Here is a 57,671-nt window from a genome sequence, read left to right on the forward strand (position 1 = left end):
CATGAACATCTTTACCATTGGTGTCAAAATGCAACGCAGTGTGATCGATCACCGAAGTATTGTCATGTGAAATGTCAGTTTGTGCAGCATGATTTACGCAGGTAGTTTCTTCAGCTTCTGCAAACTGTTGTTTCAGTGCTTCATAATCAAGCAAGAGTGGAAAATGGTCTTTAGTCATGGGGTCATTTTAATACAAATTTTGAGTGCAAAACAAAACGCCCCGTAGGGCGTTTCGTCTGCTATTAAAGTATGCTGTAATTAAGCATCTAAAACGTCTGGTTCTTCTTCGTCTTTATCTTCTACAGGTGCTGTACCCGTAGTCAGAAGTTGTTCACGAATCAGTTTTTCGATAGTTTGCACAAGTTCAGGGTGTTCTTCTAAGTGGCGAATGGTATTGTTTTTACCTTGCCCAATCTTGTCACCTTGGTATGAATACCAAGCACCTGCTTTTTGAACAATTTCTTGTTGTACTGCGAGGTCAACAAGCTCACCTAAATGGTTCACGCCTTTACCATAAAGAATTTGGAAAATCGCTTCACGGAATGGAGGAGCCATTTTGTTTTTCACAACTTTCACTTTAGTTTCTGAACCAATGATTTCGTCGCCTTCTTTCACTTGACCAATACGGCGGATATCTAAACGTACAGATGCATAGAATTTAAGTGCATTACCACCAGTTGTGGTTTCTGGGCTACCAAACATTACACCAATCTTCATACGGATTTGGTTAATGAAGATCACCATACAGTTCGAACGTTTCGCATTACCGGTAATTTTACGCAGTGCTTGGCTCATCAGGCGAGCTTGTAAGCCCATGTGTGAGTCACCCATTTCGCCTTCAATTTCGGCGCGAGGGGTCAGTGCAGCTACAGAGTCGACAACGATCAGGTCAATGGCACCTGAACGTACCAGCATGTCTGCAATTTCAAGTGCTTGTTCACCATTGTCTGGCTGTGAAACAAGTAAGTTATCAATATCTACGCCAAGTTTACGTGCGTATTGAGGGTCTAATGCATGTTCAGCATCGATGAATGCACAAGTACCGCCAGCTTTCTGACATTGTGCAATAGCTTGTAATGTCATAGTCGTTTTACCAGAAGATTCAGGACCGTAGATTTCTACGATACGACCTTTAGGCAAACCACCAATACCTAGTGCGATATCTAATGTTAAAGAACCTGTAGAGACAGCTTCAACTGCCTGTACGGTATTATCACCAAGACGCATAACGGTGTTTTTACCAAACTGCTTTTCAATTTGGCTTAAGGCCGCATTTAACGCCTTGCTTTTATTATCATCCATCTTACAACCTCAATACGATGTCACGAAACAATATACTCAAGTGGATGTATTCAGTTTAAATCTGTTCCACGAGGGTATAGTGACAGAAATCATCCTTTTGTTCTATGAAAATCACAACAGGTGCGACATGTTGTGACGCTTTAACTTAATCATCATTATAAGACCATTGCTGGTCAAACTGTTGATCATTTTCTCTTTTAAATTTACCAATATCTCGACGATCTTTTTTACTTGGTCGATGATCTGGCCGAGCTAGATTATGCAACTTTCTTTGGGATGCGAGCAATTCCCGTTTTGCAATACTGACCTCAGTTTCATCATAAAGCAGCTGAGCGGTTGGGGCTGGCCCACGAACATCCGACAGCGCTTTCACTACCACAGTTTTTTTCTCAAGGCCTTGTGCAATGGTTAACTCCATGCCTACACGAACTTCACGAGAAACTTTAACGCGTTCGCCATTATGATGAACTTTACCGCCTTCAATCGCATTTTTGGCAATAGAGCGTGTTTTAAAAAAACGTGCAGCCCACAACCATTTGTCTATACGCATACCAACCGCATCTTCGGCTAGATTTGATTTACGCATATTTTTTCTGTTCCTCGGCTTGCTCAGTCGTTTGAGCTTCTAAAATAGGGATTAAATCTGTTAATGCGGACAGCATTGGATAATTACAAGTCTCGCGAGGCGCTTTGGCAGATGAAGGCTGCTGAATCGAATAGAGCTGTTCAATCCCAAAAAGTTTTGCACCATTGAGCACTTTTTCTGTGTCATCAATGAAGTAACAGTTTTTTGCATCGAAGGGGTGTTTGCTTGCTAATATTTGCCAAAACTCAATAAACTCTTTGGCATGACCGAGCGTTTCTGAACTGACGATAACATCGAAAAAATCACGAAGACCGGTTTCTTCAAGTTTGAATTGTAAGCCTTCATAGTCGGCATTGGTCGCAAGCCAAATAGGATAGCCATTTTCTTTTAGATACGTAAGCAGCTCAATGCAGCCTTCGCGTTTGGCTACTTTGGCTTTTTGTTCTATCTGCATTTCCAGAACATCAACGCCAACTTGTGACGTCCAAAAGCGAGAGGAGTACCATTTTAGGGTATGATTATGCTGTTGATAAAAACTAAATAGCGTTTGCTTGCTTTGTTCGAGTGAGCACTGATGCTGTTCAGCATAGCGAATTGGCAGCAGCTCATTCCAGATAAAATCATCATAAGCAAGATCGAGTAAAGTACCGTCCATATCAAAAATGATCGTCGGCTTTTCTGAGTAATTTGGCATATAAGGTATTCTATGTTTAAAACAACAACAGCACCGCAAGACCCACTGATTTTGCAGTTGGTTCCCATTGTGACACAAGCTTGCGAAATTTTGCGAGAAGAATATCGGCGTTATTGCTCAGGTGCAGATTTTGATGTTGAACGTAAAAGTGATGATTCACCTGTAACGCAAGCTGACTATCGTGCAAATAGCTATATTACCCAAGCATTATCTATAGTTTCTAACTTGCCTGTATTGTCAGAAGAAGGTGACAAGTCTGAACGTATGCAATGGCAAAAATTTTGGCTGCTTGATCCTTTGGATGGTACCAAAGAGTTTTTACATAAAAGACCTGAATTTACCATTAATCTGAGTTTGGTTGAGGGTGCTAATACTACCTTTGCCATATTGGCGATTCCGGGGGAATATAGCGTATATATTTGCCCATTTGCGGGACTGCCGCTGAAATATGATAGCCAGTCAACCACATGGTATGAATATGTTCAAGCCTCTGTAGAGAATGTCGTACACGTTGGCTTGAGTCAAAGTGCCAAAAATAAGCCGATTTATACGGACTATCTAGACGCTTTAGAAAAACTCACTCCTTATCAGGCATACCATGCTGGTAGTGCATATAAGTTTTGTATGATGTTAGAAGATCGAGTTGATATTTACCCGCGTTTTCATCCCACCTGTGAATGGGATACGAGCGCTGGACAATGTTTAATCGAGCGTATTGGTGGTGGTTTGGTTGATTTTAAAGGTCGCGCTTTTTTATATAACCAGCGCAAGACTTTATTAAATGGTGGATTTATTGCATTTAAAAATGCCGAAATGAAAGAATTGGCCTTAAATGCTTTGGCAAACATGCCTGACAAAACTTGAGCTAAATCGGGTTCATGCTATAGTGTCTGCACACTCCGTTAAATCTCCTGCATATAAGAACTGTCAATTATGGCCCTAGATTTGCTCCCTCCTAGTATGCTGAAAGCAATAGACTTATTGCCGGATGAAAAGACGCCTGTAACATTGTTTACACGTCATTCCATTCGTGAAGTTGTACAAGGACAGGGGTTGGCCGGTTATGACTTACAACTGACCCATCAAGGACGTGATTTAGCCGAAGCGTGGGGCAGCTATTTGGTTGAAAATACCGATCGTGTTATTCAACACTGTATTTCTAGTCCAATTCAGCGCTGTGTGGATACGGCAGCATTGATGATTCAAGGTGCAGATAACGTCACGATTGAGCCAAATACCCACCATATCGAGATCATTGAACAAGGATTATTGGTCGAGCCGGGAAGTTTTGTGCTCGATATTAAAAAAGCAGGACCATACTTTCAAAAGCAAGGTGCTTTAGGCTTTATCAATAGTTTTGTGAATAATGCTTTGCCGGGTATGAAACAGCCCATTCATGGGGTGGTAGATGTTTTGGAGTTGATTTACAACACTCATCCAACCAATGATTATGGTCTGAGTCTAGCGGTGAGTCATGATACGATTTTGGCTGCAATTCTTGCCATTATTTCAGGTAAAAATATCGTGACACGCGAAGATTGGCCTAAAATGATGGAAGGTTTATTTGTTTGGTTTGAAGGAGATGTATTCCTTGAGTCAAAACTGAAATGGATTTGGCGTGGTGAACTAAATGAATTAAATATTCGTGAATTTCAGCAAGCTGAACAGCAACTTTAAGAAATTTTGCTAATAATAAAAAATTTATAAAAGGCATCCATGTGCGGATGCCTTTTTTATCTGTTTCAGTATTTCATTAAATAAAAGATTAAATATTGGCTTTAATTCGTGCAGGATACTGATTTAAATCAATACTTGAACCGTCGTCACTATAAGGCCAGCGGCTAGTATTGACAGGTAGATGCTGTTGGTGGATTCGACTGTATTTGTCTGCAGCAATCAATGTCGCAATGTCATGATCTTTAATGCTATACGCTTGCACGAGTTCAGCTGGATATTGTGTGCGTTCAAAAAATTCAGCTTCTGTTTCCCCTTGATGCAGTGCAAAGATACGTTCTACAGCTGGTAAGTACACGCCATATGCTAACCATGAGTCTACACCTTGAGAGGCTTGAATCTCAGCGGTCGATTTCATATTTGAAATGACTTTACCTAAAATGTCTTTTTCACCTTTAGATGTAAAATATTCAATATATTGATTTTCTGCTTCTGCAAATTTTTCTAATGATGGCAAAAATTGGTTAATCGACATTTTTATCCCTCTTTTCATTTGTACAGCAATGGCTGCCTAGGATGAAAATTAAAATACCATAAAAAATATATGGGATTAAGCCATTTCTTAAAATTTTTATTTACAAAGTTTCTAAAAATATCCTGACAATTTCTGTCGGGAATATACGATTGTATTAACAGGTCTACATCTTAATTTTAGTTGAAAAGTGAAATACCTGTCACATTAATAATGATTCTACCAATACAAAATATTTAGATTTTATTTGAATTGTTAATAAGTGACAAAACACGGCAATTGAATGATTAAAAAAAAGAAAATAGCATTAAATTTGTTGTAAATTATAGATTTATATATTTTTATGTAAGTCTCTTTATTGGATTTTTTTTGTGGCTAATTGGGGAATAGTAGTGAAAAGTGTGATAGATTTTTCATATAACAAATTATCAATTTGTATTGTGTCATTAATGTTAGTTGCTTGTGGTGGTGGAGGCGGTGGTGATAGTTCAAGTGGTTCTGCATCAACTGCAAATTATCCAGAACCGACCCAAGACATAGTCGATGATACCAGTATTGGCTTTTATGATTACGATGCAAATGATGCTGTTCGTGAAATACGAAATGATTTAGTCGGCAGCTTTTCAGCGCAAGTTCAATTTGGTCAAAGTCATGTTGTAGACCCGAATGCAAACGAAGCCAAGAAAATGCCACGGTTAACCAGTGAAAAAGAAGCGCTGCTTATCGTGACGCCAACACTTGATATGCAAAACATCAAGCAACTCAAAGTAGAAATCTATCAAAACAACCTCTTAATTCGTACCGCGACATTGGATGATCCGACGCAAATGCCTGTTTCAGACCAGAGTGGGCAAAGAGGTCGTTCAGATGTTTGGTACAGTAAACGCGCGTGGACCACGAAACTTAATTGGGATGAAGTTAAACCCGGTCTAAGATTAAAATTTATCGACGCAAATAAAGCCAGCGGTGAATTGGCTGAGGATAAAATCGATTTTGCTGCACCAGGGGAATTGGTTTTAAATAATATCCGTGTTGGTATGTTGGCAGATAAGCCAAATTCTACCGGCCACTATATGCTACTAGAGCCTGAAAAAGCGGGCACAGATTATTTCCAAACCATTCCTGCAGCGGAAATGACGGTTGCACAATATGATGATATTCAGTTAACACGTGCAATGGTATCTTCAGGTGTTATTTATGACAGTAAAAGTGCCGGAGATGGTGGTGTTTATGCAGGAGACATGCGTGAGGATGTCGGTAAATCAACCTTTAGTGTTGGTATAAACCTTGCTAACTGGGGTATTACCAGTGCATCTATGGCCAACCAAAGTCAGCCACAATTAACCCAAACAGTAGTTGTCCATCATACGAAGGGGAACTATGCCAATGGTGTGCATACTCATGGACTGAGTGGTGGTAATGGCATGCTCACGCTTTATGATTCTGTAGGGAATGAATTTAGCCATGAAATTGGCCATCACTATGGTTTAGGACATTACCCTGGTCAGGTAGGTGACAATCTATTTTGGGCTGCACATCATGCGGACAGTGGATGGGGTTATATTGCCAATCGCAATATGATGCGCGGAAATCTATCATGGACGGCGACATGGAAGTGGGATGGAGCGAATGGTATCCCAAATTTTAAAAATTTGTTTCCGTACGGAAAAGATGCCATGTCCGGCGGGTATCCTGATAGTAATGTATCACGCTACACACACTATACGGGTTACAGCACATTCCTGAAAATTCAACCACACTTTGACCGTTATGTCTGGGATGAAACATCACCTACCGGCTACAAAAAGTGGAATAAAACCACTCGTGAAATGGAAGTCGCTCAACCGAAGATGCCAAATTCTACGGCTCCGGTTTGGTATAGCGCAGATCAAAATTATCCACGACCACGGGTCTTTGGTCAGCCCGTAATTACCATTTTAGGGGGCTATGATCCAGTCAATCAAGTTGGTTTGTTGTATCCTGCTGCACGCTCAAACTGGGGTAATGTGTATGACTTAAATGCCGCCAATACCGCTTTGGATCAAGCGGCATGTTGGTTGAATGTGCAATACACGAATAAAGTCAACAATATTGCTTTAGCACCTGCACGATTAGGCAGTAATGCCAATAAATTGCATGTCAATTTAGCTTTGGCAGATCAACCACAGAAAGTTGATTTGTATTGTAAAAAAGCAGGTGAAGAAGCCAAGTTATTAGCAAATATTGATATTCCAGTCTACAGCACAGCGATCAAGCCGGCTGTCAAAATTGGGCGTCAGCATGGTTATAGTGCATTGCGTGCTATCGAACTTCCTCAATTAGAAAGTGCTTTGGAAGCGCAAGCTGCAAATGCTGTTGTTGCTCTTAATCCAACTGAAAAAATGCTGTATGAGTCATATAAAAATGACAAGTCATTGATGAATAGTGTGGCGCGTCAGCAATTAACCCGTTATGAGTCGCAACAAAACACAGCATACCGACTAAATCGTTGGATGAATGTGTATGCACAAGACCTAACCAATCAAGTTCCTGAGGCACAAAGCGCACTCGAAGCATTTATGAAAAAGCTTTCAGTATCTCAGGAAGGTATGTTCGAGCAGGCGACATTGATCAAAAATGGTAATAACTGTTTGAAAGCAGAAACATTAACCGATGGAAAATTAAACTTATATATTAGTGGTCCAAGCGGATGTACTGCGGACGAATCGGAACAGTGGGTATATGATGCGATTGGTCGGATACACAGCAAGTCAAATCCAGATCAATGTATTACAGGCAACGGTGGTTCAGCTAAAGTGACGCTAGAACGCTGCATGTTAAACCAAACCAACCAAATTTGGACCATGGACCCTGCGACTACAACGATTCGTCAAAGTGGTCAATGTATGGATTTAAATACGGGACGTTTGCAAAATAACCGTGCGGATTTAATTCGATATAGCTGTACCAATGGTGGCAATCAACGTTGGACAAATTTGACAGCAAGCCAAAACTTATTATGGACGTACTTATCAGCGACGAATATGAAACTGATTAATAAATAATCTGTAAATAGAAAATAAGGTCCATCGAGGACCTTATTTTTTTGCTTTTAAAAATCTATAGGCACAAAAAAAGCCCTAAAAAGGGCTTTTTTCATCGCAACAAATTAGTTAGCTAAAGCTTTAACTTGTGCATTTAAACGGCTCTTATGACGAGCAGCTTTGTTTTTATGGATGATGCCTTTATCAGCCATACGATCGATAACAGGAACAGCTTTTTTGTAAGCTTCTGTAGCGACAGCATAATCACCAGCAGCAATAGCAGCTACTGTGCGTTTAAGATAAGTACGAACCATAGAACGTAAGCTTGCGTTGTGTTGACGTGCTTTAACGTTTTGACGAGCACGTTTTTTTGCTTGAGCAGAGTTTGCCACTCGTGCACTCCTTGAAATAGATTGGTCTGGGCGGGCTGAAATTACATCTGAAAACCAACATCAGAAGAACTATCACCAGCCCGTAAACAAGTGCCATATTGTGATTAAACTAAGCGCTTAAGTCAAGTCTTGACATGCTTTGACAACATTTTAGATGCAGAAAAATTTTAAAGAAAACGTTAGATTAGTCTAAAGTGATTGAGATTGTATGAAAAATGACTAAAAGTATAGAGAATGCGATTGTCATCGGAGCAACAGGATTGGTCGGGCGGGAATTGGTTCGTCAGCTCAGTCAAAATGCAAGATGTAAGAATATTACTGCTGTGGTACGTCAGCGTGACCATGAACTGAATGGACTGGCAAAAGTTCAACAAATGGTGATCAGTGACTTTCTTTCTCTGACTCAGGATGATGTAAGAGATTATAGTCATGCCTTTAGTTGTTTAGGCTCGACCATTAAAAAAGCAGGGTCTAAAGATAATTTTTATCAAATTGATTTTAGCATCAATGCGCATTTTGCTGAATTATTAGAATATACAGACACACATCTGATCATTGTCAGTGCAATGGGCGCAAAAGCCAATTCCGCGTTTTTTTATAATCGAGTCAAAGGTGAATTGGAATATTATTTAAAAACCTTAAAGTTAAATCAACTTTCGATTTTAAAACCTTCGCTGTTACTTGGTGAGCGTCATGAATCTCGACGTTTAGAAGATGCGACACAGAAACTTTATATGCGCTTTTCGCATTTTGTACCTGATCGTTTCAAATTTAAGCCAGTGACAGCACAGCAAGTGGCTCATACTATGGTCGAGGCGGCACAAACTCAGACTGAAAAGTTCGAGATTTATGATAATTTACGCATACTAACAATTAAATGAGGGAAATACCGTGTCTACAGTTCCATTCGTCACTTGTGATTTACTTGATGATCATCCAGACAAAGAATTACAAGTGGTGATCCCATCAATGGATGGTAAATTCTTTCAAAGTTATGGTGCACGAAAAAGTTTTGGCGGTCAGGTGGTGACGGTCAAATGTTTTGAAGATAACTCTCGTGTTAAAGAATTATTGGCAACCGATGGTACGGGTAAAGTATTGGTTGTGGATGGTGGTGCGTCGATGCGCTGTGCCTTGATGGGCGATATGATTGCTGAATCTGCAGTCAACAATCATTGGAATGGTGTCATTATTTACGGCTGTGTGCGTGATGTCGATGCGATAGCCGAACTTGATTTAGGTGTGCATGCTTTGGCTGCGATTCCACAAAAAAGTAACCGCAAAGGCGTGGGTGAAACAGATATTCCATTAAGTTTTGGTGGTGTAAACATTCAATCTGGTGATTTTATTTATGCTGACAATAACGGCATTGTTGTTTCAAAAGAGCAATTGGTTGCTCTATAAGTGTGTTTGAATTTTTAGTCGTGAAATGAAAGCGTGATTTTTGCTCATACACGACGATATAAATGTGAAAAAGTAAATACAAACATCAGCTGAGGGCACTCGGCTGTTGTATAAAAAATACGAAATAAAAGAAGAAAGGAAGAAAAGTATGTTGTTGCATCAATTAAAAGTGGCGCAAGCGTTGCTCTCAGGCGTAGTAGAGGGAGGACGTGGTACAAATGGGACGCCTTATCCCAAACAACCTGAAAAAGCCCTTAAACTGTACGAATTTGAAGGTTCTCCCTATTGCCGTCGTGTGCGTGAAGTTTTGACCACACTTAATTTGGATTATGAGGTTTACCCATGTCCCAAAGGGGCTAAAAAGTACCGTTTAGAGGTACAGAAATTAGGTGGAAAACAGCAATTCCCTTTCTTGGTGGATGACAATACAGGGGATCGTTTGTACGAATCTCAGCAAATTATTCATCATTTATTTAAACATTATGGCAAAACAGGTCAGACTCCTAAGAAATATGCCAGTTATCCTAAAATTCCGTATGTTGCCTATGTTGGAACCTTAATTAATGGGGCTCAAGGAGTGTGGGTGCAGCGTAAAGTTATCCATCGTGATGCTCCAAGTCAACTCTTAGAACTATGGGGTTTTGAAGCGAGTCCATATACACGCATCGTACGTAGCACATTGTCTGAAATGGAGCTGGCATATACTTTTCATAATGTGGCCAAGGAGCGTTGGCAAGATCAGGGATTAGCGATAATGCGCTTAAAACCGGGTAAATATGTACCTCTAAAAGGTGGTAAGCGTGAACAAGTGTTAAAAATCATGGGGAACAATATTCAAGTACCATACTTGAAAGACCCTAATACTGGTGTAGAACTTTTTGAATCTGAAAAAATTGTAAAATATCTGAAAAAGCAATATTTGAGCTAATCTTACTCAAGTTTAAGCTAAGTACAGTGTATAGTCAGACTGATGGCTATACACATATTGTAATGTTAAGTGGATTTAAAATTAGAAGAAAAATGCATCATAGCTGCATCAATTGAATTAGAATAAATTATTAAAAATAAGAAATTTACTTAGTTATAGGGATATCCTAAAAGGATTAAACTCATTAATGTAAAAGACATTTCATTTTTTCGGGGGAAGTAAATCATGTCACCACAAGAAGTCATACTACCCGTACCGGTGCTCGTCGTTGAAGATGAGGAAATTATTCAATTACGTTTACGTCAAATTTTGACGGAGCTGGGTTATAAGCGTGAAGAGCTTATCTTCACCAAAAATGTTAAAGAATCTATTCAAGCCGTAGAGACCCAACCGATATCCTTAGCCTTAGTTGACTTAGGTTTGCCTGATGGTAGTGGTATCGAAATTATTGAAAAAATACGTTCCCTCGAAAGTAATACTATGATCTTGGTTGTCTCTGCATGGAGTACACAAGAAAGCTTATTTGCTGCGATTAAAGCAGGCGCAACAGGCTATGTATTAAAAGAACGTGATGATGCTGAAGTACTTTTATCTATTCGGAGTATTTTACGTGGTGGGGCGCCGATTGACCCATTTATTGCACGAGAAATCCTCAAACAAATATCTGAAGCTGAAGCACCAAGTCCAGAACAAACAGTCGCCGATGAAGCAGACTTAAACCTGCTGACCAGTCGTGAAAAAGAAATTTTATGTTTGGTTGCTCAAGGTTTGAGTAATCGTGAGATTGCTGAACAGCTTTTTGTATCACGCTATACCGTAGAAAGCCATATTAAACATATTTACCGAAAATTAGCCGTAACGAAACGAACAAAAGCCGTGAGTACAGCAAGATCTATGGGTATTTTATAATGCGTAAAGGAGGATATTTTGTATTATTTATCCTCTGTTTAGTATGGGGGAGCTTGAGTCATGCAGAGCAAGTATTCCCTGTAAATGATCAATGTAATGTAACTGTGAATAGCATTTCACGGGTGAAAACACCATCCAATCAAGAATTACCCCGAACGGGATGGAAAACCACACAATTACCTGATCGTTGGAAAGAAGATAAAGACTGGGAAGGTTATCAAGGTGGTGCTTGGTATAAACTAGACTGGTCTTGGTACTGTAAAAATAATGCCCGTTTGGCAGAACCCATCGTACTATATATTGATTATATCATTAATACGGGTTCAGTCTTTCTGAATGGCGACTTGCTGTGGACCAATAAAAATCTTCAAGAACCGATTTCTAAAAGTTGGAATGTTGCGCGCTATTGGATTTTACCGATAAGTGGAATCAAACATGATCATAATGAAACTTTGATCTATGTGTATGGTTACTCGAGTTTAAATGCTGGCTTGGGCCCAGTAGTATTTAACAATGTAATGGCAACGGTTGAGCAAGCTGAAAAAACAACGTTTACACGTCGGACCATATTACAGTTAAATATTTTTCTTTCTGGGGTCTTGGGTCTAATTTGCTTTATTATTTGGTTGATGCGTCCTCGTGATACCAGTTTTGGCTGGTTTGCGCTTTCAACAGTGCTGTGGATTTTATTTCTCAGTAATGCCCTGACTACTGAAACCTTTCCATACCCAGATTCGGTTTTTTCTGCCAAAGCTAATCTGATATTTGTAATGCTGTACTTTCAGTGCTTTAGCATTTATATCTTACGCTTTCTTGGGCGTAAGTTTCCACGAATAGAACTGTCATTTACAATGTTGACTGCTGCACTGATTGGTGTGGTGTGTATCTGGCCATTTGAACAAAATGCAGATATTTCGAGCCTTATTTTCTTTTTGTATTGTGCATTCTTTTTTATCACTTACCTCTATCTGTGTAAAATTTGTTTCAAAGAACGAAGAAAGGACTATATTTTATTAGCAATCTGTTTGACTGCGATAATTGTGATAGTCATAGCTGACATCATGGTCTTGGTACTCTTTCCAAAAGAAAATTTTACACCTTTATCACCCTTTACTTCACCGATTATAACCTTATTTATAGTGGTGATCTTGGGGGCGAGACTCAATCGAAATATACAGAAAATTGAAAAATATAATGATGATTTGGCATTTGAAGTTCAGAAAGTCAGTGATGAACTATGTAGTAGCTTGAATGATAAACATCAGCTTGAACTGAGTAATGTACGCCTGCAGGAACGGATTAAATTATCGCATGATCTGCATGATGGTCTGGGCGCATCCATTGTGCGCTCGATGATCTTGGTTGATCAGTGCGAAAGTAATATTCCAAACAAACAGTTCTTGTCGATGTTGAAATTATTGCGCGATGATTTAAGGCAAATTATTGATAGTGGATCATCTTTAGACAGTAAAGTGCCAGATTCACCTTTGCTCTGGATCGCACCTGTTCGACATCGCTTTAGTCAGTTGATGGATGAAGTGGAAATGAATGCCAAATGGTGTATTCCTTCGCAGTGGGCGATCAAACCAACGGCAATTCAGTGTCTGACTTTAATACGAGTGATTGAAGAAAGCCTGACCAATATTGTGAAACATAGCCAAGCAAATCATGTCAATGTCACGCTGTCACAGTTCGAAAATGGCGCATTGTTATTAACTATTGAAGATGATGGCGTCGGTTTTGATGTTGAGAGTGTTTCAAATCATGGCATGAGTATCGGTATGAGAAGTATGAAAATGCGTGTGGAGCGTATAGGCGGAAATTTCAAAATTCATTCTCAGCAAGGCTGTACCATTATTCAAACAGAAATTAATTTAAAATCAGCTGCATAAAATAATATGTTGAAATAATAAAAATGATGATCAATTCGATATTAAGTCATCTAAAGCGCATTGCATTCTTCTGCTGTGTCACTTTTATCGCCGCTTGTGGTTCGCAGGATCATGCGTCTAAACCAGGTGAGTATGGGCAGATTTTGTTCCAACAAGCAGTGTTAAGTACCGAAGAAATTCAACAATTACTCAGTGAAAGTCAAAGCGATACAAATGCATTAAACACTAAAAATTTTGCAGTGGATTACACGGCGACATCGAGCCAAAACCCATATCGTGCAGTCTTGTTGGTCAGAGGTAGGGCAATGACCAGTGGTGAGGCATCTGTAAAATTTCAAATTGATAACTACAATGCCGCTATTCAACAAATCTCAAGCAATCTTATGCAAATGGATGCAGGTGTTGATCAGGTTGAACGATTAGAAACATTGGATGCAGGACAAGATTTTATTTTTGTTATGGACGGTGCGCCGTTTTCAGTCAATGCTGCCATTGAGCCAAATAGTATGACCAGTCAACTGAGTTTGTTAGAGTCAAGGAATGTGGAGTTTCAAAGTATTGAATTACAAATTTGGCAAGGCAAAGGTAGTCAATACGGTGTAATGCGCTATCTTTGGTTTATTGGATTGGTGTTATTGATTGTATGGGTTTATCGTGTGATCGTGGAGAAAAAAGCCGATCAAGTCGAAGATTTTTTAAATCGTAGAAAGCGAAAATAATGCTATTCAGCAGTATAAAAAGGGAGCATGACGCTCCCTTTTTATTGAGTTTATTCAGCTTCCGTTGGGACGAGCATCAGCACAGATTCATTTAATAGCATGGCAATATCTTCTAAGATATCAGCATCATATAAAGATTCGTCTAGCGCTAGACTTTGGCCATCGGCAATGGTTTTTAAATGCACTGCAAATTCGTCTGAGATACAGATTCCTTCGCCATTTGCCCAAAACAAAATATCACCGTCTTGCTCTGTATATAGTAAGCGTGAAGCCGGTTCTAACATGAGCTGATAGCCTTGATCTAGAGCTTCCTCTAAATCACCAGTGCCAATTTCTTCGGCTTCAGGAATATTGTCAGGATATTTAGGTTCTGACATTAAGCTCATGATTGCATCTTCAAGTACGGTTGAATTATGTAATTGTTCAAATAACTTTTCTTTTAAATACTCAAGTTCATTTTCAGTCACTTGGCCAATCGCACTGATTTGGTCACGTATAATGTCAGTTAATGGATTTTTAAGTAGAGGATTGTTTGTGAATTTGTCTGTCACTCGATCCATCATTTCAGTGAAATTTGGCATGCGGAAGCCAAATGAATAGGTCAGACATTCATCTTCAGCTACGCCATAGTGTGATAGGCCTGGTGGCACATAAAGTAAGTCGCCGGGAGCAAGCACTTCATCAAAATGTACGTCCATTTCTGGTAGTAAGCGAAGTGGTTGACCTTCTACAAATGCAGTATCTGCATCACACATCTGACCCAATTGCCAACGGCGATGACCATAGCCTTGTACGAGGAAGACATCGTAAAAATCAAAATGTTGTCCGACAGAGCCGCCTTTTTGTGCATACGACACCATGATGTCATCACGACGCCATTGCGGAATAAATGAAAACTGCTTCCATAGCTCGGCTAAGTCAAAAGAATAATGATCAACAGCTTGAACCAATAAAGTCCAGAGTTTCGGCATTTTTTGAAAATCGGCTTTAAGTAGTGGAGAAGATTTCACTGTCCATTGGTTTGGATCACGATCTTTTTGCTTGATGAGACGTGCAGTGACGTTATCTTCTAAAGCCAATTCAAGAATGTCTTTGGGTTCTAGTATATGGGCAATTTCAGGGAGTGCATTACGAACCAATAATGGTTTTTTCTGCCAATATTCGGCAAGGAACTGTTCAGCGCTGATACCGCCGAGGATGTCAAGAGAATGAGCCATAGCTAAATACATACAATTTCAATGGATATATTGTCCCTTGAGATTCCAGTTTTTAGCAAGGCTCTATTTCATTAAATTATTTCGATTAGCTTGAGACTATTTTAAAGGATTGTCTTTGAGATATTGCATGACTAATTTTTCAACTTCCAAATCATAGCTATTGGCAGCAGCCGTAGTCGCTGAAAATTTCATGAATTGCTCAAAATGTGCATTGGTATCAATTTTAGTATTTTCTTTATCAGATATTAATTTGAAATGATTCGGCATGACTTTTGCCATCATTTCAATGTTTTCGGTTTGTAGTTTTAGAAGTTTTTTTACTTCAACTGTTTGTGGTTGAATGCTTTCAAATTTTTGTTTGCCTAGAGCAACCAGTTTATTGATTTGTTGTTCTGGCCTGTTACTACCACCGGTTTTGGTCTTAGTGCCTAGCTGTTGAATGATTTGCTCCTGCATTGCAGCGCCTTGTTGTTCTAATTCAGCATGGATAAATTTATATTGAACCCATTCATTGACTAAGTTTTTGTTGTATTGCTGAGAGTTGGTTACAGTTTGATTCACTGTATTGGTATGACCGTTTGTCGAACAAAATAGAAGGCTAATGCTAATGAGGCTAGATGAAATTAAATTAAACGTTTTCATGTTTTCAGTTCTTGGTTGTAATAAATAAGTAAGTGACTTTTTAATCATTAGCCCATAAAGAGCTAATGATGTGTTTATTATGCTGTAACAAATAAAGATTTTAAAATTATGGGACTAAGATCTTAAGCTCACGCAAAATATTGCAGAGTTTAATCATCGGCATACCCATGAGTGTAGTTTGGTCTTGCCCGATCATTTCTTCAAATAAGCTAATCCCTAAACTTTCACATTTAAAACTGCCAGCGCAGTGTAACGGTTGTTCAACCTGAACATAACGTTCAATTTCAGGCAAGCTAAGTTTGCGAAACTTCACTTTATAGTGCTCGACAAGGGTTTGTTCAAAACCTGTCGATTTTTGTTGCACACTGAGTGCCGTACTGAAATAAACGATTTTGTCAGAATTGGCTTGAAGCTGCTTAATGGCTTTTTCATCGCAAAGCGGTTTACCGATAAAAATATCTGGTGCGCCTTCGCGCCATGCGACTTGGTCAGAACCAATCACAATCGCGTCTGGGTGTTGGTTTGCAATTGCTAAAGCTTTTTCAAATGCCAGTCGCTTTGCTAACTCATCAGCGTGGTTCTCACCACGAGGTGTTTCGTCTATATCTGGTACGATTGAGAGGTAATCAATCCGTAAACGGTCCATCAGGTCTTTACGGGTTTGGCTGCTCGAAGCCAAAATGATTTTGGGAGTACTCATTACACTGCATATTCCATAAGTACATCAAGCGGCACATAAGACAGCGCCGCTTGGTGACACGCTTGTATTTTAATAGGTGGGGCAAATCCTTCTTGATACGCCTCCACCCAGCGAGTCACACAGATACACCAGAAGTCACCAGGTTGTAGTCCTGGAAAACCAACTTCGGGTAAGGGTGTGATTAGGTCATTGCCAACTTTTTGGGAAAAGTTTAAAAATTCAGATGTCATTTGTGCACACATCGTATGCTGACCAAGGTCTGTTGTTGCTGTATGGCAAAAGCCATTTCTAAAATATCCGGTAATCGGATCAAAACAACAGCTTGCCAAGGGTTCGCCTAAAACATTTAAACGATTAATATTTGGGTCTGGATGAATCGACATAAGCGCTGAATCTTTATAAGGCTTTTCGCTATCATAACAAAACTTTGGCTCGACATAGCTTTTCTGCAAAAGAAGCTAACGTTTTTCTGCATAATCATTTAAAATCGTCGCGTTTTGATATCAATAAAAGAGAGTAATGCATGAACTTTCAGCGTATGACTGACCTAGATTTGGCGGGTAAACGTGTTCTGATCCGTGAAGATCTTAACGTACCAGTTAAAAATGGCGTGATTACAAGCGATGCACGTTTACGTGCGGCGTTGCCAACAATTAAAGCAGCTGTAGAAAAAGGTGCTGCTGTAATGGTGTATTCACACTTAGGTCGTCCTGTTGAAGGTGAGCCTAAAGCAGAACAGTCTCTAGCACCTGTAGCCGCTTATTTAACAGAAGCTTTGGGTCAAGATGTTCAACTGATCACTGATTATTTAGACGGTGTTGACGTTGCGCCAGGTCAAGTGGTTTTACTAGAAAACTGCCGTTTCAACGTGGGTGAAAAGAAAAACAATCCTGAATTATCAGCTAAATATGCAGCACTTTGTGATGTTTACGTTATGGATGCATTTGGTACGGCTCACCGTGCAGAAGCATCGACTGAAGGCGTAGCACGTTGTGCAAAAGTGGCTGCTGCGGGTCCTTTACTTGCTGCTGAGCTTGACGCGCTAGGTCGTGCACTTAAAACTCCTGCAAAACCAATGGTTGCGATTGTTGCTGGCTCAAAAGTTTCTACTAAATTAGATGTATTAACTTCACTATCTGACATCTGTGATCAATTGATCGTGGGTGGTGGTATCGCCAATACATTCTTAGCTGCTGCAGGCTTCAATGTTGGTAAATCACTTTGTGAAAATGACTTGATCGACACTGCAAAAGCCATTGCTGCAAAAGTATCTGTACCACTTCCAACAGATGTTGTTGTTGCTGATGCTGCTGAAATTGATTTTGCAGACTTCCTCGGTTCATTAGCTGCTGCTAAAGCTGTCGTGAAAAAAGTTGAAGATGTAACAGACAACGACATGATTTTGGATGTGGGCCCTGAAACTGCAAAAGCATTTGCTGAGATTTTGAAAACTTCAAAAACTATTCTATGGAATGGTCCAGTAGGTGTGTTTGAAGTTGATCAATTCGGCGAAGGCACTAAAGCATTGTCTTTAGCGATTGCTGAATCTGAAGGCTTCTCGATCGCGGGTGGTGGTGACACGCTTGCTGCAATTGATAAATATGAAGTTGCAGACAAAATTGGTTATATCTCGACTGGTGGTGGTGCCTTCCTTGAATTCGTCGAAGGTAAAACACTTCCTGCTGTAGCAGCGCTTATCGAACGTGCTTAATGAAGCATTATCAATAAGATAATACAGTATTAAAAAAGGTTGGCTTCGGTCAGCCTTTTTTTATGATCCATTCATTTTGCCGTCATCAAAGTGCAATATTTCTGCAATAAAATTCATCGCAACACCTAATTCGCAGTAGTAGGAAACAACGATGAACTTAAAACTTGCACTTGCTGTACTTTTAATCGCACCATTAACTTTGACAGCTTGTGCTAAAAAAGAGTCTGCACCAACGGAATCAGAAGCATCTGCTGTTGCCGTAGATAATGCTCAAACAACGCCAGAACAACAAAAAGCCATTGATGAACTTGATAAGCCAGTATTGGATGAAAAGAACCAAGATGTTCCTGCTGAAATTGCAAATGCACCTGCAGACGAAGCAACAGCTGACGCTGAAACAGCCGCTTCAGCAGCAGCAGCTCACTAAGATTGTTGTCTTTATTTAAAAAGTCCCTGCAAATGCAGGGATTTTTTTTTAAATAGTGTTATTTGTTGCTGAATTGAAATGATTGAGCATGTAGAATATGCGGCATTACCTGGGAGGATATTATGGCTCTTATTTCATTGCGCCAGCTCTTGGATCACGCCGGCGAACATGCTTACGGCGTACCAGCATTCAACGTAAACAACTTAGAACAAATGCGTGCAATTATGCTTGCAGCAGATGCAACAAATTCACCTGTAATTGTACAAGCATCTGCGGGTGCACGTAAGTATGCAGGCGCTCCGTTCTTGCGTCATTTGATTTTGGCAGCAATTGAAGAATGGCCACATATTCCTGTGGTTATGCACCAAGACCATGGTACTAGCCCTGATGTATGTCAACGTTCTATTCAACTCGGCTTCTCATCAGTGATGATGGATGGTTCTTTAGGTGAAGACGGTAAAACACCAACTTCATACGAATACAACGTAGACGTGACTCGTCGTACTGTTCAAATGGCACATGCGTGTGGCGTTTCAGTAGAAGGCGAAATCGGTTGTTTAGGTAGCCTTGAAACTGGTATGGCTGGTGAAGAAGATGGTGTAGGCGCTGAAGGCGTACTTGACCATTCTCAGCTTTTAACTTCAGTTGAAGAAGCGCGTTCATTTGTAGCTGATACCAATGTTGACGCACTTGCAATTGCAGTGGGTACTTCACACGGTGCGTACAAATTTACTCGCCCACCTACAGGTGACATCTTAGCGATTGACCGTATTAAAGAAATTCACGCTGCGTTACCAAATACGCATCTTGTAATGCACGGTTCAAGCTCTGTGCCACAAGAATGGTTAGCTGTAATTAATGAATTCGGTGGTAACATCGGCGAAACTTATGGTGTTCCAGTAGACCAACTTGTAGACGCAATCAAACACGGTGTTCGTAAAATTAACATCGATACTGACTTACGTCTTGCATCTACAGGTGCTATGCGCCGTATGATGGCTGAAAAACCAGCTGAATTTGACCCACGTAAATTCTTCTCTGCAACTGTTGATGCAATGAAACAAATTTGTATCGATCGTTATGAAGCATTTGGTACAGCGGGTAATGCTGACAAGATTCGTCCAATTTCTTTAGAGAAAATGGTGAGTCACTATAAATAATTTGTCTTGAGATAGATTATTTTTGAAGAAAAGCCCACAATTAAGTGGGCTTTTCTTTGATTTGAACTTAGAAAAATTGCTTTAAATACAACTCAAGAATAAGAGTGTGTCATGGAATTGATCTTTGCTGCCGCGATTTGCAGTGTTCTCGTTTCAGTAATTCTAAAACTATGTCGTGATCGGGGGTTTAACCCTGCACAAATGATCACATGGAATTATGCATCTGCGAGTATTTTATGTTTTCTATGGTTTAAGCCGGATCTAGCTCATATTTCGATTAATAAAACGCCGTGGGTTTTAATTGCGGCTTTGGGTGTATTACTGCCGACGATTTTTTATTGCTTAGCACGCTCACTGCAAACAGCGGGTATTTTAAAAACCGAATTGGCTCAGCGCTTATCTGTTGTGCTTTCTCTTAGCGCAGCCTATTTTATTTTCAGTGAATATTTTAATGCCATTAAGCTCATTGGTATCGCACTTGGTGTACTTGCGGTATTGCTGATTTTATTTTCACAGCGCAAGGGAAGCATTGATGGAAAGCAGGGTATTTTATTTTTATTGAGCGTTTGGGCAGGCTATGCACTGATTGATGTGCTATTAAAATTTGCTTCAGGTTTGGGCATGCAGTTTGCGGTGACTTTAAATTTGGTGTTTATTTGTGCATTTTTACTTTCGAGTATTTATAACATCGTACAGCACGGCAGTTTGGGGCAGACCAAAAATATCCTCGCTGGATTGGGCTTAGGTCTCTTGAACTTTGCCAATATCGCACTGTATGTGAAAGCCCACATGTTGCTTAAAGACACACCTGCAATCGTGTTTGCTGGAATGAATATTTTGGTCGTGGTTTTAGGTGTGGTTGCGGGCCTCATCATCTTTAAAGAAAAATTGAGAGTCGCAACCGTATTTGGTTTGATTGCAGGGATCATGAGTGTGGTTTGCTTAGCATATGCCATGTCTGTCTAAGATAATTTTTAGCAAAAACGATCGGGTGTTGTAGTAAATCATCCCATTCAGCCACGCCCATGAGCAGTCCTTGATCTCGACAGGTTGGACACTCAGGGCAGTGATGATCAGTATATTGATAAGTATGCAGATACATTTGATGGCAATGACCGCATTCAAACTTCATCGGCATTTGTAGTAAATATGACATGTCCCACCTCTGCTTGATTTGTTGTTCTGATTCAAATTATTCAGCAAAGTTCAGACCAATTTATAAATATTATATTTTCACATTGTTGCTAAATATGTCGTTATTAAAAAAGCCCTCGATTTGAGGGCTTTTAGTTTTAGATGCTTAGTTAACGTGTGAGTTGTTGAAAACGTTGTAAGGTGTTTTCAAAATAACATTTACCCACTGCAACGGGGTGTTTTAGGAAATCTTGAGTTTCAATGGTGCCTTGTAACTGACCCGGTTGTTTACAGTTTGGGCAGTTTGGATAGCTATGGAGCATATCGCCCGCATATTTTTGTAAATAAACCGTATTGCACGCTTCGCAATGAAATTTCATAGGTAATTTTATAGCTGTAGGCATAGGGAGAGACCTGAGTATATTTTGAGCAGAATATACTCGATAATTGTTTAAATAATAAGTCCCGAAATGACAAAAAAGAGGCAAAATTGCCCCTTTCGTCGGTTTTATGGAAAGCTTAGAGGTGTGTAAAAATTTCTTCAGCATTCAGACGTGATTTAGGTAATTTCGCATTGAAATCATTTTCGCTACGATAGCCTAAAGTCATCAGTACAGAAGGAATCAAGTTTTGTTCAACTAAGCCCAATTCTTCAGTGATGATCGCTTCGTCAAATCCACCAATCGGTGTTGCATCCACACCTTCAATGCCTGCTGCCAAAAGCATTTGACCTAAAGCAATAAATGTTTGGTTTTCAGCCCAACGTTGAATATCACCTTTTTCATTACGATAATAATCGACATAACCTGTACGGCTGTCTTTTTGACCTTGTTTTGCTTTGTCATCTTTAAAGCGACCACTACGATCATCCTGATTTAAAAGATTATCTAAATGCTCTGCAGTGATGTCTGCTTTAGTACAGAATAAAATCGTATGTGATGAATCTAAAACTTTTGGGGCATTGTAGGCATATTTTCCTACTAAGGCTTTGGCAATGCGTTGTTTGGCTGCATCATGATCTGCAATAAAAAAATGCCAAGGCTGAATATTGATGGAAGATGGTGTTAAACGGAGTATTTGTAATAAACGCTCAAATTGTTCCTGTGGAATTTTTTTAGCAGGATTATATGCTTTCGTGGTATAGCGTTGTTTTGATACGTTTAACAGATCCATCGAATATCTCCAGATATAGTTTGCTGTAGTTTAGCGGATAAATGGACAAATGGTCTAAGGAGAAAATTTTCCAAGGATAGATCTTAGTCGTATATGCTGGACTCAATGGCTAAAAATTAACAGATTTAAGCTGTATGAAGTGCGAATTAGAGTTATATAAAATCATAAGATAGATAAATGCTATTGGTAGTTTTTGCCAAAAGGCGTTTAATCAATTGTAGTTAATCATAGTTTAAGCATGAGACAGCAGCGATGGATTACACCAATCATTTCAAGAAAAAATTAAAAACCGAACAGCAGATTGGTTTGTGGGTCGGTTTAGCCGATGCTTATGGTACTGAAATAGCTGCAAATGCAGGTTATGACTGGTTGCTCATTGATGGTGAGCATGCGCCAAGTGACTTGCGGACGACATTGTCGCAACTGCAAAGTATTGCAGCATATCCTTCGCAGGCTGTGGTTCGACCTCCAATTGGTAGTGTGCAACTGATTAAACAATTGTTGGATATCGGTGCGCAAACCTTGCTCATCCCTATGGTCGAAACTGTTGAACAAGCTCAACTTATGGTTAAGGCAGTACGTTATCCACCCGAGGGTATTAGAGGCGTTGGTGCAGCATTAGCACGTGCAACACGTTGGAACAGTATTGCTGACTATTATGCAAATGCACATGAAAATATCTGTTTACTGATTCAGATTGAGTCGGTTGAAGGGATTAAAAACTTAGATGAAATATTGAAAATTGATGGCATCGATGGGGTGTTTATTGGTGCAGTAGATTTGTCGGCGACGATGGGTTATCAAGGGAATCCGAATCATCCTGAAGTACAAAAAACCGTGATTGATGCGATTCAGCGCATACGTAAGGCGGGTAAAGCTGCAGGTATTTTGTCGACACAACATGATGTGACTCAGAAATATATCGAGTTAGGCACAGAATTTGTTGCCGTGGGTGTCGATACCAGTGTGCTCATGAATTCGTTACGTGAACTTTTATCGAAATACAAAAATGATACCCCAGTTACGAAAACAGAAGGTGGTTACTAAGCGATACAGCCTTCGTTATATTATTCACTGTATGGATAATTAATTTACTCGATGGTTAAAATTTGAATTCAATAATTTTAGCAAAAGTAGTGGCTTAGAGTATATGTAAACTCTACTTTTGCTAATCAAAGCGCAATATTGTATACTTCTGCTTAACTCGAAGCGGGTAATGTTCCTGCTTATCTTTTTTATTTAGCTGATTGTGATTTATCTGTATTCAAGCTTCTGACTTGAATCTTATCTTTGTAACTACAGAATTATTATTCCAAACCCGATTGATTAATCTCTTTGTTCTGTCACAAAAAGCTCACATGTTGAGTAAATCTTTTGAATATTTTAAATACTTGGCAAACTGCCAAAGCTGTAAATGGCGATGAAATTAATGTGAAATTGGTGCCTTTGAAACGTCAACAAAATACCAATGCTGGTTTAATTTGGGTTGATGTTGGGCAAATGATTGAATTAGAAACAGGCGAGACATTTAACCTGAATCTAGATGGTAAAAGCTTCTATACTGGCCCAAACCAGCTATATCGCTTAGCCTGAAAGCAAAAAACAGCAGATCATCTGCTGTTTTTTTTTCCTAAAAAAAAGCGGCTTAAGCCATTTCAAGGTGTTGATGCTTGTTCGCAACTTGAGCTTGGTTTTTATATCGGTATTGCGCCGCACGGTGGTTGTCGGGCAATTTCGCGCCTTGGCCGAAGAGTTTTTCACGCAAGGTTCCGTCAGCATATTCTGTTTGATATACACCACGATGTTGTAATTCTGGTACCACGTATTCCACAATATCTTCAAAACTCTTATGCGCCAATATGTAGGCTAAGTTAAAGCCATCGATACCTGTGTACTCAATCCACTCTTGTAAGCGGTCTGCCACGGTGATTGGTGAGCCAACAATGACTGGGCCGTTACCGCCGACACTGGTCCATTTTGCAATTTCCTCAATCGTCCAAATTTTATTAGGATCTGCCTCTACATAAGATTGCAGCATGGATTGAATGGCATCGGTTTGAATGTATTCAACTTGATCTGTTGGTTTAAACTGCGAAAAGTCGACACCTGACCAGCCAGAAGCCAGGGTCAAGCCGCCGTCATAGCTGCCATATTGCTGATATTCACAGAATTTTGCTTGGGCTTTTTCATCGGTCTCATCAACCACTATGGCCAGCATGGTATAGATCAGAACAGAATTCGGATCTTTGCCTTCTTTCACTAAATTATAACGAATACCATCTGCCAGTTTTTTTACAGCAATTTGAGTTGGTGCAGAGATGAAAACACATTCCGCATTTTGACTAGCAAACTGTTGTCCGCGTGCTGAAGCGCCAGCTTGATATAAAACCGGTGTACGCTGGGGTGAAGGTTCGCAAATATGAATGCCAGGAACTGTAAAGTATTTTCCTTCATGTTGAATTGGATGCACTTTACGGTGATCGGCAAAAATCCCTTTTTGCTTATCGCGTAGCACAGCATCATCTTCCCAAGAACCTTCCCAGAGTTTATAGAGGACCTCTAAATATTCATCTGCAATGTCATAGCGGTTATCATGGCTGACTTGGGTTTTCAGACCTAGATTTTTAGAGCCACTTTCTAGATAAGAAGTCACAATGTTCCAACCTGCACGGCCTTTCGTCAGGTGATCTAAAGTGCTCATACGTCGTGCAAAAGGATAGGGATGTTCAAATGAAATCGAAGTCGTGACACCAAAGCCTAAGTGCTTGGTGACAGCTGCCATTGCTGGAACAATTTGCAAAGGATCATTCACTGGCACTTGCACTGCGCCAGTCAGCGCATGTTCAGCAGAACCATGATAGACATCATAGATACCCAAAACATCTGCTATAAAGACACCATCAAATTTTCCGCGTTCTAAAATTTTAGCTAAGTCGGTCCAATATTCTAGGTCTTTGTATTCTGTAGAACGGTCTAATGGATGACGCCATAGACCGGGTGACTGATGTGCAATACAGTTCATTTCAAAGGCATTGAAGCGAATATTTTTAGACATGATTTTTTACTGGGTTATTTAATCTCTTGCATAAGAGGGTATATAAAAATACAGCTGCATTTATTAACAAAAAGTCAAAAACAAATCTGAATAAATGCTAATCATAATTTTTGAATACTTCATATATTCATATGGATAAGCAGATATTTTTTTTTGTTTGGTACGGCTTATAAAGATTTTGTTTGACAATTAAAAATGTAAATTCCATGTCATGAAAACTGATTTGTTTTGATGATAATTCTATAAATAATCAAAATAAAAAGTGCTAGCTTATTTGAATAATATCTAAACTGAGCATTTTAAGAATGACTTCAAAAATTGAAATTAAACTAAAAGAGGCGCAAAACATTCCGCGCGATTTCTATCAATCTAACGGTTTAGCGCATATTATTCGATCTGATCAAGAAGCTATCGAGGTTGCTGAACAATTAGCAGTGGAATTTACAAAAGAATCAGCTAAACGCGATCATGAACGCCGCTTACCTTTGCAGGAAGTACAGCAATATTCAGCATCAGGTTTGTGGGGCATTACTGTACCGCGTCAATTTGGTGGTGCAGGAGTGAGTTATAAAACCCTTGCAGAAGTGGTCAAAATTATTTCTAGTGCAGACTCATCCCTAGGACAAATTGCCCAAAACCATTGGGCCTTTGTCGAGCATATTCGTTTGGATGCAAATCCATCACAGCAAGAGTTTTTCTTTGATCAAGTCTTACAAGGTAAACGCTTTGGCAATGCATTTTCAGAAAAAGGTTCCAAAACAGTTGCAGATTTAACAACAGCCATTGAGTTTAAAGATGATCATGCGCTCATTAATGGTCAAAAATTCTTTGCAACAGGCGCTTTGCTTGCACATTGGATACCTGTGGTTGCTGTGAATGATGGAAAGCCTTATGCAGCCTTAGTACGCCAGCATACGCCGGGTTTAACCATTATTAACGACTGGAGTGGTTTTGGACAAAGAACGACAGTCAGCGGTTCTGTACTGTTGGACAATGTCAAAGTGGATTTAAATCACATTGTACCCATTCATCAAGCTTTTGAACGTCCAACGGCTGCGGGCGCTATTTCTCAATTCATTCAATCTGCTGTCGATGCTGGTATTGCGCGCGGTGCGATTAATGAAACGATTCAATATATACGCCAGCATGCACGTCCTTGGATTGATTCAGGCTTAGAAAAGGCGGTGCAAGATCCGTATACGATTGCCAACATCGGCGAGTTGAAAATTAAACTCCGAGCTGCAGAGGCAGTGTTGGCTTTGGCGGGTGAAGCGATAGACCGAGCCGTAGAGAACCCAACAGAAGAAACGGTGTCAGAGGCAACACTACTGACAGCAGAATCTAAGGTCCTGACGACTGAAATTGCGTTACTTGCGGCGAATAAACTATTTGAACTCTCAGGCACACGATCAACATTGTCTGAGCTGAATTTAGACCGTCATTGGCGTAATGCGCGCACACATACTTTGCACGATCCCGTACGTTGGAAGCTGAATATTGTAGGCAACTACTATTTAAATGATGTACCACCGCCGCGCCATGCTTGGAGTTAAGAGGAGAAGATTATGACGATTCAAAATAATAAACAGCCCTTATCTTTAGGTGCTGACTATGATCAAGTGGCCGCTAAGTTCCGTCCGATTTTTCAGAGAATTGCAGAAGGCGCTTTGGCGCGGGAACAAAATAGGAAACTGCCGTATGATGCAATTTCATGGTTAAAACAAGCTGGATTTGGTGCGGTCCGTGTACCCGTGGCTTTTGGCGGTGAAGGGGTTTCACAAAAACAGTTGTTTCAGCTGTTAATTGAATTGGCTAAGGCCGATTCTAATGTTGTACAGGCATTAAGAGGTCATTTTGCTTTTGTAGAAGACCGTTTAAATGCGCAAAAAACACAAGATCAAACAGTTTGGTTTAAACGCTTTCTGCAAGGCGATTTGGTCGGTAATGCTTGGACAGAAATCGGAAAAGTTGAAATTGGAGATGTTGTTACCCGAGTTACTGAAAATGTGCAAGGTCAGCTAAGGGTCAATGGTCAAAAATACTATTCTACCGGAACAATCTTTGCAGATTGGATCGATCTATTCGCTTTAGATGAAACAACGAATCAACATGTTATAGCCGCAGTTTCAACACATGACGATGGCATACAAGTATACGATGACTGGGATGGCTTTGGCCAAAAAACCACAGGCAGCGGCACACTGAATATTCAAGATGTTAGTATTGATCGTGATCATATTTTGCCATTCGATCAGCGCTTTAAATATCAAACGGCGTTCTATCAGGTCGTGCATTTGGCAACGCTGGCAGGTATAGCACAAAATGCTGTGGACGTTTTCAGTAATGAAGTCCGTGAACGCACACGTATTTACAGCCATGGTAATGCTGATTTAGTTCGAGATGATGCACAAATTTTACAAGTGATTGGTAAGGCGTCGGCACAGTCTTATGCAGCTGAAGCAATTACACTTCGTGCAGCAGAAGCTTTGGATGTCGCATATTTAAGTCATTTTCAGTCTGATACCCAGTTGGATCAGCAGGCGAATGACCGTGCGGAGCTTGAATCCTCTAAAGGGCAAGTGGTCATATCAGAGTTGGTACTAAATTTGAGTAGTGAATTGTTTAATGCCTTGGGCGCTTCAGCAAGCTCGACAACTAAACAGTTAGACCGCTTTTGGCGTAATGCTCGTGTAGTGTCATCGCATAATCCACTTATTTATAAACAGAAAGTCATTGGTGATTGGGAGATTAATCAAACGCCGCTACCATATGTATGGCAAATTGGTAATAGTCCAGGAGTTAAGCAACCTGTCATTGCTGCTTAATTAATATCTGAAGATGTTCACTGTGGATGAAAGTAGTCCATAGTGAATTCCTTGTGAAATTATTTTTAAGTTTAAACTTTGTTTTTTTAAGATTTTAAATGACGTTAATCTGCTATATGTAGGATGCAGTTCAATTGATAATCTGTTGAGATAGTCTGGTAAAAGGCTATGTCTTGATATCTGGATGTATTGTTTTAACCAAATATGACGGCAGGTTTAACTAAAGCCTAAGGGTTAGTAAGACCATTTTTTTAATTTTAAATCACTCACAGATGGGTTTTCACCAACCTCTAATATTTGAGCTTGTTCTGCGCGCCAGTCCCCTAAAACGATACGTAGTTTGCCATGCACATCATGTATTTGGGGCCGGTGGGTATGTCCATGAATTAGTAGATCGGCATGCTCTAAAGCTTTTTCTACAGCTTCGGCATTTACATCCATGATTTCATAAGATTTAACTTGCTTGGTTTCTGTACTTTTTTTGCGGAAGCCATTGGCGATTTTTTGTCGAATGCTAAGCGGTAAGCTTTTTAAGAAACCTAAAAGCAAAGGATTACGAATCACTTTACGAAACTTTTGGTAAGACACATCATCGGTGCAAAGTAAATCCCCATGTTCGAGGCGAATTTTATAGTTGCCAATGTGGAGATAATCCACGTCTTGTAATAATTGACCGTGAAATTTATCTAAAAACTTTTGACCCAATGCAAAGTCACGATTACCCACTTGGAAATAAATTTGATTTCCCAACGCAGTAAAATCTTTAAGCGCTGCAATGATTTCGTCTAACCATGGGGCAGTAAAGTCATCACCAATCCAAGCATTAAACCAATCACCTAAAATATACAGCTGGGTATTTTGAGTTTTGTATTGTTCTAACAAAGCTAAAAACCCCCGAACGAGTCGAGGGTGTTCAGGTGACAAATGTAAATCAGCGATAAACAGATAGGTCACGAATCTTTTCCTTATTCTAAAAATCCCTCCCAGCCTCCCTTTGGAAAAGGGAGGAGTTCCGACATTTATTTCATATTGAAACTCCCTCCTTTATTAAAGGAGGGTTGGGGGAGGATTTAAAAATTACTCAGAAATGATTTTAGCTGATTCAATTACAACGTTCTCTAGAGGAACGTCTGCGTGGTAGCCACGGTTACCAGTGCGAACGCTTTTGATTGCGTCAACAACGTCAAGACCTTCAACTACTTTACCAAATACTGCATAGCCCCAACCTTGCGCTGTTTTACCAGTGTGGTTAAGGAAGGAGTTGTTTTTCACGTTAATGAAGAATTGAGCTGAAGCAGAGTGAGGTGCTTGAGTACGTGCCATAGCGATCGTACCAACATCATTGCTTAAACCGTTGTCAGCTTCGTTTTCAATAGAATCACGAGTTGTTTTTTCTTTGAAGTTTTCATCCATGCCGCCGCCTTGGATCATGAAACCATCAATAACACGGTGGAAAATCACGCCGTCATAGAAACCATCGCGAACATACTGTAAGAAGTTTTCAGCAGTTTTAGGTGCTTTTTCAGTGTTAAGCTCAAGAACAATACGACCTTTATTGGTGTTTAATTCGACTTGAGGAAAACTCATTGTGTAATCTCCTGTACATGGACATGAAAGCCATGGGTTTTTTGGTTGTGAGAAGCATAAGCAAACTGTAAACTACAAGGCAAGTAAAAACGTTACTTTCTTTGTTAAAAATAAAGAAAAGCGTTTTAATTATCCTAATTTTATCTTTATAGAAGTGATTTTATTACCATGAAGCCAAACGATGTTGTTTCATCCCTGCCTAACAATCCGACAACCAAGAACAATGCCCCTGTCGAAGCTGCGCAGCAGGAACAACAGCCAGGCTTAGATTTTGTACGTCAAGTCATTACAGATGATTTATCTGCAGGTCGTACCGAACAAGTTGTAACACGTTTTCCACCAGAGCCAAATGGCTACCTACATATTGGTCATGTAAAAGCTATTTGCCTAAACTTTGGTATTGCTCAAGAATTCGCAGGTCTATGTAACCTCCGTTTTGACGATACAAACCCGGATGCCGAAGAGCAAGAGTATGTAGACGGTATTGCCAATGACGTGAAATGGCTAGGTTTTGAGTGGAATGGCGAGCCACGTTATGCATCGAGCTATTTTGATCAGCTTTACGCTTGGGCAGTTCAATTGATTGAACAAGGTGATGCTTATGTGGATTTGCAAACCCCTGAAGAAATCAAACTGAACCGTGGTAATTTTGTTGAGCCGGGTAAAAACTCGCCGCAACGTGATGCTAGCGTAGAAGAAAACTTAGCGCGTTTTGAACAAATGCGTAATGGTGAGTTGGGAGAAGGTCAGGCAGTACTACGTGCCAAAATTGACATGACTTCACCTAACATTCATATGCGTGATCCTATTTTGTATCGTATTTTGCATTCTGAACATCACCAAACTGGTGATAAATGGAAAATGTACCCAATGTACGATTATGCGCATCCATTATCAGATGCCATTGAAGGGGTTACGCATTCACTGTGTACACTAGAATTTGTTGATCACCGTCCATTCTATGACTGGGTTGTCGAGAAAGTTAAATCACCATCTGTACCACATCAGTATGAATCAAGCCGCCTAAATGTAGATTACACCATTACCTCTAAACGTAAATTACGTAAATTGGTTGAAGGTGGTTTTGTGAATGGTTGGGATGACCCACGTATGCCGACCGTTGTGGGTATGCGCCGTCGTGGTTTTACACCTGAAGGTCTGCGTGACTTCTGTAAACGTGTTGGCGTAACGAAAGTCGATGGTAGTATTGTTGATGTTGCAATGCTCGAATATTGCATCCGTCAGTCTTTAGAAAATACTGCTTCGCGTGGTATGGCAGTGTTGAATCCACTCAAAGTGACTTTAACTAACTTGCCTGAAGCAATGGATTTGGTTCATGCACGTCATCCAAATGTAGACATGGGTGACCGTATCATTCCGTTGACTCAAGACATTTACATTGATCGTAAAGACTTTGAAGAAGTTGCGCCTAAAGGCTTTAAACGTCTGATTCCGGGCGGTGAAGTGCGTTTACGTCATGCGTATGTCATTAAGTGTGATGAAGTGGTTAAAGACGAGAACGGTGAAGTGGTTGAATTGAAATGTTCAATCGACCCTGAAACTTTAGGTAAAAACCCTGAAGGCCGTAAAGTGAAAGGTGTTGTACATTGGGTTTCTGCAAGCAAGGGTATTGCTGCGGAAGTTCGTATCTACGACCGTTTATTCACTGAATCAGACCCTGAAGTGGGTGATGACTTCCTTGCAAACTTAAATCCAGAATCACTTAAAGTGGTTCAAGCGGTCATTGAGCCTGCATTGGCAGAAGCAAAACCTGAAGATCGTTTCCAATTTGAACGTGAAGGTTACTTTGTTGCAGATCAGTTTGATCATACAGCTGAAAAACCAGTGTTTAACCGCATCTTAGATTTGAAAGACAGTTTTAAACCGGGTAAATAAAATCTTAGTTTTTAAAGGGATTCATCTTTGAATCCCCAATAGGTTAAGATCAAGTAGGTTAAGATTAAGCTCAACTTCGGTTGGGCTTTTTTCATGCTTGAGATGGTTCATTAAGGCAGTACAGAGGGGAAATAAGTGATCATTCGAAATAAAAATAATAGCTTTAAACTTTTATTTGCATGGCATGGCACGATACTCCCAAAAGTCATGCCTGCGTTGGCTGTCGTCGTGAGTTTGTCTGCGATTTTGGTGTATCTAAGCGCTGCACACTACCTGAATACGCCTGAAGTTCCAGCCATCGGATTTACCATCTTTGGGGTGATTCTGTCGATTTTTTTGAGCTTTCGAAATACTGCCTGTTATGACCGTTGGTGGGAAGGGCGCAAGCTTTGGGGCTCATTGATTGCCAATACACGCCACATGATTCGTGATAGCCATGTCCTTGAAGATGAGCAAAGAACCGTGTTGATGTACCGCATCATGCTGTTTTGCAATTTGTTACGTGATCGCTTACGCCATGAATCACAAGATATTGCACATTTTAAAGACGGCGTAGCTTTGACGGATCAGCAATGGCAGCAATGCCGAGACAATATCAATGCACCACAGTATTTACTTGAAATTATTCAAAAAGATTTAGTCAAAACCTATAAACAAGGTCAGATTACAGACATTATTTACAGCACGCTTACACGTCATACTGTAGCGATGGGTGATATCCATGCAGGCTGTGACCGTATCATGACCACGCCATTACCATTTTCCTATTCGGTGCTTTTACATCGCGCAGTGTATTCATTTTGTCTGATTTTGCCATTTAGCCTAGAGGCCAGTTTAGGGATATGGACACCTGTCATTGTGGCTTTGATTGCATATTTATTTTTAGGTTTGGATGCGTTAAGTGCAGAACTGGAAGAGCCTTTTGGCTTGCAGGAAAATGATTTACCGCTGGACTCGATTGTACGAAACATCGAGCGTGAAATGTATAGCAGCTTAGAGGTTGAACTTCCGCCGCTGATTAAGACATTTAACAGTAACTTAAGATAAGTTCTTGGCCTAATTTTTAGATAAATTGGGCGATACGTACCAAGCATACTGATGCTGAAAAATAATCGTCCAAGTGTCGCATAAAAGCCTGTACTTTAGGCGGAACAAAATGTCGATGCGGAATTACCACATAGATTGCAGTACTTTGAACAGGGATCTTGGGTAGAACTTGGATGAGCTGGCCAGATTGTAAATCTTCCTCTGTTGGATAACCTTGCGGCGAAAGATTGGTCGTTAAGCGTAGAGCAGTTAGCCCGATTAGACGCAGTCAGTGCAGTGTATCCACCTTATCCATACTATCCCTATTGGAATGGGCAATTTACAGAGAAGAATCCCACGCTAGTGACATCAGCATTTATTACAGAACATACAGCATAATAGGGCAATAACAATTCAGTGGTAGGCAATAATCAGTTCTCTGTGCTATCACTGAATAAAATTAAAATACTGTAGGAATGCTGATGAGTGTCGTGATTGAAACCCAGATGTTAATTCGTAAGTCCATCAATATCGTATTTAATGCTTTTGTTGATCCTTTAATAACACAGCATTTTTGGTTTAGTGCATCGAGTGGCTATCTAGAAGAAGGTAAAACCGTGCAATGGACTTGGCAGAAATATAATGCAGTCGCCGATGTAGACGTGCTGAGTATTAAGGAAAACAAATTAATTCAAATACAGTGGGGAGAACCAAAAACTCAAGTCGATTTTATTTTTGAGCAGATTAGCCCGATGGAAACCTACGTTCGTATCAAAAATTCAAAGATTCCTCTGCAAGGTCAGGCATTAATTGATTTTATTATCGATAGTACAGGTGGTTTTACAACGGTTTTGGATGCAGCCAAAATTTATTTAGAACATGGCCTGCAAAGCAATTTGGTTGAAGATAAATTTCCACCTTTTAGCAATGCGAACTTTTAGCAATGTGAAGAGTGACCAAAATTAAGCATGACATCTGATACGCCGTAAGGAAAAGCTTGTGTATTAGCGCAGTATTTCTAAGCAATGTGCTGATGTATTGAAATTTGATAAAGCCACGGTTCAATGCTGCTGCAGTGAATTAACGATTTTTATGTTCTTCACGCTTTAAATAGGTATAAACCGGCATCTGCATTTTGGCTTTTTCGCGCAGTTTCTTTTTGATATAGAACACCAGTGCAAAGCAAGTAGTGGTCACGGTCAGCATCATACTGCTCATAAAACTCATCAGAGAACTGACATAGCCAATCGTGGTGAGTCGGTTCATCATACGGAACACTTGAGGACTACTTTCAACGCCGGTAATAGCCCATGTGCATAAGTGTTCACAGTTATTAATAATCAGATGATAGTTGTTTTCATGCATGCGAGAGCGCATACGACGCACCACTTTACGACCTTTAAATTTTGGATTGCTATATGACTGAACGATAATTTTTTTGCCGTGGCTGAATTTTTCGATCGAAGTCATTTCAATTGGATGTTTTTTGAAAAGGTGTGCAAAACCAGAGTAGTGAATGACTCTACCGCGGCCGGCATATATGCCATGATGGCTATAACCGAAGTGTTTAACAATAAGATGTGTTCCAAGAGGAAAACCATCTTTCTGCACGTGCATGAATTTACCAGTCCTACTTTAAATCCGAATTATTTTTAAAGATTAGTCTACTTTTAATCTGTGAATTAATCGACTATTTTAGCGATGATTTAGCTAAAATTTGTTCGATTTTTAACGCACGCTATGGATAGGGTCATGCTTGGTGTTCAATCAACCTCAATGTTTAAAAAAATGCGCTTTATGATGCTGCTCGGTCTGATTTTCTCACCGACTATTTCCTATGCCAATATTCAAGCGAAACGTGTCAGTCAGCCCATTGCCGTGGATGTGGTTGAAATTTCGGATCTGAGTCAACTGAAGCTCTATTTATATAATGCAGAGCAGCAGCCATATCGAGACTTACAGCGTTTAAAGCAGGCATTAGCGCGTAAATGTAATACGATGAACTTCGCAATGAATGCAGGGATGTATCATGCAGATTTAGCGCCTGTTGGTCTTTACGTTGAAAATGGGCTGCAGAAAAAAGCCTTGAATCGTGCAACACGAGGCTTTGGCAATTTCTTAATTCAGCCGAATGGTGTTCTAGCATGGAATGGCAAGCAAGCGGTGATATCAACCACACAAAAATATGCTTCCACAGATTTTAAGGCACGTTATGCAACGCAGTCAGGTCCAATGCTGGTGGTAGATGGAAAAATCAATCCAAACTTTATCCCACAGTCAGATTCATTGAAAATCCGCAATGGTGTGGGGATCAAAAACGGCAAGTTGTATTTTGTGATCAGTCGTGAAGGCGTGTCGTTTTATGCATTTGCACAATATTTTAAGCAGCAATTATCGATTAACAATGCCTTGTATTTAGATGGATCTGTGTCTAGTGCAGATATCCAAGCGTTGAATAGACATGATTCGAGTTTAAAACCTTTAGGGCCAATTGTAGCGTATACAACAGGATCTCAATGCAAACAATAAAAGCCCGAATAATCGGGCTTCATCTGTACAGTGTTTAGATTGATAGAAACAACTGTTTATTTGCCGACTAAACCTAAAAAGGTACTTTGGGTTTGGCACATTTGAATGGCTTGTTCTTTAGATTGTTTTTTAATACTTTCTTCAAACTGTTTTTTCTGTTCTTTGATTTGTTCTTCGTTTAAGCCCATTTGTTTCGACAAGGCTTCGAGTTTGTCCCAAGATTCTTCGCATTCTTTGGGGATTTGGCTACAAGCACTTAGACTAAGTATGCAGCAGGCAATAAGGCAACTTGTTAATTTATTCATGTTCATTCCTTTAATTTTTATATCAATGCTGTTTAGAGGTCATCTGCCTCTTATTTGATGCAATATTGGGTTTTATTGTCGTGTGTTTAAAATTAGATATTGCTGATTTGCCATGGAACATAGCATAAAAGTTGTAAATAGCGATGTGGCCGACTCACAAAACCTAATCTGTAAATAAGTGGCATCCTTTTGATTAGACTAAGAATGAAAAAGGCACACTGTAAAACAGAATGCCTTGTTTGAACATTGAATGTTCAGACTCTACTGTAGAGGTAGATGCTGGATTTCATTTAATTCCTTACGGCTATAACCGCGCGAAGCGAGTACTTTTTTAATACCGAGGATAACATCTTCATCCGTTGCCTTTGTAAGAGCAGCAATAAGCTGTTCATTGGTTTTACAAGAGCAATCATTTTCAACACAGGCAATTTGATTCTTATGCCCGTTTTGCTGTTCATTAGCGAACAACTTATGCCAAAAACTCATAGAGCCTTCATTTGCGACCTAACATAGGACGAAATATAACCAATCCAATAAATAAAGCAAGACTACTAAAGTGATATTTTAGCCACTTGAATCATCATTTTTTCGATTGGACTTTTAGAATCTTTGCTTAATTGATATAGAAAGGTATCCATTACACCGCATGTGGCGAGAATATAAAGCTTTTTTAGTATATAAAAAAGGAGCTTTTAGAAAGCTCCTTTTATGACAACAACATGACTTGAAATAATTTGTTTAAATCTTCTCAAGAAACACGCCAGACTCTACATGGTGTGTATAAGGGAACTGATCAAACAAGGCAAATTTGCTGATTTTATGCGTTTGTGAAAGCAGTTTGAGATTGTCATGCAAAGTATCTGGGTTGCAAGAAATATAGATAATACGTTCAAAACGTTGTAACAGTTTTAGTGTTTCATCATCGATACCTGCACGCGGTGGATCGACAAATACCGTATCGAAATTATAGCTTGAAATTTCAATTTCAGCTTCCTCAAGGCGGCGGAATGTACGTTCAGCATTGTAGGCTTGCGTGAACTCTTCAGCAGATAGACGAGCCACTTGGATATTATCAATGCCATTTTGCTCAATATTCCACTGTGCAGCATAGACTGAAGACTTGGCTAATTCAGTTGCCAAAACGCGATTAAAGCGTGTTGAAAGAGGCAGCGTGAAATTACCATTACCACAGTAAAGCTCAAGTAAGTCTTGGTCTGAGTGATCGGCAGCCTGACACGCCCATTCCAGCATTTTTTGACACACGCCAGCATTGGGCTGAGTGAAACTACTTTCAATTTGTTTGTACTGATATTTACGGTCAAACACTTGGAGTTCTTCAACCACATAGTCATCAGTTAAAATCACGCGCTGACCACGGCTACGACCATAAATCTTGATATTGAGTTTTTCAGATAGGGCTTTGGCAGCAACTTCCCATTCAGCATTGAGTGGGCAACGGTAAACCAATGAAACCAGCATTTCACCTTTCAGCGTTGCTAAGAAATGAACCTCAAATAAACGGCTAGATAAGATCTCTTGCGCCTTGAGTTCATTTAATAATACGGGCATTAAATCATTAATGCTTTTATCTGCAATCGGGAAATCTTTAATTTCGACAACTTGTTTTTCATTGTCTGCATTGCGTTCAAACATTGCATAGAACATATCATTTTCAGTATGCCAAATTCGGAATTCCGCTCGCATACGAAAGTTTTGTTCAGCAGAAGGAAAAACTTCTAAAGAGGGAGGGTTGTATTCTGAAAATTGAGCCGTAATGCGGGCAACTTTGGCATCAAGTTGTTGCTGATAAGTTGAAGTCATATGCAGTAAAAAATCGCAAACATATTAAAAAAAGTCATGTTAGCAAAATTCACCTTATAAGACTAAATTAATTCCACTTTTGGCTGTATTTATCTGTCGAGAGGATGAGTCTGAATGCGCTAAACAGAATATTTATCTAGGGGTAGTTAAAAAAACGCTCAATCTTTATGGAACATTCATAAAGATTGAGCTAAGTGAGGAACTGATTAGTTGGTGTTCAATTCAGTGTTTAATTCATCGTCATTAAGCTGGCATTACCACCGGCTGCCGCAGTATTGACACTGATTGCACGCTCAATCACGAAACGTTCTACAGGGATGTCATATTGGCCTGAAGCTAAATGCGTAATGCCAATAATTGCACCTTCACGAGACGCGATGACTTGTTGAATTTTTAATAACTCAGCTTTTTCACCATGATGTAAAACCGCATCAAAATTGCCATGATAAATATCAGTGATCACTTTAAATTGGTCTACGAGGACTTTTGGCATGCTATTTAAGTGTTTCAACACAAAAGCATTGTCTGCAAGTACAACAGGCTGACTACCCACCGATAAAATCGCAGCAATTTGATGCAGTTGATCTGCATCATTATTAGCCAATGAAAGCACACCCTTGCGTGCCAAAATGGCATATTGGTTGTTTTCACCAGTTGGGCCTTGTAGCTCAAAACTTTGTCCAGCGGCTATGGTCTGCGGTGCTTGAATCGCAATGCCTGAAAAATGCTGCTTCGCCCAAGTGTTAAAAGCCTCATATGCAGGGAAGTGTGCAGCTTGCGTTTCTGCCTGAGCTGCATACGGTGAAGCTAATTTTTTCTCAGAAACTTGATGCATTAAACGGTAAAGATATAAAGGACCGCCAGCTTTTGGACCAGTACCTGATAAGCCTTCGCCGCCAAAAGGTTGTACACCGACCACTGCACCTACAATATTACGGTTAATGTACAAGTTGCCGACTTCTGCATGACCGATGACTTTTTGAATCGTGTCATCAATACGTGTATGCAAGCCCATGGTTAAACCATAACCTTTGGCATTAATTTGTGTTAATAGGTTTTCAATCTCACCATATTTGTAGGTGATTAAATGCAATACTGGCCCAAAAACTTCGCGTTCTAAATCATTTAAATTTGGCAGTTCAATCAAAGTTGGTGCAACGAAAGTTCCCGTACTTAAGGCATTGTCATCAGCATTAAACATGATTTGATGTACTGGATAGCCTTTGCTACGCATCTTCTCAATATGTTTTTCAATATTTTGCTGTGCTTCAAGGTCGATCACTGGGCCAATGTCAGTTGCTAAAAGTGCAGGATTTCCGACACGAAGTTGCTTCATCGCACCTTGTAACATGGTACGGACAACGTCCACATTATCTTCTTGTACACAGAGAATACGTAGGGCAGAACAGCGTTGACCTGCACTGTCATAGGCAGAGTTAACGACATCCAATACCACTTGTTCTGTCAATGCTGATGAGTCAACAATCATGGCATTTTGACCACCAGTTTCAGCAATCAATACCACGCTCTCGCCAAATTGGTTTAAGCGCTGTGCCACGGTTTTTTGCAAGATACGTGCGACTTCCGTTGAACCTGTAAACATGATGCCTTGGACACGTGAGTCCGCGCTGAGTTTGGCACCAATGGTTTCGCCACGGCCAGGAAGGAGTTGCAATACATCAAACGGAACACCTGCTTCCCATAAAATATGTACAGCTTGAGCAGCAATTAGCGGTGTTTGTTCAGCAGGCTTGGCAATCACGGTATTACCTGCAACCAAGGCCGCAGCAATTTGACCTGTGAAAATAGCCAACGGGAAGTTCCACGGGCTAATGCACAGCACAGTACCAAGGGGTTCAATTTGCGTATTTTCAGCTAGATCAATCATTTGAGCCGCATAATAACGTAGAAAATCTACAGCTTCACGGACTTCAGCAATAGCATTGGCGTAGGTTTTACCGCTTTCACGTGACAATAACACCATCAGAGATTGCAATTGTGCTTCCATCAAAGCCGCCGCACGGTTTAAGCATGCTGCACGCTGGTCTTTGGCTAAAGTTTTCCATGAAGCTTGGGCATTGACCGCATTATTGAGAGCGATTTCCGCTTGTTCTAAACTGGCTTCGCTGACAGTGCCGACTACATCACTACGGTTTGCAGGGTTCGTAATGTTGATACTTGCAGTATGAATTTCTTCTAAATTAGCACCCATTGCACTAGCATGCCACTGGGTATGTGCATGCTGTACTGCCGTGGTATTGAGCTGAGATAAGTCGCGATCATTGGCTAAATCGAGTCCTTTTGAGTTGCGACGTTCTGTGCCATACAAATCTTGCGGAAATGGGATAGAAGGATGCTTAGCGCCAGTGATACCTTCTTTTTCAGCCGTCGCTAATATCGTCTGTCTTGGATTTTCAATTAAATCTTCAATTTTTAAATTTTTATCTGCAATACGGTTGACGAAAGAGGTATTCGCACCATTTTCCAGTAAACGTCGAACCAAATAGGCCAATAAGGTTTCATGGTTACCCACTGGTGCATAAATACGACAAGGCACACCCAGTTTGTTATCAGACTTCGAACCCACCACTTGTTCATAGAGGGGTTCACCCATACCGTGAAGGCACTGAAATTCATACTGGCCTGGATAGTAAAGCTCTGGCTGTGCTAATTGGTAGATCGTAGCAACGGTTTGCGCATTGTGTGTTGCAAACTGAGGATAAATTTGCTCAGGCGCTGCTAAAAGTTTTTTAGCACATGCAATATAAGACAGGTCGGTATGAACTTTGCGCGTAAATACAGGATAGTCACTCATACCTTCAATTTGCGCTTTCTTAATTTCGCTGTCCCAGTATGCACCTTTCACTAAGCGGATCATTAAACGTTTTTGGCTACGCTTAGCGAGGTCAATAATATGGTCGACCACATAGAAACAGCGTTTTTGGTAGGCTTGAATCACAAATCCAATACCTTTCCAGTCTGCTAATTTAGGCTCAAAACACAGGCGCTCAAGTAGTTCCAAAGAAATTTCTAGGCGGTCAGTTTCTTCAGCATCAATGTTTAGACCAATATTGTAATGCTTTGCTAATACTGCAAGTTCAAGCACTTTGCCATAAAGTTCGTTATGCACACGGTCGATCTGTGAGCGTTGGTAGCGTGGGTGTAGGGCAGATAATTTGATTGAAATACCTGCACCGTTATAAACATCCTTACCTTCAGAAGCTTGTCCAATCGCGTGGATCGCATCGGTATAGTCTTGATAATAACGTTCTGCATCAGGTTCAGTTAATGCTGCTTCACCCAACATGTCATATGAATAGCGGAAGCCTTTGTCTTCTAAAATTTCTGCATGTTTAATCGCTTCATTGATGGTTTCACCTGTAACAAACTGTTCGCCCATCATACGCATAGCCACGTCGACAGCTTTACGGATAATGCCACGTCCACTGCGGGCTAAAATACTGGTGAGTAGGCTAGACAGACTTTTTTGTTGAGGGGTTTCCATCAGTTTGCCCGTCAGCATTAAGCCCCAAGCAGCAGCATTTACGAACATGAGGCTACTTTGGCCAACATGATCTTTCCAGTTACCTTGGTTGATTTTATCTTTGATCAGTAAATCACGTGTTGCTTTGTCTGGAATACGAAGTAGCGCTTCGGCTAAACACATGAGCGCGATGCCTTCCTGAGAAGACAATGAAAACTCTTGTAGCAAGCCTTGCACAATGCCTGCTTTACCTGTACCGCTTTTACGTTCACGTAATGAATGGGCTAAGTCAAAAGCCAATTGTTGAATTTGATCGCTGATCGGGGAAGGGATTTCACTGTGTGCTAATAAGTTTTCAATGCACTCAGTTTCAGCACGACGCCATGCTGTATTAATCGATTGTTCAAAGCTATTCTTGTCTTTAAATTCAGTGATGTAGTCATCGTTTCCCGTGACTTCAAATACTTTTCCATTCATGTTTCAATTTTCCGTGTCAAAGTTCTATGACGAGCAAATAAATCTTGAGCTTGATCCTTTATTTAATTTATCATCACAGAATATTTAGCGAATAACTCACTATAGTTTTAATAATATTTAGAGAAAAATTCAGATGAGTAGCCCATATTTGAGCTTAGACCGTATAGATATTCGAATTTTAGAGCTGTTGCAAGAAGACGGAAAATTGTCCAATATTAAGCTTGCGGAAATGGTGAATTTATCACCCACTGCGGCGTTGGCACGTGTGCAAAAATTATCGAAAGAGGGCTTTATTTTAGGCTATGAAGCACGTTTAAATCCGGTCTTACTCAACAATGGATTTGTGGTTTTTGTGGAGATTTTACTAGATAAAACTACGCCCAATGTATTGGAAGATTTTTCGGATGCAGTGCGTCAAATTCCAGAAATCGTAGAATGTCACATGATCAGTGGTGGTTTTGATTTTGTAGTGAAAATACGCTGTGCAAACATGGAAGAATTTAGAAAAATTTCAGGGCAGGTGCTTTGGCAATTACCTGGTATCAAGGAAACGCGTAGTTATCCTGTAATGGAAGTAATTAAAGAAAGTATGCAAATTAAACTGAAACCTGCGGCTCGGCCGAAGTAGCTAATCATCAATAATTGAGTACTAAAAAGGGGCATTTAGCCCCTTTTTTAGTGTCAAAAATTTTAGATTTCAGACATTTCTTTTTGATATTGCGCTTCGGCTTTTTCAAAGCGTTCAACCACATCCGTCTCTGGTGCTTTGCCCAATAAGCTCACCACAACGATACTGATCGCAGAGAAAATAAAGCCTGGAATGATTTCGTATAAACCAAGGTGGCCTAAGTAGTTTTTCCATACGATGACAGTCACTGCACCCACGATCATGCCAATGATTGCTCCGTTAAGCGTCATACGTTTCCAAAGCAATGAAAGAATAATCAGTGGGCCAAATGCAGCACCGAAACCTGCCCATGCATAAGCCACTAAGCCTAAAACTTTACTTGCAGGGTTCATTGCAAAGGTGATTGCAAATACGGCAATTGCTAAGACCATCGCACGTCCAATCCAAACCAATTCTTTTTGCGATGCGTTTTTACGAATAAATCCTTTGTACAAATCTTCCGTCAAGGTTGTTGAACACACCAATAACTGACAGCTAAGTGTGCTCATCACCGCAGCTAAAATTGCGGCTAAAATAATCCCTGCAATCCACGGATTGAATAGAATTTTAGTCAATTCCATAAATACCGTTTCAGGGTTAGCATTAACGACGCTTGCTAGTTCTGGGTGGACTTGGAAGTAAGCAATACCGATATAACCCACTGCTACAGCACCGCCTAGACACAGGATCATCCATGTCATACCAATGCGTCGTGCATTCGGAATGGATTTAACAGAATCGGCTGCCATAAAGCGAACCAAAATATGCGGCTGACCAAAATAGCCTAAGCCCCATGCCATGCTGGATAAAATCGCAACTGTACTTAAACCTTCAAATAAATTAGAAGCTTGCGGGCGAGCTGTTTCCAAAATAGCAGCAAGATTTTGACTGTTATCACCTAAAGCAAGGTAGGCGATGATCGGTGTGATCAGCAGTGCAAAGATCATCAGACCCGCTTGGAAAGTATCGGTCCAACTGATCGCTAAGAATCCACCAATACAGACATAGCTGATGGTTGCAATTGCACCAATCCACAGTGCTGTTGTGTAGTTCCAACCGAATAAACTTTCGAAAAGTCGTGCGCCAGCCACCATGCCAGAAGCACAGTAAATCGCAAAGAACACTAAAATCACTACAGCTGAAATGATACGTAAAATCTTTTTACGGTCTGCAAAACGGCTCGTGAAATAATCGGGCAGGGTCAGGGCATTATTTTGATATTCGGTATGAACACGCAAGCGACCAGCAACGATCAACCAGTTCAACCAAGCACCGATAATTAAGCCGATTGCAATCCAAGCTTCGGAAAGACCAGATAGATAAATTGCACCAGGGAGACCCATGAGTAGCCAACCACTCATGTCGGATGCACCTGCTGAAAGTGCAGTCACAACACTTCCTAAACTTCGTCCACCTAAAATGTATTCGTCAAAGTTATGCGTAGCTTTGTAGGCATACAAACCAATGGCAAGCATTGCAAGAATATAAAAAATAAAGGTGACTAATGTCGGGTTTAAATGGCTCATAGGCGGTTCGTCCTTAATGAAAGCAAATCATCTCTGTCCTAGATGAAAATTTGTACTTCTGTCGTAAGTCGCAGATTCAAGCACGATTTAAAAATTACACTCTGTAACCTTTAAGCATATTTTATGTATATTTTGTGTAAATACTATTTTTTCTTATTACAAATCGAATTTTTTATTGTACTGCTGAAATGTTGTCCAGACGGGAATTTAAATTTTGGTAAGCAACTCTACCTAAGACTTCTCATCACAAAAAGAGAACTAATGAAAATAGGTAAAAATTACACAATGTTACATATTGAACAAGAAATGTGCATTTGAAATATTTGGTTGCAAATGTGCATCACATCATCTGTAGTGAGATGATTTGAACAGGTCGAATATGAGGTATGCACAGTCTTGGTGCGTAATTAGAGGGAATGCGCAGTGACAACGGTTCAAATGGAAAAAACGAGAATAGAGCATGATTTACTGGGGGATAAAGCAGTCCCGCAGTCATGTTATTACGGCATACACACATTGCGTGCCATCGAAAACTTTCAAATATCAAAGCAGCATGTCGGACAAAATTTAAACTTTGTACGCGCTATTGCTCAGGTAAAAAAAGCGTCAGCAGAAACCAATTATCAATTTAACTTAATACAAGATGATATTCGCCAAGCGATTCAGCAGGCGTGTGATGCATTGATTGATCATCCAGAACAATGGTCGGATTCATTTCCAATTGATATTTATCAAGGTGGAGCAGGCACTTCTATTAACATGAATGCCAATGAAGTCATTGCCAATATTGCCCTTGAGTCGCTCGGAGATGCTAAAGGCAGTTATCAACGGATTCATCCAAACGATCATGTTAATAAGTCACAATCCACCAATGATGTCTATCCAACAGCGCTGCGTCTAGCAACATTTAGCGCTTTTGATGCTTTATTTGTGGTTTTAAATCAGCTAATTGGAAGCTTACATATTAAAGCCGATGAGTTTAAACATGTCATCAAAATGGGGCGTACACAGTTACAAGATGCTGTTCCGATGACTTTGGGGCAAGAATTCCGTGCATTTGCAACATTATTAAAAGAAGATTTGAAGTTGATTGAGCAAAATCGACAGCTTCTATTGGAAATTAATTTAGGTGCGACGGCAATTGGTACTGGCGTGAATTCTCCTGCGGGTTATGCAGCGAAGGCCGTTGAAAATTTAGCTCATTTGACCGGTCTAAAATTGCAAGGTGCAGAAGACTATGTCGAAGCAACCAGCGATTGTGGCGTATTTATTTTATTATCAAGTTGCTTAAAACGTTTAGCTGTCAAACTTTCTAAAATCTGTAATGACTTACGTCTTTTAAGTTCGGGGCCACGAACAGGTTTAGCGGAAATTCGTTTACCTGAGTTACAAGCAGGTTCGTCGATCATGCCTGCAAAGGTCAATCCTGTGATCCCTGAAGTGGTCAATCAAATTGCTTTTCGAGTAATGGGTAATGATTTAACCATTACTTTGGCTGCGGAAGCAGGGCAATTACAATTAAATGTCATGGAGCCGGTGATTGCATTGTCCATGAACGAATCGATTGAGCTTTTGGTGAATGCCGTAAAAACATTAGACAGCAAATGTATTCAAGGCATTCAGGCAAATGAGCAAGCATGTTTTGATGCTGTGATGCGTAGTGTAGGAATCGTGACCTTACTCGATCCATATTTAGGTCATGCAAAATGTGATGAAATCGGCAAGCAATGTATTGCCGAAAATAAAACCATTCGCCAAGTGGTTTTAGAGCAAGAGCTGTTAACTGCAAGTCAATTGGATGAAATTTTCTCGATTGAAAATTTAGTTTCTGAAGTGACACCCTTTAGTATGCCACTCGCTCAAGTGAGTTAAATGCATATTTAAGAATTCTAAATAGTAAATGAAGAGTAAATGACGAAGGTTAATCCTTCGTTTTTTATTTGAAAATGATCAGTAGTAAATCTTGAAAACTAATCTGATGGCAGTGATGTATTAAGTCTCTAATAGGAACTTAATTTCTAAAAGAAAGTATTGTGTTGAAAATAAAACGCTATATTTGCTTAAGATCGTAATTATAGTTCTATATATAGTCATGAAGGTTTGGATGAAAAAATTAGCGCATAGATAAAGTCAGAAATACTTTAACTTGCCCAAAAAAGGATGTAATCGAAGTACAATAGGTTTTTTATCATGTTGTAGATAGTCAGATGTTTAATAAGTTAGTCGATTTATTCAAAGGCGCTAAAGAGTCGCCTGAGCAACTTTACTTAGAACAACACCACATTCAATATGATGAAACACAGGGCTATATCATTGAAGGCGTAGTTTTAAATACATTGTCTGAACGTATGGAATATCTGTCGAATAGAAAAATGACAAATTTCGATGATTTAAAACAGCTCTATGCAACTGCAATGATTATCAATGAAAAAATAGACTTGGAAATTGCAAGTCAACGCTTTGTTGCACGATTAGGCAATACTGAAGAAAATCTGTTGCAGTTTAAACTCTATGTCAAACTATTGAATGATTATTATCGTCAATTCATCCGTGATCGTAAGTAAGTGAATGGACTGCAGTGTTTGAGTTTGATGGGTGCGTTAATGGTACTCTTCAATAGAAAATAAAATCGCAAATCCATATTGGTTAAAACACTGTATATAGTTGCTTAAATCTCGGAATGTAAAAAGCATCGTGTTAATATGATCACCAAGTGATTAAAACATTAAAAGCTATTTACATCATGTTCCAGCAAGAAATTTCACAACTCAATCTTAAACAGCTTAAAGCTGGCGAAAAGCGGTGGGTCGGAAACTTACAAGGCTCATCTGCTGCATTATTATTTAAAGAAATTAGCAAACAATCGAAACAATTGTTTGTGATTGTTGCTCGTAATAATCAGCATCTGGGGCAGTTAGAAAGTGAGCTGGAATTTTACGGAATCAAGCCAACAATTTTCCCTGATTGGGAAATTTTACCTTATGACCGACTGTCGCCACATCAAGACATCGTTTCTGAACGCTTGGCGATTTTGTCTAATATGCCACAGCAAGGCGTGTTGTTGGTTTCGGCAACAACCTTAGCGCAGCGAGTTGCACCGGCATCTTGGGTATTAGGTGAACACTTTGATATTAAAGTAGGTCAAAAATTTGATATAGAACAACAAAAATTAAGATTAGTACAAGCGGGCTATCACTTGGTGGATACCGTTTATGATCATGGTGAATTTGCAGTACGCGGCAGCATCATGGATATTTACGCTTCGGGGCAAAGTTCACCGATTCGTATTGACTTATTTGATGATGAAATCGATACCCTCAAATTCTTTGATCCTGAAACTCAGCGAACCACCCAAAACTTAGATCATTTTACGGTTTTACCTGCAAAAGAATTTCCATTAAAAGAAGCGCGCTCACTGTTTCGTGATCGATATGCGGAAAATTTTCCGACGGCAAATCCAAAGAAAAATCCAATTTATCAGGATGTACAAGATGGCATAGCTTCACCGGGTATTGAGTTTTATTTTCCGTTGTTCTTCTCTGAACAAGCCATGAAAGAGCAAAGTACGCTATTTTCGTACTTACCAGAGAATGGCATTGTCATTACAGATAAAGCTATTGATGACACATTGATTCAGTTTTGGTCGGATATTGTGCGTCGTTATGAAGACCGCCGTCATAATGTCGACCAACCGATTTTGCCGCCAGAGCAGATTTTCCTACAACCAAATCAAGTGTTAGAACAATTAAATCTTTGCCGTCGTATCGTAGCTTCGCCTGAGGCTTTTGATGAACGCACTGGCGTGATCAATCTTGCAGCTGAGATTCCACCCCGTTTACCTGTCGATCCAAAACGTGAAAAGCCATTTTCTGCGGTTAAGCAATATATAGATGCGGCAAATTATCCAGTGCTATTGGTGGCTGAAAGCGCAGGTCGACGTGAAACCTTAAAAGATGCATTGCGTCCAAGTTTGGGTGATATCCCGACGGTCGAAAGTTTTGATGATTTTATGCATTCTATGCATGCGATTGCGATCACCAATGCGCCCTTAGATCGTGGTTTATTGCTAACTGACAAACTCAGTGTAATTTCTGAAAATCAGCTTTATGAACACCGTGTGGTTCAACGTCGTCGTAAACGCCAACAGGAAGTATCAGAAGAGTTTCTTGTTCGTAGTTTAACCGAGCTCAGTATTGGCGCACCTGTGGTTCATATTGATTATGGTGTGGGGCGATATGCAGGTTTAATTACCTTGAGTATCGATGACCAAGACCATGAGTTTTTGCAGTTAGACTATGCCGATGCAGCTAAGGTGTATGTCCCTGTAACAAACCTGCATTTAATTAGCCGATATAGCGGTGGTGACCCTGATCTAGCACCATTACATAAATTAGGCACAGATGCATGGTCTAAAGCCAAACGCAAGGCTTTAGAGCAGATCCATGATGTGGCGGCAGAACTTTTGCATATTCAAGCACGTCGTCATTCGAAACCGGGTTATGGTTTTGAACTGGATCAGAGCCTCTATATGCAGTTTGCAAGTGGCTTCGCCTATGAAGAAACTTTAGACCAAGCCAATGCTATTGAAGCGACACTGTATGACATGCAACAAGCGAAGCCGATGGATCGCTTGGTTTGTGGTGATGTCGGTTTTGGTAAAACAGAAGTGGCCATGCGTGCTGCATTTGTGGCAGTACAAAATAACAAACAAGTGGCTGTACTTGTTCCAACGACGCTGTTGGCACAGCAGCACTACGAGTCTTTCAAAGACCGTTTTGCGGACTGGCCTGTACGTATTGAAGTCCTATCACGCTTTGGTTCATCAAAATCACATACCAAAACCATTGAAGACCTCGCAGAAGGCAAAGTGGATATTGTGATTGGCACACATAAAATCTTGCAGGAAAGTGTGCAATTTAAAAATCTCGGCCTCATGATCGTGGATGAAGAGCACCGTTTTGGTGTACGTGATAAAGAGCGAATTAAAGCTTTACGTGCCGATGTTGATATGCTAACGCTAACTGCAACGCCTATTCCACGTACGCTGAATATGGCTTTTAGTGGCATGCGTGATCTATCTATTATTGCAACGCCGCCTGCACGTCGACTTGCTGTGAAAACCTTTGTACAAGAGCATACTGGAGATTCGATCAAAGAAGCGATCTTGCGTGAATTACTACGTGGTGGACAAGTGTATTTCTTACACAACGAAGTCGAGACCATTGAACGTACGGCAGAGACTTTACGTGAATTGGTCCCTGAAGCACGTGTTGCGGTTGCTCATGGTCAAATGCGTGAGCGTGAACTAGAGCAAATCATGCAACAGTTCTATCACAAAGAATATAACGTACTGGTGTGTTCAACCATTATTGAAACTGGGATTGACGTGCCAAACGCCAATACCATTTTGATTGAGCGTGCAGATAAACTTGGACTAGCGCAGTTGCACCAACTACGTGGTCGTGTTGGTCGATCGCACCATCAAGCCTATGCTTATTTACTAGTGCCTTCGCTCAAAGGTCTAAAAGGTGATGCTGAAAAACGCCTAGATGCCATTTCTCGTGCATCGACTTTGGGTGCGGGTTTCATGTTGGCTACAGAAGACTTAGAAATTCGTGGTGCAGGTGAGTTGCTGGGTGAACAGCAAAGTGGCTCAATGCAAACCATCGGTTATAGTCTATATATGGAAATGCTTGAAAAGGCCACCAAAGCCATTCAAAAAGGCAAAACACCTAACTTTGACTCTCCATTATCATTAACGGCTGAAATTAGCATGCATATGCCAGCCTTAATTCCAGATGATTATTTAGGTGATGTACATCAACGGTTATTGTTCTACAAACGCATTAGTAATACGGATACTCAAGAGAAACTCGATAACATTCGTATGGAGTTGATCGATCGTTTTGGCTTACCACCACAAGCAGTTAAGCAGTTATTCTCTGTCCATCAGTTGCGTTTAAAAGCGGAACAATTGGGTATTACAAAAATTGATATCAGCTCACATGGCGGCAGTATTGAGTTCTCGCCAGATACACCAGTTCAAGCCATATCCATCATCCAAATGATGCAAAAGCATCCGACTTTCTTCCGAATGGAAGGTGGACAGCGTCTAAAAGTGATGGTCATGCTCGAAGAATATGACAAACGCATTCAATTTATAAATGACTTATTAGACAGTTTACTGAAGGAATTAACGCCAAATCACTAGATTTGGCGTATAAATTGCTTGTTTAGAATGAGTAAATTTTTATGCGTGTTTTTTCTATAGAAGAAACGCTTGATTTTTTTGAAAAATTTATTAGAGTCATAAGCAAGCAACGTTTTATTCAAATGCGGTTTATTTGTAATGAAACGTTCTGTACTGAATATTCACACCCATAAGGATGTGATAGTATTAGCCATCATTCTAATTTTGCATCATTTATAAAGATATGTTTAGTTTACATCCACAACTTGCTCAAGATACGTTTTATGTAGGCGACTTTCCTCTGTCAACATGTCGTTTGATGAATGATATGCAATTCCCGTGGCTTATTTTGATTCCACGTGTTCCGGGAATTACAGAGCTTTATGAATTAAGTCAGGCAGACCAAGAGCAGTTTTTACGTGAGTCAAGCTGGTTATCAAGCCAATTGTCACGTGTATTCCGTGCAGACAAAATGAATGTAGCTGCATTGGGTAATATGGTTCCACAATTACATTTTCATCATGTTGTTCGTTATCAAAATGATGTGGCTTGGCCGAAACCAGTTTGGGGTACGCCAGCAGTTCCTTATAACAATGATGTCTTGGCACACATGCGCCAAACACTGATGCTTGCACTACGTGGTCAAGGTGATATGCCTTTTGATTGGCGTATGGACTAATCCCGATTTACGGACAATATCAGGATAGTAGAAGAATGAGTGTCCGTATGGGGGCGATCGAGTGCCGTTAGACAATTTAATCAGCAAAGAGCCTAAACAGTTTGAATATTTTCATCGTTTGATGGGATATATCATGCTGTCTTTGGTGATTGTTGTCTATCATTACACTCAGCCAGATACGCAATATCAAATCTATATTCCTGTATTTTTATTTTTTCTGATTTTAGTCGTTCCTAAGTTTTCTCATTGGTTAATTTATCGATATAGCAATCAAGTTAAGCGCAATGTGCTTTTTCTGATCGATATCATAGTAATTGCTGTACTAATGTCTGCAGTACATTTAAGCCTCGTTTTAACCTTTCTTGCGGTCTTTGCGCTGCTATATACAACCATTTATAACAAAATTAATTTCTTAATGATGTCCTTAGCTGGGATTGTTGGTGTCACTGTATTTTATTTATGTAATATTTATATCTTTGGTTTTCAAGAATATTTTGAGTCAACCAGCAGTGAGTTAACCGTTCTAGGTTTTTTGTGTCTTATTACATATTTCAGTGTAGGGACATTTTATCAACACACCCAAGTTCAGTCTTTGAGCAATAAAAAGAACCACTATTATGATCAGATGAATCGTTATATGGAATTCGCTAATCAATTGAGTCGTTATGCGCCAATGCAGCTTTGGCAATCGATTATGAAAGGTGAGTCTGAAGCTAAAATCGAATATAAACGTAAAAAACTCACGATTTTCTTTTCAGATATCCAAGGGTTCACAGAACTTTCTGAAACATTAATCCCAGACGATTTAGCATTTCTACTCAATGACTATTTGAGTCATATGACTGAGATTGCCAAACAGTATGAAGCGACTGTCGATAAATTTATGGGTGATGCAATTCTAATCTTCTTTGGTGATCCACATAGCCAAGGTGTAGAGCAAGATGCAAAAACCTGTTTAGAGATGGCAATGGTTATGCGTCAGCAAATGAAGTTACTGCGTGAACGCTGGATTAAAATGGGTTATCCGCCGCTACACATTCGTATGGGTATTTCTACAGGGTATTGTCACGTTGGGAACTATGGTGCAGCTCACCGTATGGCATATACCATCGTGGGTCGTGATGCGAATTTGGCTGCACGATTGCAAAGTGCTGCTGAAGTCGACGAAATTTTGATTTCAGACGATACGCATCATTTAGTGAAAAATGACTATTTATGTGCACCTAAAGCACCGATCTTCTTAAAAGGCATCAAAGGCCCAGTACGTACTTGGCAAGTGATGGAAAAATACACCTCACAGAAAACAGATTATCAACGTTGGTTCGACTATGAATATAAAGGCTTTAATCTATTGTTGAACTTAGATGAAGTACAAAACTTTGAATATCCTGAACTAATACATGTTTTAGAACGTATGATTAAACGCTTACAAACTCAGCAAAAAATGACCAACTCTGCTGGTATTGTTAAACTGAATTTAGAAGACGAAGTGATCGAAGAAGTCAAAAAAACTGAATCTCACTCTTAATTTCACATATACATTATAAAAATTTGATCTAATCGTATTGCCTTAAATTGTAAAAATAACTCAATTCATTCTTTTATCAAAACGTCTTCTTTTTTTGAATTGTTGAATAGATTTATGCATAAAAAAGCCAGTTACGATGAACTGGCTTTTTGATTATAGAAAATTATCTATAAATTAATGATTTTCTGAAGCATGGTTGATGGTGTATTTAGGAATTTCGATTTCCAAATCTTCATCTTCAATTTTTACTTGGCATGACAGGCGAGAGTCTGGTTCTAATCCCCAAGCACGATCGAGAAGATCTGCTTCGACATCATCCATTTCATCTAGACCATCAAAACCTTTACGTACGACCACATGGCAAGTGGTGCACGCTTTAGACATATCACATGCATGCTCAATTTTGATGCCGTTTTTTAACATGCTTTCGCAAAGGTTAGCATTTGCTTCGACTTCAAACTCAGCGCCGTTTGGGCAGATTGTTGCGTGAGGCAGTACTTTAATACGTGGCATAATCTTGACCTATAAATTAATTTGAGTTTGACCAGTCATCGAGTTTTGTGCCTTTCAGTGCGGCATCAATGTGCTGATTCATACGAGCTGCAGCAAATGCATCGCTATGTATTTTAAGCTGTTCTACAGCATGTTCAATAGCTTTGATATCTGTCGTTTCCAGTGCAGCATCTAAAACAGTGCGTGCAGCAGTGAGGGAACTATGTTGCTCTTGGCTGAGGAGTTGAGCATCTACTTTAAGTGCTTGATCAAGTGCTTCAAGTTCACGTTTTGCTTCAACTTTGGTTTCTTGAAGATGACGTAAGTTTTTGTCTTCTTCAGCAAACTTATAACCATCAATTAGTAAGCGTTCGGTGTCGGCATCAGATAAACCATAAGATGGTTTGATGTCAATTTGAGCATGTACTCCAGAAGTGGTTTCTTTGGCTGACACCGTGAGTAAACCATCAGCATCGACCTGAAAAGTCACTTCAATGCGTGCTTGACCCGCAGTCATCGGTGGAATTCCACGAAGAACGAAACGACCTAGACTACGGCAATGTTCAACCAGATCACGTTCACCTTGTACAACATGAATCAACATCGCTGTTTGACCATCTTGATAGGTTGTGAATTCTTGGCGACGCGCCACTGGAATGGCTGTATTACGCGAAATAAGGCGCTCAACCAAACCGCCCATGGTTTCTAAACCTAAAGAAAGCGGCGTGACGTCTAAAAGTAGTGAACCATCTTTAGAGTTACCAATAAGCTGGTTCGCTGTAATCGACGCGCCAATGGCCACAACTTCATCAGGGTTAATAGTGCAGAGCGGTTCTTGATTGAAGACATCTTGAACAGCTTTTTGTACAGCATACGAGCGAGTAGAACCACCGACCAATACCACATTTTGAATATCGCTAAGCTCAAGCTTGGCATCACGCATGACACGTTTACAAACGCTGATGGTTTTATCCAAAGCAACTTTAATGATTGATTCAAAAGTAGGGCGGTCTAAAGTCAATGATTGATCAAGAACTTTAAGCTCTACAGATTCAGCCTCGGTTAAAGCTTCTTTTGCTTTACGAGCAGAAACGATGAAATGTGCATATTCCGCATCATCTAAAGTTTCAATATTTAGTTGTTTTTTTGCCCATTTTACAATCAGGCGGTCTAAGTCATCACCACCAAGCGCCGTATGGCCACCCGTTGCTAGAACTTCAAAAACACCTTGAGAGAAACGTAAAATTGAAACGTCAAAAGTACCGCCACCTAAATCATAGATCACATAGTTCTGATCGTGTGCCAGATCGGTGTCTTGGTCTAAGCCATAAGCCACTGCAGCAGCAGTCGGTTCATTTAAAAGACGCAGTACATTTAAGCCTGCAAGCTGTGCTGCATCACGCGTTGCTTGACGCTGTGCTTCATCAAAATAGGCAGGCACAGTAATGACAGCACCATTTACTGGATTATTTAAGCTGCTTTCTGCACGGTCTTTGAGTTGTTTTAAAATTTCAGCAGAAATTTCAACGGGTGTTTTACGACCTTGTGCAGTTTCAAAAGCAGGCATTTCATTCGCTTCACCGACTAAGTTGTACGGGTGTTGGAATTTGATATCTGCTTTAGAGCGACCCATAAAGCGTTTTACAGAAACGATGGTGTTTTTAGGATCAGTCGTTAAGAATGCCTTTGCATCGTCACCATATTGCGTAGTGGATTCGCCATAGTGTGCAATAGAAGGGAGTAACACACGACCATGTTCATCGTTAAGCACTTTCGCTTTACCAGAAAGTACCGTGGCTACTAAAGAGTGTGTAGTCCCAAGATCGATACCAATTGCGATGCGGTGTTCATGCGGCGCACTTGATTGACCAGGTTCTGCAATTTGCAAGAGAGCCATGTGTGTTACATCCTTTGAACGTCAAATATAAAAAATAAATTAAAAATCATCGTCTAAATCAAAGCTATCGTCGTCTAAGAAGCGATCTTCAGCTTTATCGATGTCAGCCATTACTTTTTGGAAGAAGCGTAATTTACGTACGGTATCACGTGCTTCAGCCCAGTCTTCGTCGTCATAATCAATTTTGAATTCACGAACCAAACCGTCTATCCATTGCTGAACTTCAGTTTTAAGTGAAGTGAGGTCATCAGCAGAGCCTGCCTCATCTAACTGTTCACGAATTTCTAAGGCATCTTGTAGGAACTCAAAATCACTAATTGATTGATCAAGGTGATAATCTTGTTTTTTGAGACTTAAAAGATATGCAGCGCGGCTATCAACATTGGATAAAGCTTTAAATGCTTGATTAATCTCACTAGATTTAATCAGGGCTAGATCTTTGTCTTCGGCTTTATCTGGATGATATTGTTGCTGCAACTTTAAAAATTCAGATTTTAAAACTGCTAAATCAATATCGAGTGCTACAGGTAAGTTAAACAACTCAAAATGATTCATGGGAGATGGTGTCCGCAATAGAGGTGCAAAAAGTGTTGCTTTAAATGCAATTAAAACAGTGAATTTTACACTGTTTTAATGCGAAAAAGGAGCGTGGAAATGGCTTAAACCGTAAACGATTCGCCGCAGCCACATTCGCCTTTTTTATTTGGGTTATTAAATTCAAAGCCTTCGTTTAAACCATTTTTCACATAGTCCATCTCCATACCTTCAAGATAAACTAAGCTTTTGGGGTCAACGAATACTTTTACGCCAAACTGATCGAATACTTGGTCATGCGTGTCAATTTCATCGACAAACTCAAGTACATAAGCTAAACCAGAACAGCCAGAAGTTTTCACGCCAACGCGAATGCCTTCACCCTTACCGCGATTCTTGATGTAATTGCTGATATGAGTTGCAGCATTTTCAGTTAAATGAATCATGAAAACTCCGTTAATCTTTTTTAAAACACGTAAACAATTAAGCTTTTACTTTCTTGCTACGGTAGTCTTCTACAGCAGCTTTAATTGCATCTTCAGCAAGTACAGAGCAGTGTACTTTTACTGGTGGAAGTGCAAGTTCAGTTGCAATATCAATGTTCTTAATTGCTTGAGCTTCATCAAGAGTTTTGCCTTTTAGCCACTCTGTTACTAATGAGCTAGATGCAATTGCTGAACCACAACCGTAAGTTTTGAAGCGAGCTTCTTCAATTACGCCGTTGTCATCAACTTGGATCTGTAGACGCATAACATCGCCACAAGCTGGTGCACCGACCATACCTGTACCAACGTTTTCTGCATTTTTGTCTAAAACACCAACATTACGAGGGTTTTCGTAATGATCAATTACTTTTTCGCTATAAGCCATGATGCTTCTCCAAACCTCGGGGTCAGCCTTAAGATTAATATGGGGGTGAAATTACGTTAATCAATGAGATAGCCTTAAAATAAAAGCTATCTCACCGGGATGAATTAGTGTTCAGCCCATTCTACAGAATTAAGGTCGATACCTTCTTTGTACATGTCCCAAAGCGGTGAAAGATCACGTAGTTTTTCAACTGCTGCTTTGGTAATTTCAAGTACGTGGTCAATATCGGCTTCAGTGGTGTATTTACCAAAGCTGAAACGAATCGAGCTGTGAGCCAATTCGTCTGAAAGACCCAATGCACGAAGTACATAAGATGGTTCTAAAGTTGCTGATGTACATGCAGAACCAGAAGATACTGCGCAATCTTTAAGTGCCATCATTAACGATTCACCTTCAACAAAGTTAAAGCTGACGTTTAGATAGTTTGCAACGTTGTATTCTGGGTGACCGTTGAGGAAGACTTGTTCAAGATCTTGCAAGCCATTCCAAAGTTTGTCACGAAGTACACGAATACGAGTTTGTTCAGCATGCAGGTTTTTGCCAGCAAGTTCGAACGCTTCGCCCATACCCACGATTTGGTGAGTCGCTAGCGTACCTGAACGCATACCACGTTCATGACCGCCACCGTGCATTTGCGCTTTAATACGTACACGTGGTTGACGACGTACATAAAGAGCACCAATACCTTTAGGACCATAGATTTTGTGGCCAGAGAAACTCATCAAATCAACTTTCATTGTTGAAAGATCAATTTCTACTTTACCTGCAGCTTGCGCAGCATCTACATGGAAATAAGTTTTGTTTGCACGAGTCAATTCACCGATTGCAGCTACATCTGTAGTTGTACCGATTTCATTGTTCACCATCATCAAAGATACAAGAATTGTATCTGGACGAAGGGCTGCTTGAACCATTTCAGGTGTGATTAAACCTGTTTTTGCTTCTGGCTCAAGATAAGTAATTTCGAAACCTTCTTCTTCAAGCTCGCGGCAAGTATCAAGAATTGCTTTATGTTCAATTTTACTTGTAATAATGTGCTTGCCTTTAGATGCATAGAACTGAGCAATACCTTTAAGCGCAAGGTTGTCAGATTCAGTTGCACCAGAAGTCCAAACGATTTCGCGTGGATCAGCTTTTACTAGATTAGCAACTTGTTCACGTGCATATTCTACTTTTTCTTCTGCCTGCCAGCCGTAAGCATGAGAACGAGAAGCTGCATTACCAAAAGTACCGTCAAACGTTAGACATTCCATCATACGTTCTGCGACTTGAGGGTCTACAGGTGTAGTTGCTGCATAGTCAAGATAAATAGGACGCTTCATGTCAAATACCTGTAACCGATAAAAGGGCTGAATCAAAGTTTGCTGAATTTTGACGAATTGATACGGTTTGAACGTTATCGCGTGCTACAAGGTCAGCAAGGGTGATTTTTGCAAGATAATCGGCAATGTGGTGGGAGAGTTCCTGCCATAAATCGTGAGTCAAGCACATTGCACCATTTTGGCAGTTGCCTTTGTGGTCACAACGGGTTGCATCAACTGTTTCATTTACAGCTTCAATAATTTCCAAAACAGTGATGTCTTCAGCACTACGAGCAAGGTGGTAACCACCGTTAGCTCCACGGATGCTGGAAACTAAGCCGTGACGCTTTAATTTTGCAAATAACTGCTCAAGATAGGCCACTGAAATGGTTTGACGAGCTGCAATTTCTGCAAGAGTGATCGTTTGTTCAGTTGGCTGCAAAGCTAGATCAAGTAGAGCAGTCACTGCGTAGCGACCGCGAGTTGTTAAGCGCATGATTCGATACACATGTTAAGTCTAGATGTGCAGATTTTATGAATCCTGACTAAAATAGTCAAGTTTTTTTGAGATTGTTTATTTGTTTTATTTTGTCTGAAAAATTATGTATTTATTTGAACCACACATTATACACTAATAACGTTATTAAAAGAACAGATATTAGACTAAAAGCGATATTAATCCGCTTTTGACGACGTTCGATACGCTTAATACGGTTTTTGTATTGTTTAACTTCAACTTGTAGCGTGTTTATTTTAGAGCGTT

Annotated in this window: 56 protein-coding genes and 1 pseudogene (2 of these 57 cut by a window edge); 28 read left to right on the forward strand and 29 right to left on the reverse strand. The window is 40.0% G+C overall.

Annotated features, from left to right (window positions below; translation table 11 throughout):
- The 4 genes from FTU22_RS11235 to FTU22_RS11250 form a co-directional block, all read right to left on the reverse strand.
- On the reverse strand, window positions 1-178 hold the 5' portion of the coding sequence (locus FTU22_RS11235) for a regulatory protein RecX (protein ID WP_180094490.1). 467 nt of this gene lie to the left of the window's left edge; the window shows 178 of its 645 coding nt (coding positions 1-178); the start codon lies at window positions 176-178; its stop codon lies beyond the left edge, outside the window.
- Between the two features lie 80 nt (window positions 179-258).
- Window positions 259-1,302, reverse strand: coding sequence for a recombinase RecA (gene recA / locus FTU22_RS11240; protein ID WP_180094492.1), 1,044 nt, complete (start codon window positions 1,300-1,302; stop codon window positions 259-261).
- Window positions 1,303-1,447: 145 nt separating this feature from the next.
- Entirely contained in the window at window positions 1,448-1,888 is a 441-nt protein-coding gene (locus tag FTU22_RS11245; protein WP_168377604.1) for an RNA-binding S4 domain-containing protein, read from the reverse strand.
- On the reverse strand, window positions 1,881-2,582 hold the full coding sequence (locus FTU22_RS11250) for an HAD-IA family hydrolase (RefSeq protein ID WP_180094494.1): 702 nt from the start codon (window positions 2,580-2,582) through the stop codon (window positions 1,881-1,883). Before FTU22_RS11250 ends, FTU22_RS11245 begins: the two co-directional genes overlap by 8 nt.
- 12 nt (window positions 2,583-2,594) lie before the next feature.
- Here FTU22_RS11250 and FTU22_RS11255 point away from each other — a divergent pair, with 12 nt between their 5' ends.
- Both FTU22_RS11255 and FTU22_RS11260 read left to right on the forward strand, forming a co-directional pair.
- Window positions 2,595-3,446, forward strand: coding sequence for a 3'(2'),5'-bisphosphate nucleotidase CysQ (locus FTU22_RS11255; RefSeq protein ID WP_180094496.1), 852 nt, complete (start codon window positions 2,595-2,597; stop codon window positions 3,444-3,446).
- A gap of 69 nt (window positions 3,447-3,515) precedes the next feature.
- The gene (locus tag FTU22_RS11260; protein ID WP_078188709.1) at window positions 3,516-4,259 is read left to right on the forward strand and encodes a histidine phosphatase family protein; all 744 of its coding nucleotides are present in this window, start codon (window positions 3,516-3,518) and stop codon (window positions 4,257-4,259) included.
- 88 nt (window positions 4,260-4,347) lie between these two features.
- On the opposite strand, the gene FTU22_RS11265 is transcribed toward FTU22_RS11260, so the two are convergent.
- Window positions 4,348-4,791 (reverse strand): hypothetical protein, encoded by a 444-nt coding sequence (locus FTU22_RS11265; RefSeq protein WP_078193520.1) that lies wholly within the window; start codon window positions 4,789-4,791, stop codon window positions 4,348-4,350.
- A 446-nt stretch (window positions 4,792-5,237) separates the two neighbouring features.
- Between FTU22_RS11265 and FTU22_RS11270 the strand changes: the two genes are divergently transcribed.
- Window positions 5,238-7,832 carry a M66 family metalloprotease gene (locus FTU22_RS11270; RefSeq protein WP_180094497.1) on the forward strand — a complete coding sequence of 865 codons (2,595 nt, stop codon included), beginning with the start codon at window positions 5,238-5,240 and terminating at the stop codon, window positions 7,830-7,832.
- Window positions 7,833-7,936: 104 nt separating this feature from the next.
- On the opposite strand, the gene rpsT is transcribed toward FTU22_RS11270, so the two are convergent.
- Window positions 7,937-8,203, reverse strand: coding sequence for a 30S ribosomal protein S20 (gene rpsT / locus FTU22_RS11275; protein WP_078188707.1), 267 nt, complete (start codon window positions 8,201-8,203; stop codon window positions 7,937-7,939).
- A 215-nt stretch (window positions 8,204-8,418) separates the two neighbouring features.
- Between rpsT and FTU22_RS11280 the strand changes: the two genes are divergently transcribed.
- The 6 genes from FTU22_RS11280 to FTU22_RS11305 all read left to right on the forward strand — a co-directional run bounded on the left by FTU22_RS11280 (window position 8,419) and on the right by FTU22_RS11305 (window position 14,055).
- Window positions 8,419-9,084 (forward strand): NAD(P)H-binding protein, encoded by a 666-nt coding sequence (locus FTU22_RS11280; RefSeq protein WP_180094499.1) that lies wholly within the window; start codon window positions 8,419-8,421, stop codon window positions 9,082-9,084.
- A 10-nt stretch (window positions 9,085-9,094) separates the two neighbouring features.
- Complete coding sequence (rraA, locus tag FTU22_RS11285) at window positions 9,095-9,607, forward strand: ribonuclease E activity regulator RraA (RefSeq protein WP_078193517.1); 513 nt, start codon at window positions 9,095-9,097, stop codon at window positions 9,605-9,607.
- 148 nt (window positions 9,608-9,755) lie between these two features.
- A complete protein-coding gene (locus FTU22_RS11290) occupies window positions 9,756-10,535 on the forward strand; it encodes a glutathione S-transferase N-terminal domain-containing protein (RefSeq protein WP_180094501.1) in 780 nt (259 codons plus the stop codon).
- Window positions 10,536-10,760: 225 nt separating this feature from the next.
- Complete coding sequence (locus tag FTU22_RS11295) at window positions 10,761-11,444, forward strand: response regulator transcription factor (protein ID WP_078188703.1); 684 nt, start codon at window positions 10,761-10,763, stop codon at window positions 11,442-11,444.
- The gene (locus FTU22_RS11300) at window positions 11,444-13,336 is read left to right on the forward strand and encodes an ATP-binding protein (protein WP_180094503.1); all 1,893 of its coding nucleotides are present in this window, start codon (window positions 11,444-11,446) and stop codon (window positions 13,334-13,336) included. Before FTU22_RS11295 ends, FTU22_RS11300 begins: the two co-directional genes overlap by 1 nt.
- Window positions 13,337-13,359: 23 nt before the next feature.
- A complete protein-coding gene (locus tag FTU22_RS11305; RefSeq protein ID WP_180094505.1) occupies window positions 13,360-14,055 on the forward strand; it encodes a hypothetical protein in 696 nt (231 codons plus the stop codon).
- A 50-nt stretch (window positions 14,056-14,105) separates the two neighbouring features.
- Here FTU22_RS11305 and FTU22_RS11310 read toward each other — a convergent pair whose 3' ends face one another.
- The 4 genes from FTU22_RS11310 to FTU22_RS11325 form a co-directional block, all read right to left on the reverse strand.
- A complete protein-coding gene (locus FTU22_RS11310) occupies window positions 14,106-15,272 on the reverse strand; it encodes a cupin domain-containing protein (protein ID WP_180094507.1) in 1,167 nt (388 codons plus the stop codon).
- 96 nt (window positions 15,273-15,368) lie between these two features.
- Window positions 15,369-15,914 (reverse strand): hypothetical protein, encoded by a 546-nt coding sequence (locus FTU22_RS11315; RefSeq protein WP_180094509.1) that lies wholly within the window; start codon window positions 15,912-15,914, stop codon window positions 15,369-15,371.
- A gap of 106 nt (window positions 15,915-16,020) precedes the next feature.
- Window positions 16,021-16,614: a nucleoside triphosphate pyrophosphatase gene (locus tag FTU22_RS11320; RefSeq protein WP_180094511.1), complete on the reverse strand. Its 594-nt coding sequence runs from the start codon at window positions 16,612-16,614 to the stop codon at window positions 16,021-16,023.
- Entirely contained in the window at window positions 16,614-16,997 is a 384-nt protein-coding gene (locus FTU22_RS11325) for a DUF2237 family protein (protein ID WP_078188698.1), read from the reverse strand. The genes FTU22_RS11320 and FTU22_RS11325 overlap by 1 nt, the downstream gene beginning before the upstream one ends.
- A gap of 140 nt (window positions 16,998-17,137) precedes the next feature.
- Here FTU22_RS11325 and FTU22_RS11330 point away from each other — a divergent pair, with 140 nt between their 5' ends.
- The 4 genes from FTU22_RS11330 to FTU22_RS11345 all read left to right on the forward strand — a co-directional run bounded on the left by FTU22_RS11330 (window position 17,138) and on the right by FTU22_RS11345 (window position 20,878).
- The gene (locus tag FTU22_RS11330; protein ID WP_180004638.1) at window positions 17,138-18,325 is read left to right on the forward strand and encodes a phosphoglycerate kinase; all 1,188 of its coding nucleotides are present in this window, start codon (window positions 17,138-17,140) and stop codon (window positions 18,323-18,325) included.
- Window positions 18,326-18,476: 151 nt separating this feature from the next.
- A complete protein-coding gene (locus FTU22_RS11335) occupies window positions 18,477-18,752 on the forward strand; it encodes a hypothetical protein (RefSeq protein WP_078193510.1) in 276 nt (91 codons plus the stop codon).
- A 122-nt stretch (window positions 18,753-18,874) separates the two neighbouring features.
- Entirely contained in the window at window positions 18,875-19,912 is a 1,038-nt protein-coding gene (gene fba / locus FTU22_RS11340; protein ID WP_078193509.1) for a class II fructose-bisphosphate aldolase, read from the forward strand.
- Between the two features lie 111 nt (window positions 19,913-20,023).
- Window positions 20,024-20,878, forward strand: a complete 855-nt coding sequence (locus FTU22_RS11345; RefSeq protein WP_078193508.1) for an EamA family transporter — start codon at window positions 20,024-20,026, stop codon at window positions 20,876-20,878.
- 338 nt (window positions 20,879-21,216) lie between these two features.
- Here the strand turns inward: FTU22_RS11345 and FTU22_RS11350 are convergent, their stop codons facing one another.
- On the reverse strand, window positions 21,217-21,450 hold the full coding sequence (locus FTU22_RS11350; protein ID WP_078188692.1) for a hypothetical protein: 234 nt from the start codon (window positions 21,448-21,450) through the stop codon (window positions 21,217-21,219).
- A 115-nt stretch (window positions 21,451-21,565) separates the two neighbouring features.
- On the reverse strand, window positions 21,566-22,219 hold the full coding sequence (nfsB, locus tag FTU22_RS11355) for an oxygen-insensitive NAD(P)H nitroreductase (RefSeq protein ID WP_111883737.1): 654 nt from the start codon (window positions 22,217-22,219) through the stop codon (window positions 21,566-21,568).
- 252 nt (window positions 22,220-22,471) lie between these two features.
- Here nfsB and hpaI point away from each other — a divergent pair, with 252 nt between their 5' ends.
- Together hpaI and FTU22_RS11365 are read left to right on the forward strand one after the other, a co-directional pair.
- Complete coding sequence (gene hpaI / locus FTU22_RS11360; RefSeq protein WP_180094513.1) at window positions 22,472-23,266, forward strand: 4-hydroxy-2-oxoheptanedioate aldolase; 795 nt, start codon at window positions 22,472-22,474, stop codon at window positions 23,264-23,266.
- A 327-nt stretch (window positions 23,267-23,593) separates the two neighbouring features.
- Window positions 23,594-23,812 (forward strand): transposase, encoded by a 219-nt coding sequence (locus tag FTU22_RS11365; RefSeq protein WP_111883736.1) that lies wholly within the window; start codon window positions 23,594-23,596, stop codon window positions 23,810-23,812.
- 52 nt (window positions 23,813-23,864) lie between these two features.
- Here the strand turns inward: FTU22_RS11365 and FTU22_RS11370 are convergent, their stop codons facing one another.
- A complete protein-coding gene (locus tag FTU22_RS11370; protein WP_180094515.1) occupies window positions 23,865-25,274 on the reverse strand; it encodes an LLM class flavin-dependent oxidoreductase in 1,410 nt (469 codons plus the stop codon).
- 305 nt (window positions 25,275-25,579) lie between these two features.
- Between FTU22_RS11370 and FTU22_RS11375 the strand changes: the two genes are divergently transcribed.
- Entirely contained in the window at window positions 25,580-26,827 is a 1,248-nt protein-coding gene (locus FTU22_RS11375) for an SfnB family sulfur acquisition oxidoreductase (RefSeq protein WP_180094517.1), read from the forward strand.
- A 12-nt stretch (window positions 26,828-26,839) separates the two neighbouring features.
- The gene (locus tag FTU22_RS11380; RefSeq protein ID WP_180094519.1) at window positions 26,840-28,099 is read left to right on the forward strand and encodes an acyl-CoA dehydrogenase family protein; all 1,260 of its coding nucleotides are present in this window, start codon (window positions 26,840-26,842) and stop codon (window positions 28,097-28,099) included.
- 234 nt (window positions 28,100-28,333) lie between these two features.
- Here the strand turns inward: FTU22_RS11380 and FTU22_RS11385 are convergent, their stop codons facing one another.
- Together FTU22_RS11385 and FTU22_RS11390 are read right to left on the reverse strand one after the other, a co-directional pair.
- The gene (locus FTU22_RS11385) at window positions 28,334-29,053 is read right to left on the reverse strand and encodes a UDP-2,3-diacylglucosamine diphosphatase (protein ID WP_180094521.1); all 720 of its coding nucleotides are present in this window, start codon (window positions 29,051-29,053) and stop codon (window positions 28,334-28,336) included.
- Window positions 29,054-29,176: 123 nt separating this feature from the next.
- Entirely contained in the window at window positions 29,177-29,686 is a 510-nt protein-coding gene (locus FTU22_RS11390; protein ID WP_078193500.1) for a peptidylprolyl isomerase, read from the reverse strand.
- Window positions 29,687-29,854: 168 nt separating this feature from the next.
- On the opposite strand from FTU22_RS11390, the gene FTU22_RS11395 reads away from it, so the two are divergent.
- The 4 genes and pseudogenes from FTU22_RS11395 to FTU22_RS11405 all read left to right on the forward strand — a co-directional run bounded on the left by FTU22_RS11395 (window position 29,855) and on the right by FTU22_RS11405 (window position 33,549).
- Window positions 29,855-31,582 (forward strand): glutamine--tRNA ligase/YqeY domain fusion protein, encoded by a 1,728-nt coding sequence (locus tag FTU22_RS11395; protein ID WP_180094523.1) that lies wholly within the window; start codon window positions 29,855-29,857, stop codon window positions 31,580-31,582.
- Between the two features lie 135 nt (window positions 31,583-31,717).
- A complete protein-coding gene (locus FTU22_RS11400) occupies window positions 31,718-32,629 on the forward strand; it encodes a bestrophin family protein (protein WP_180094525.1) in 912 nt (303 codons plus the stop codon).
- 201 nt (window positions 32,630-32,830) lie between these two features.
- Window positions 32,831-33,007, forward strand: a pseudogene (locus FTU22_RS16350) (aldo/keto reductase); the annotation flags it as partial.
- 83 nt (window positions 33,008-33,090) lie between these two features.
- Window positions 33,091-33,549, forward strand: coding sequence for an SRPBCC domain-containing protein (locus tag FTU22_RS11405; protein ID WP_372491103.1), 459 nt, complete (start codon window positions 33,091-33,093; stop codon window positions 33,547-33,549).
- Between the two features lie 139 nt (window positions 33,550-33,688).
- On the opposite strand, the gene FTU22_RS11410 is transcribed toward FTU22_RS11405, so the two are convergent.
- Window positions 33,689-34,225, reverse strand: a complete 537-nt coding sequence (locus tag FTU22_RS11410; RefSeq protein ID WP_078193494.1) for a lecithin retinol acyltransferase family protein — start codon at window positions 34,223-34,225, stop codon at window positions 33,689-33,691.
- A 135-nt stretch (window positions 34,226-34,360) separates the two neighbouring features.
- Between FTU22_RS11410 and FTU22_RS11415 the strand changes: the two genes are divergently transcribed.
- Window positions 34,361-35,137: a phosphodiester glycosidase family protein gene (locus FTU22_RS11415; RefSeq protein WP_257225290.1), complete on the forward strand. Its 777-nt coding sequence runs from the start codon at window positions 34,361-34,363 to the stop codon at window positions 35,135-35,137.
- 56 nt (window positions 35,138-35,193) lie between these two features.
- Here FTU22_RS11415 and FTU22_RS11420 read toward each other — a convergent pair whose 3' ends face one another.
- From FTU22_RS11420 to putA, 4 genes are all read right to left on the reverse strand, one after another.
- On the reverse strand, window positions 35,194-35,442 hold the full coding sequence (locus FTU22_RS11420) for a hypothetical protein (RefSeq protein ID WP_078188680.1): 249 nt from the start codon (window positions 35,440-35,442) through the stop codon (window positions 35,194-35,196).
- Window positions 35,443-35,703: 261 nt separating this feature from the next.
- Window positions 35,704-35,928 (reverse strand): hypothetical protein, encoded by a 225-nt coding sequence (locus FTU22_RS11425; RefSeq protein WP_168378613.1) that lies wholly within the window; start codon window positions 35,926-35,928, stop codon window positions 35,704-35,706.
- A 252-nt stretch (window positions 35,929-36,180) separates the two neighbouring features.
- Window positions 36,181-37,263, reverse strand: a complete 1,083-nt coding sequence (trmA, locus tag FTU22_RS11430) for a tRNA (uridine(54)-C5)-methyltransferase TrmA (RefSeq protein WP_078188678.1) — start codon at window positions 37,261-37,263, stop codon at window positions 36,181-36,183.
- A gap of 229 nt (window positions 37,264-37,492) precedes the next feature.
- A complete protein-coding gene (putA, locus tag FTU22_RS11435) occupies window positions 37,493-41,224 on the reverse strand; it encodes a trifunctional transcriptional regulator/proline dehydrogenase/L-glutamate gamma-semialdehyde dehydrogenase (RefSeq protein WP_180094527.1) in 3,732 nt (1,243 codons plus the stop codon).
- A gap of 133 nt (window positions 41,225-41,357) precedes the next feature.
- Between putA and FTU22_RS11440 the strand changes: the two genes are divergently transcribed.
- Window positions 41,358-41,852, forward strand: coding sequence for an Lrp/AsnC ligand binding domain-containing protein (locus FTU22_RS11440; RefSeq protein ID WP_180007830.1), 495 nt, complete (start codon window positions 41,358-41,360; stop codon window positions 41,850-41,852).
- A gap of 62 nt (window positions 41,853-41,914) precedes the next feature.
- Here FTU22_RS11440 and putP read toward each other — a convergent pair whose 3' ends face one another.
- A complete protein-coding gene (putP, locus tag FTU22_RS11445) occupies window positions 41,915-43,417 on the reverse strand; it encodes a sodium/proline symporter PutP (RefSeq protein ID WP_180094528.1) in 1,503 nt (500 codons plus the stop codon).
- 423 nt (window positions 43,418-43,840) lie between these two features.
- Here putP and aspA point away from each other — a divergent pair, with 423 nt between their 5' ends.
- The 5 genes from aspA to FTU22_RS11470 all read left to right on the forward strand — a co-directional run bounded on the left by aspA (window position 43,841) and on the right by FTU22_RS11470 (window position 51,814).
- The gene (aspA, locus tag FTU22_RS11450) at window positions 43,841-45,289 is read left to right on the forward strand and encodes an aspartate ammonia-lyase (RefSeq protein WP_180094529.1); all 1,449 of its coding nucleotides are present in this window, start codon (window positions 43,841-43,843) and stop codon (window positions 45,287-45,289) included.
- Between the two features lie 335 nt (window positions 45,290-45,624).
- Window positions 45,625-45,981 (forward strand): hypothetical protein, encoded by a 357-nt coding sequence (locus FTU22_RS11455; protein WP_078193486.1) that lies wholly within the window; start codon window positions 45,625-45,627, stop codon window positions 45,979-45,981.
- A 179-nt stretch (window positions 45,982-46,160) separates the two neighbouring features.
- Entirely contained in the window at window positions 46,161-49,628 is a 3,468-nt protein-coding gene (gene mfd, locus FTU22_RS11460) for a transcription-repair coupling factor (RefSeq protein ID WP_180094565.1), read from the forward strand.
- A 223-nt stretch (window positions 49,629-49,851) separates the two neighbouring features.
- Window positions 49,852-50,286 (forward strand): HIT domain-containing protein, encoded by a 435-nt coding sequence (locus FTU22_RS11465; protein ID WP_067762788.1) that lies wholly within the window; start codon window positions 49,852-49,854, stop codon window positions 50,284-50,286.
- A 61-nt stretch (window positions 50,287-50,347) separates the two neighbouring features.
- Window positions 50,348-51,814 (forward strand): adenylate/guanylate cyclase domain-containing protein, encoded by a 1,467-nt coding sequence (locus tag FTU22_RS11470; protein ID WP_180042105.1) that lies wholly within the window; start codon window positions 50,348-50,350, stop codon window positions 51,812-51,814.
- A gap of 174 nt (window positions 51,815-51,988) precedes the next feature.
- Here FTU22_RS11470 and fdx read toward each other — a convergent pair whose 3' ends face one another.
- The 8 genes from fdx to FTU22_RS11510 all read right to left on the reverse strand — a co-directional run.
- The gene (gene fdx, locus FTU22_RS11475; RefSeq protein WP_078188671.1) at window positions 51,989-52,327 is read right to left on the reverse strand and encodes an ISC system 2Fe-2S type ferredoxin; all 339 of its coding nucleotides are present in this window, start codon (window positions 52,325-52,327) and stop codon (window positions 51,989-51,991) included.
- A gap of 16 nt (window positions 52,328-52,343) precedes the next feature.
- Window positions 52,344-54,203, reverse strand: coding sequence for a Fe-S protein assembly chaperone HscA (gene hscA, locus FTU22_RS11480; RefSeq protein WP_180094530.1), 1,860 nt, complete (start codon window positions 54,201-54,203; stop codon window positions 52,344-52,346).
- Between the two features lie 39 nt (window positions 54,204-54,242).
- Entirely contained in the window at window positions 54,243-54,758 is a 516-nt protein-coding gene (hscB, locus tag FTU22_RS11485; RefSeq protein ID WP_078188669.1) for a Fe-S protein assembly co-chaperone HscB, read from the reverse strand.
- 104 nt (window positions 54,759-54,862) lie between these two features.
- Window positions 54,863-55,183 (reverse strand): iron-sulfur cluster assembly protein IscA, encoded by a 321-nt coding sequence (iscA, locus tag FTU22_RS11490; RefSeq protein WP_180023773.1) that lies wholly within the window; start codon window positions 55,181-55,183, stop codon window positions 54,863-54,865.
- Between the two features lie 37 nt (window positions 55,184-55,220).
- Window positions 55,221-55,607: a Fe-S cluster assembly scaffold IscU gene (gene iscU, locus FTU22_RS11495; RefSeq protein WP_078188667.1), complete on the reverse strand. Its 387-nt coding sequence runs from the start codon at window positions 55,605-55,607 to the stop codon at window positions 55,221-55,223.
- Window positions 55,608-55,711: 104 nt separating this feature from the next.
- Window positions 55,712-56,929, reverse strand: a complete 1,218-nt coding sequence (locus FTU22_RS11500) for an IscS subfamily cysteine desulfurase (RefSeq protein ID WP_078193480.1) — start codon at window positions 56,927-56,929, stop codon at window positions 55,712-55,714.
- 1 nt (window position 56,930) lies between these two features.
- Complete coding sequence (locus FTU22_RS11505; RefSeq protein WP_078188665.1) at window positions 56,931-57,404, reverse strand: Rrf2 family transcriptional regulator; 474 nt, start codon at window positions 57,402-57,404, stop codon at window positions 56,931-56,933.
- Window positions 57,405-57,516: 112 nt separating this feature from the next.
- Window positions 57,517-57,671 carry the final stretch of a hypothetical protein gene (locus FTU22_RS11510; RefSeq protein ID WP_078188664.1) on the reverse strand. It continues 493 nt past the right edge of the window, so 155 of the gene's 648 nt are visible here — the last part of the coding sequence; its start codon lies off the right edge, out of view; its stop codon occupies window positions 57,517-57,519.

It is taken from the genome of Acinetobacter sp. YH12076 (genome assembly GCF_013419525.1).
Taxonomy (GTDB): Bacteria; Pseudomonadota; Gammaproteobacteria; order Pseudomonadales; family Moraxellaceae; genus Acinetobacter; species Acinetobacter amyesii.

Excerpts from the sequence above, each read along its gene's own strand:
- recA (WP_180094492.1), bottom strand. The coding sequence starts at position 1,302 with ATGGATGATAATAAAAGCAAGGCGTTAAATGCGGCCTTAAGCCAAATT.
- FTU22_RS11245 (WP_168377604.1), bottom strand. The coding sequence starts at position 1,888 with ATGCGTAAATCAAATCTAGCCGAAGATGCGGTTGGTATGCGTATAGAC.
- FTU22_RS11250 (WP_180094494.1), bottom strand. The coding sequence starts at position 2,582 with ATGCCAAATTACTCAGAAAAGCCGACGATCATTTTTGATATGGACGGT.
- FTU22_RS11255 (WP_180094496.1), top strand. The coding sequence starts at position 2,595 with ATGTTTAAAACAACAACAGCACCGCAAGACCCACTGATTTTGCAGTTG.
- FTU22_RS11260 (WP_078188709.1), top strand. The coding sequence starts at position 3,516 with ATGGCCCTAGATTTGCTCCCTCCTAGTATGCTGAAAGCAATAGACTTA.
- FTU22_RS11265 (WP_078193520.1), bottom strand. The coding sequence starts at position 4,791 with ATGTCGATTAACCAATTTTTGCCATCATTAGAAAAATTTGCAGAAGCA.
- FTU22_RS11270 (WP_180094497.1), top strand. The coding sequence starts at position 5,238 with ATGTTAGTTGCTTGTGGTGGTGGAGGCGGTGGTGATAGTTCAAGTGGT.
- FTU22_RS11280 (WP_180094499.1), top strand. The coding sequence starts at position 8,419 with ATGACTAAAAGTATAGAGAATGCGATTGTCATCGGAGCAACAGGATTG.
- FTU22_RS11290 (WP_180094501.1), top strand. The coding sequence starts at position 9,756 with ATGTTGTTGCATCAATTAAAAGTGGCGCAAGCGTTGCTCTCAGGCGTA.
- FTU22_RS11295 (WP_078188703.1), top strand. The coding sequence starts at position 10,761 with ATGTCACCACAAGAAGTCATACTACCCGTACCGGTGCTCGTCGTTGAA.
- FTU22_RS11300 (WP_180094503.1), top strand. The coding sequence starts at position 11,444 with ATGCGTAAAGGAGGATATTTTGTATTATTTATCCTCTGTTTAGTATGG.
- FTU22_RS11305 (WP_180094505.1), top strand. The coding sequence starts at position 13,360 with ATGATGATCAATTCGATATTAAGTCATCTAAAGCGCATTGCATTCTTC.
- FTU22_RS11310 (WP_180094507.1), bottom strand. The coding sequence starts at position 15,272 with ATGGCTCATTCTCTTGACATCCTCGGCGGTATCAGCGCTGAACAGTTC.
- FTU22_RS11315 (WP_180094509.1), bottom strand. The coding sequence starts at position 15,914 with ATGAAAACGTTTAATTTAATTTCATCTAGCCTCATTAGCATTAGCCTT.
- FTU22_RS11320 (WP_180094511.1), bottom strand. The coding sequence starts at position 16,614 with ATGAGTACTCCCAAAATCATTTTGGCTTCGAGCAGCCAAACCCGTAAA.
- FTU22_RS11325 (WP_078188698.1), bottom strand. The coding sequence starts at position 16,997 with ATGTCGATTCATCCAGACCCAAATATTAATCGTTTAAATGTTTTAGGC.
- FTU22_RS11330 (WP_180004638.1), top strand. The coding sequence starts at position 17,138 with ATGAACTTTCAGCGTATGACTGACCTAGATTTGGCGGGTAAACGTGTT.
- FTU22_RS11335 (WP_078193510.1), top strand. The coding sequence starts at position 18,477 with ATGAACTTAAAACTTGCACTTGCTGTACTTTTAATCGCACCATTAACT.
- fba (WP_078193509.1), top strand. The coding sequence starts at position 18,875 with ATGGCTCTTATTTCATTGCGCCAGCTCTTGGATCACGCCGGCGAACAT.
- FTU22_RS11345 (WP_078193508.1), top strand. The coding sequence starts at position 20,024 with ATGGAATTGATCTTTGCTGCCGCGATTTGCAGTGTTCTCGTTTCAGTA.
- FTU22_RS11350 (WP_078188692.1), bottom strand. The coding sequence starts at position 21,450 with ATGCCTACAGCTATAAAATTACCTATGAAATTTCATTGCGAAGCGTGC.
- nfsB (WP_111883737.1), bottom strand. The coding sequence starts at position 22,219 with ATGGATCTGTTAAACGTATCAAAACAACGCTATACCACGAAAGCATAT.
- hpaI (WP_180094513.1), top strand. The coding sequence starts at position 22,472 with ATGGATTACACCAATCATTTCAAGAAAAAATTAAAAACCGAACAGCAG.
- FTU22_RS11370 (WP_180094515.1), bottom strand. The coding sequence starts at position 25,274 with ATGTCTAAAAATATTCGCTTCAATGCCTTTGAAATGAACTGTATTGCA.
- FTU22_RS11375 (WP_180094517.1), top strand. The coding sequence starts at position 25,580 with ATGACTTCAAAAATTGAAATTAAACTAAAAGAGGCGCAAAACATTCCG.
- FTU22_RS11380 (WP_180094519.1), top strand. The coding sequence starts at position 26,840 with ATGACGATTCAAAATAATAAACAGCCCTTATCTTTAGGTGCTGACTAT.
- FTU22_RS11390 (WP_078193500.1), bottom strand. The coding sequence starts at position 29,686 with ATGAGTTTTCCTCAAGTCGAATTAAACACCAATAAAGGTCGTATTGTT.
- FTU22_RS11395 (WP_180094523.1), top strand. The coding sequence starts at position 29,855 with ATGAAGCCAAACGATGTTGTTTCATCCCTGCCTAACAATCCGACAACC.
- FTU22_RS11405 (WP_372491103.1), top strand. The coding sequence starts at position 33,091 with ATGAGTGTCGTGATTGAAACCCAGATGTTAATTCGTAAGTCCATCAAT.
- FTU22_RS11410 (WP_078193494.1), bottom strand. The coding sequence starts at position 34,225 with ATGCACGTGCAGAAAGATGGTTTTCCTCTTGGAACACATCTTATTGTT.
- FTU22_RS11415 (WP_257225290.1), top strand. The coding sequence starts at position 34,361 with ATGCTTGGTGTTCAATCAACCTCAATGTTTAAAAAAATGCGCTTTATG.
- FTU22_RS11420 (WP_078188680.1), bottom strand. The coding sequence starts at position 35,442 with ATGAATAAATTAACAAGTTGCCTTATTGCCTGCTGCATACTTAGTCTA.
- FTU22_RS11425 (WP_168378613.1), bottom strand. The coding sequence starts at position 35,928 with ATGAGTTTTTGGCATAAGTTGTTCGCTAATGAACAGCAAAACGGGCAT.
- trmA (WP_078188678.1), bottom strand. The coding sequence starts at position 37,263 with ATGACTTCAACTTATCAGCAACAACTTGATGCCAAAGTTGCCCGCATT.
- putA (WP_180094527.1), bottom strand. The coding sequence starts at position 41,224 with ATGAATGGAAAAGTATTTGAAGTCACGGGAAACGATGACTACATCACT.
- FTU22_RS11440 (WP_180007830.1), top strand. The coding sequence starts at position 41,358 with ATGAGTAGCCCATATTTGAGCTTAGACCGTATAGATATTCGAATTTTA.
- putP (WP_180094528.1), bottom strand. The coding sequence starts at position 43,417 with ATGAGCCATTTAAACCCGACATTAGTCACCTTTATTTTTTATATTCTT.
- FTU22_RS11455 (WP_078193486.1), top strand. The coding sequence starts at position 45,625 with ATGTTTAATAAGTTAGTCGATTTATTCAAAGGCGCTAAAGAGTCGCCT.
- mfd (WP_180094565.1), top strand. The coding sequence starts at position 46,161 with ATGTTCCAGCAAGAAATTTCACAACTCAATCTTAAACAGCTTAAAGCT.
- FTU22_RS11465 (WP_067762788.1), top strand. The coding sequence starts at position 49,852 with ATGTTTAGTTTACATCCACAACTTGCTCAAGATACGTTTTATGTAGGC.
- fdx (WP_078188671.1), bottom strand. The coding sequence starts at position 52,327 with ATGCCACGTATTAAAGTACTGCCTCACGCAACAATCTGCCCAAACGGC.
- hscA (WP_180094530.1), bottom strand. The coding sequence starts at position 54,203 with ATGGCTCTCTTGCAAATTGCAGAACCTGGTCAATCAAGTGCGCCGCAT.
- hscB (WP_078188669.1), bottom strand. The coding sequence starts at position 54,758 with ATGAATCATTTTGAGTTGTTTAACTTACCTGTAGCACTCGATATTGAT.
- iscA (WP_180023773.1), bottom strand. The coding sequence starts at position 55,183 with ATGATTCATTTAACTGAAAATGCTGCAACTCATATCAGCAATTACATC.
- iscU (WP_078188667.1), bottom strand. The coding sequence starts at position 55,607 with ATGGCTTATAGCGAAAAAGTAATTGATCATTACGAAAACCCTCGTAAT.
- FTU22_RS11500 (WP_078193480.1), bottom strand. The coding sequence starts at position 56,929 with ATGAAGCGTCCTATTTATCTTGACTATGCAGCAACTACACCTGTAGAC.
- FTU22_RS11505 (WP_078188665.1), bottom strand. The coding sequence starts at position 57,404 with ATGCGCTTAACAACTCGCGGTCGCTACGCAGTGACTGCTCTACTTGAT.